Here is a 57,671-nt window from a genome sequence, read left to right on the forward strand (position 1 = left end):
CGCCCTGTATCTAGCTCCCACTATTTGGCTCCCTGTATTTGGCGCCCTGTATTTGGCTTCCTGCATCGGGCTCCCTGCATCGGGCGCCCGGTCGGGGTGGCTGCCCGCCCTGCGCATGATGATGAGCGAATGGGCCATATGGCTGACTTCCCGGCCCGATGACGCTATGCTGGGCAGCCCAGCCATCCGCCGCCATCGCCATGCCTATTGCCACGACGCTCGTTCCCAGGATCCTTCACGCCGCAGCGCACCGGCTTCCGGCCGCCGTCACGCTGCTCGCCATGGCCGGTGCCGTGCTTGCCGTCCCCGTCACCGAGCAGCGCTACCTGTCAGGCACCGGGCCGGCCACCGCGGTGCCGTGGGAATTCAAGGTGTCCGACGGGCGGCGCGCCGGTGCCTGGGGCACCATCCCGGTGCCGTCGAACTGGGAACTGCAGGGTTTCGGCGGTTACGATTACGGCGAGGGCGACAAGCGATTCACGGAAGTGGGGCACTACCGGCTGAAGTTCGCCGTGCCGCCGGCATGGAAAGGGCGCGCCATCCGGCTGGTGTTCGAGGGGGCGATGACGGAAACCACCGTGCGCGTGAATGGCGTGCAGGCAGGCGAGCCGCATGTGGGCGGCTTTTATCGCTTCGGCTACGACATCACGGAGCTGGTCCGGCATGCGGGCGACAACGTGCTCGAAGTGGATGTGAGCAAGAAGGCTACCGACCCGCTGACCGACAAGGCCGAACGGCGTGGCGATTACTGGGTATTTGGCGGCATCTTCCGCCCTGTGTGGCTGGAGGCGGCGCCTGCCCGGTCGATTGCGCATGCCGCCATCGATGCGCGCGCCGACGGCAGCCTGGCGGCGACGGTGACGGTGGCGGGCGCAGTGCCCGGTGCCACCGTGGAAGCGCAGGTGCTCGATGCGGCGGGCAAGCCGGTGGGCCAGCCGTTCCGCGCCGCGGTGGACGGGGCGGGTACGCCGGTGAAACTGGGTGCGGCCTTCGCAAAGCCGCGCCTGTGGTCGGCCGAGACGCCGAACCTGTACTCGCTGCGCCTGACACTGCGCCAGGGCGACAAGGCGCTGCACGCCACCACCGAGCGTTTCGGCTTCCGGACCTTCGAGGTGCGCAAGGGCGACGGGCTGTACCTGAACGGGCGCAAGATCGTCATCAAGGGCGTCAATCGGCACAGCTTCCGGCCGGGGACGGGCCGCGCGCTCGACCCGGAGGATAACTATGCCGATGCGCGCCTGATCAAGTCGATGAACATGAACACGGCGCGCATGTCCCACTATCCACCCGACCCGGCGTTCCTGCGCGCGGCCGACGAAGTGGGGCTGTACGTGATCGACGAGCTGTCCGGCTGGCAGGCCGCGCACGGCACGCCCATCGGCCGCAAGCTGGTGTCCGAGATGGTGCCGCGCGACGTCAACCACCCCAGCATCCTGTTCTGGGCCAACGGCAACGAGGGCGGCTTCAATCTCGAGCTGGACGGCGAATACCACAAATACGATCCGCAGAAGCGCCCGGTGATCCACCCGTGGGCGATCTTCGGCGACATCGACACCAAGCACTATCCGAACTGGAAGCTGCTCAACGAGCGGCTGGCGGGACCGAACCTGTTCATGCCGACGGAGTTCCTGCACGCGCTGTACGACGGCGGCGGCGCGGCCAGCCTGGACGATTACTGGAACGCGATGATGGCCTCGCCGGTCGGCGTGGGTGGCGTGATCTGGGCACTGAACGACGAAGGCGTGGTGCGCACCGACCAGGGCAACCGCGTCGACCCCTACGGTACCTATGGGCCGGACGGCATCGTCGGCCCCGCGCACGAGAAGGAAGGCAGCTATCACGCGGTGCGGCACATCTGGTCGCCCGTGCAATTGGCCGATGCGGTGCTCGACGAGCGCTTCGACGGCCGGCTCAAAGTCGACAACCGGTATGACTTCCATGGACTGGACAAGGTGCGCTTCGGCTGGCGGCTGGTGCGCCATCCTGGCCCGTCGGCGGCATCGACCGCATCGATTGCTGCAAGCGTGCTGGCGAAGGGCGAGGTTGCCGGGCCGCGCGTCGCGGCACGCGCCAGCGGCACGCTCGACCTGCGGCTGCCGGCCAACTGGCGCAGCCACGGGGCCGATGCGCTGGAGGTTTCCGCCACCGGGCCGGACGGCAGCCATCTGTGGACGTGGACGTATCCGGCGGCGGACCTGGCGCTTCGTTCGGTGCCTGCCGGGGGCAAGGTGGTCGCGGCATCGGCCGCTCCGTCAGCCGGGTCATTGTCCAGTTCTCCACGCGTCGAACAGGCGGGCGAGGGCACGCGGCTGGTGGCGGGCGCCATCACGGCCAGCTTCGATGCGGCGGGCCGGTTGCTGGCGCTGAAGAACGGCGACCGTGTGTCGGCGCTGGCCAATGGCCCGCGCCTGGTCTATGCCCGTCCGGCAAGCGCTGCGGCTGTATCGTGGCTGCCGTTCGAGCGCGAGGATGCCGCGAGCGGGGTGCGCCGGCTGGCCAGTGCGCAGGTGGCCAGCGTAATCGACATCGCGCCGGACCCTGCCAGGAAGAGCGCGTATGCCCGCTTCAGGCTGGACATCAGCGCCGACGGCCATACCTGGAAGACCCTGTTCGACGCTTCACGGCGCCGCTCCGACGGCACCGAGTACCGCTTCCCGCCGCAGCCCGTGCTGGCGGTGCGGCTGTCGCCACCGGTCGACGAACATGGCCAGCCGCTGGCTTTCGGTACGGTGCGGCTGGGCCACGCGGCGCAGCGGTTCCCCGCGGTTGATGGCGCGATGGGCACGGTCACCAGCGGCACCGGCGCCGGGGCCGACGGCAAGCCCGCGGCATGGCTGGAAGCGGCCAGCGGTGCCGGCATGGACCGCGTACGCTGGACGCTGCACGCCGACGGCGCGCTGCGGCTCGACTATGCATACCGGCTCGACGGCACGGTGCAGTACCACGGCGTGACGTTCGACCATGCCGAAACGGCGCTGCGCTCGACGCGCTGGCTGGGGCAGGGGCCGTATCGTGTCTGGAAGAACCGCCTGCACGGGACATGGCTCGGCGTGCACGAAGTGGCGCGCTTCGACCAGCAGCCGGGGGAGACCTTCCGCTATCCCGAATCGCAGGGCTTTTATGCCGGCGTGCGCTGGGCGCGGCTGGATACGGCGGCCGGTGCGCTGCTGGTCAGTGCGGCTCAGCCGGACGGCTACCTGCGCGTGGGCACGCCGCGTATCTCACATGCGAACACAACGGTGGAATTCCCGGCCGGGGACCTGTCGTGGCTGCATGCGATTCCCGCCATCGGCGAGAAATTCAGCGGCACGGAGGTGCTGGGGCCGGCGGCGGCGTGGCCGGTGGCGAACGGGGAGTATCGGGGAACGATGACCTTCAGGTTCGAGTGATCGGCTCGAGTGATCGGCTCGAGTGATGGACCAGCGAATCAGGCCGCGCGGTAGCTACCGCGCGGCACGTGGTGCGCAAGGCGGCGTGCTTACTCGTCGAACTCTTCGGCCAGGTTCTTCCAGCCGCGGCTCTTGGCGAACGCAGCGAACTCTTCCGGTGCCTCCAGCACGATCAGCTTGCTTTCCTGCAGGCCGGCGTCGCTGAGGCCGAAGTCGGGCCCCTTGTAGCCCAGCGCGCGCAGGCGCTCGACGATCTGCTTGAGCAGCACGCTGTCCTTGTGGCCGCCATCGAGCGGTTTGGCAAAGTCGACGTAGACGTCGATGATGCCGTAGCCCTCGTCGAAAATACGGATGGCCTTCACGTCGAGCGCGCGGCCGCTGCTGTCGGTGGCCTTGAACGGGCCGGACAGTTCAATATCGGAATCGGTAGTCATGGGCGAAGCATAGCAGGTGGCGCGGGCGGATGGCGCATGTTCCAGGCGCGCGGCCGGTACCGGCGGCATGTTCGCCGCTGAGTTGCTTTTTGGTTATCTTATTGACATTCCGTCCTAATCCGATAGGCTGCATGGATCGACACCCGCAGGGAGCGCGCCATGCACTACCGGACGATAGGGTTTCACCTGCTGCGCATGCTGCTGTGCGTGCTGCTGTTCGGAGGCACCGCCGCGCAGGCGCGTGACGGTTCCTTCCCGATCGCCAACTACCCGGTGCACGGGACCGAGCTCAGCCCGGTCCAGCTCGATGCGCTGCGCTGGTACGCGGGCAAGCTGGCCGACGAGATCGCCGCCGAGCGGCGTGTCGAAGTGCTGGTGATCGGCCATGCCGACCTCGACCAGCGCGGGCGCGACTTTGAAACGGATATCAGCCGGCAGCGCGCCGACAATGGCGTGGCAAAGCTGCGCGAATTCGTCGACGAAGAGGCGCGGCGGCGGCAGCTGCCGCCAGCACGCCTGGGCCTGATCGCTTACCGTACCGAGGCACTCGGCACGCGCGAACTGATCTACGAGAAGCCGGCCAGCGAGCTGCAGCGCCGGGCCAACCGGCGCATCGAGATCGCATGGATGTCGACCACCCCGCCGCCGAAACCGCCCGGCCCTGCCCAGTCGACCGAATTCGAGATACGGGTCGTCGGCGGCTTCTCCGCGTCGCTGCTGCTGCAGGCCGATAACTACATCTTCCAGATCGTCGACCTGAAGGCCAAAAAGACGGCCTTCTTCTTCTACACGGCCGGCGGCCTGGGCATTTCGCTGCCAAAGATTCCCGGCCCCGGTTCGATGACGTACGCCGGCCCGCCCACCCGCTTCACGACCACGCGGTCGGTCGAGCTGCACCAGTTCAACTCGAAAGCGTCGCTGTTCCAGGACCCGGGGGCCACGGCGGGGCCGCTCAGTGCCGCGGGCACGTTCCGGCTGTCGATCGAGGAGATCATCGATGCCCAGGGGCTGCTGGCGTCGACCCGGCCGGGCATCATCCCGGTCGAGGGCGGCACCGGCTTGCAGATGCCCGGGCTCGGCTCGGTGACCACCGGGGTGCTGGCGCTGCACAGCGCCATATTCCCCTTCAACGGTTACTGAGCCGTGCACGCGCCCGTCGAGCCAGCGCCTGGCGCCGGGGCCGGTCCGGACCTGCCCGCCCTGGTCGCCCAGCTCCATGCCATCGATGCGCAAATTGCCCGGCTCGAAGCGGGCGCGCAGGACGAGGCGGCCGCGCAGCTGGCCAGTGTGCTCGACAGCATCGACGAGATCGAGCAGATGCTCGACGATCTGCAGCAGGCGCGCACGCAGTGGCAGGAAGCGCTGGCCGAAACCGCCGGGCAGATCGAAACGCTGGTCGAGGAGTTGCAGCAGGAATTCGCGGCGGCGCAGGACAGCGCCGCCGCGCAGGCCGACAACGCGGAGGCCGCCTCGCAGGCACTGGAAGACGCGGTGCAGGAACGGCTTGCACAGCTGGTGGACGATGCCGCCGGCCTGTCGAAGGCGGCCGAGCAGTCGTTCGGCGAGGCCATGCGTGGCGTGTCCGCCGGGACGGAAGAGCTGGGCGACGCTGCCGCTGCGCAGCGGCTGGAGCAGGTGCGCGCCGCCGGCAGCGAAGTGTTCGAGAAACTGAACGGGACCCTGGACGGGATCGAATCGGCCGGCGTCGGCGCGGCCGCCGACGTCATCGACGTGCTGGACGACATCACGCGGCAGATCGACGACATCGTCCAGGTCATCACCGGCATCCGGCCGGCGCTCGACGCGGTCGCCGCGATCGCCTGAGCTGCCATGAGCACACCGGCCGCCATCGCCCTGGCCGGCATCGCCGACGAGCTGCGGCAACTGGCGCAGCACGTGGCCGGGCTGATGCAGGCGCAGCAGACGGCATTGCAGGAGCTGAGCGGGGCGGCGGAACTGATGCGCAGCGAGCTGGACGAAGCGCGGCAGGCGCTGCAGGAGCGCGCCGGCGACCTGGACGACCGTGCCGAGGCCCTGGCCGAAGCGGACATTGCCGAGGAGCTCGAAGCGGCGGAGACGGCGCTCGGCGGCCTTGACGGTGCGCTGGACAGGGAAATGGGGAGCGCCTTCCCTGCCACGCTGTCCAGGTTTTCCGACACCTTCGGCGACGCGCACGATGCCTTGCAGGCCGGTGTGCTGCGCAGCGCGGCGGAGTTGAACCTGGCCGTGGCCGAACGCTTCGAGCGCCTGGCGGAAACCGCCGCGGCACGCTTCTCGCAGGGCGTGGAACAGGAGGCGCGGGCGCTCTTCACGCAAGTCGAACAGGACATGCGCCGGGAAATCGCCGACAACGTCGTGATGACCCAGGCCAGCGTCGCGATCATGGGCGCGGTCGGGCCGCTGGTGCCGCAACTGGTCGCGCTGCGGGCAGCCGTCAGCGTCATCAAGGCTGCGCTGCAGCTGGCGCGCGGCGGATTCTGAAGCGGGGGAAGCGATGGCGGACGATCTTGCGGTGTTGCAGGAAACGGTGGCTGCGCTGGACGAGCGCCTGCGGCCGTTGCTGGGGGCGCCGGACGACGGCGACGATGGACCGGACGGCCTGCTCGACGCGCTGGCCGCCGCGCTGGCGGACCTGAACCAGCAGGTGCAGGAGGGCGCCGACGCCGCACTCGAATGCAGCGAACGGACACTGGACCAGCTGGCGGCGTGGCAGACCGCGGCCGCGGCGGAGGTGGCCGGCACGGTCGAGGCGCTGGACGGGCTGATCGAGCGGATCGACGAATTCGCCGATGGCCTGCGCGACGGGACCGGTCAATTCTCCGACGCCTGCGGCGATGCGGCCGGGGAGGTGGCCGATGCGTCGGGGGAGTTTGCCGATGGGCTGGACCAGGCGGCCCAGGGCGTGCTGCTGGCGCCGCTGACGGAGTCGTTCGCGGGCCGCATCGCCGAGATGGACGCGCTGCAGCGCCAGGCGGTCGACGCCTGCGCCGACCGCCTCGAAGAGGCCGCGGGGGAGCTGCAGGCCCTGCTGTCAGCCGCGCTGGCCGATGCCCGCGAAACGCTGTCGGCGGCGATCCGGCAGTCGGAAGGGGAGCGGGCGGCCACCCAGCCGTTGCTCGACGCCGTGCAGGTCGTCCTCGATCCGCTGCTGGAGCAGGTCGGGCGCGTGACCGGCCTCGCCGAGGCGGTCGGCATATCCGTGTAACGGGGGAACTCATGGCGGAAGCGGCAGGCATCGACGAAGCGCTGGCACTGGCCCGGGCACTGGCCGATCGCATGGATACGCTGGAGCAGGCCGGCGGCGACCCCGGCCGGCCGGGTGTCACGGCGGACCAGCTTGCCGCATTAGCCGGGCGCATCGAGATGCTGCGCGAACGGCTGCAAGGCGAATGCGCCGCCGTCGCCGACGAAACGGCGGCGGCAGCCGAGGCGCTGGCAGCGGCGGCCGTAGGCGCCGAAGCGGCCATCGGGGACGCCGCCGGCGAGGCCCGGCAGGCGGCCGCGGCGTTCTCGGAGCGGCTGGTGGAACTGGACGAATCCGCTGCGGCGGTGCTGGCTGCCGGCCGGGAAGACGTGGCCGGCGTGGCCGGGCGCGCCGCCGCGCAGCTGGCCGACGCTTTGGAGCAGGCCGGTTCGGCATGGCAGGAAACCGCGGGCAAGGCGCAAAGACATGTCGATGGCTTGCTCGACAGCAGCATGAGCCACCTGCGCGGCGACGCCGACGAGGCGGCGCAGGCCATGCGCGAGCGCCTGCAGCGCTACGCGGCGCTGCAGGCGTCGATGGCGGACGTGGTGCGCCGCGTGGACGACACCATCGGGCTGTTCGCGGACTCGATGCAGGCAACCCAGACCGGCCTGAACCTGACCGCCGGCACGCTGAACGATATCGTCGGCATCCTTTCCGATGTGGCATGAGACTGCGATGGATACGCTGGACAACCGGGAAGACGCTGGCGCACTGCAGGAAGACATGGCCCGTCTGCGCCGCGACGCCGCCGCCGAGCGTGCCAGGCTGGCGCGGCGCAGGAGCGACCGCGCCAAGCTGGCCGAGATGGAGCGCCGTGCGCAGGAAGTCGACCCTGCCGCCCGGCCGGCGGCCGAGCGTCTGGCCGCCTCGCTGCGGCGCCGGCTGGACGACGCCGTCCTGCTCGACGGCGCCGACGATGCGCTGGCCGGCCGCCTGAAGGAGATCGAGCAGGCGCTGCAGCAGCGCAGCGACGCCCTGGCAGGCCAGCGCAAGCGTAGTGCCGCACCTCCGGCCGGGGCGGACGCGCCGCGGGACCGTGCACCGCCGCCGGACCGGGCGCACCAGCGCCGTGTGGAACGGCTGGACGCGGAGCTCGATGCGACGGAGGACGAACTGCGCACCCACCGCAACGACTTGCGCACGGACGGCGGCCAGCCCGATGCCGCGCTGGCACCGGCAAGCAACATGGCGCTGCAGCGCATCGACGCACTGGAACTGGACGCGCGGCGGCTGCTGCAGGCCGCGGCACGCCGGGCGCGGCAACTGCACCTGCAGCGCATCGCCGGCGAGCAACTGCTGCGCCGGCTCGACGAGGGGCTGCCGGCGAGTGCTGCCGAGCGGATCGAAGCGCTGGGGCGGCACCTGCGCGAGGAGTACGGGCGGACGCTCGCGGAACTGGAGCGGCACTGGACGACCCAGTGGGCCGAGATCGTGCGGCGCGCGGACGTACTGGTCATCCAGCGGCTGGCATCTACACACGCGATTCCCGATATCGACCCGGATTTCGAGATAGTGTCGTTGCGCGATGCGGACCTGGCGGTGCTGGCCAGCTACCTGCGCTTCGAGACATGGCAGCTGATGCAGGCCGCAGCGGTCCGGTTGCCGCGCCGTAGCCGGCAGGCCTTCCTCTGCGCGCGCGGCGACGCGGCGTCGGGACGTGCGGCGCCCGACGACCTGTTGGTGCCGCCACTGCCGGCCGCCGCGACCCTGGCGCTGGCGCGCAAGGCGGGCGCGCTCGACGACCTGCAGCCCCTTGGCCGCATCGATGTGTCGCCAGGGGCGCGCTGGCGCCGCGGCGACTATCTTGCCGCCATCGGTCGCTTCGCCAAGGAAGTCACGCGCGCGCCAATGGCAATACTGGGGCCGCTGGGCTTCCTCACCATGTTCGGCATCTCGATGAATACCGAGCTGAAAGGGTTGGCGAACGAATACTGGGGCGTAGGCGCGCTGGTGCTCGTGCTTGCCATCCTGGTCTCGGTGTACACGTTCTGGCGAAAATCGATGCTGGCCGAGAAAACCGTGCTGGAGCGGGGCAAGACGCAGTTGCGCGATCTGCTGCGCAAGCGCGGCGAACTTGCGTGGCAGGAGTGGCGCCAGCAGCTTGCCGACCATGGCGAACGGTCGATCCGGCGCGCGCTGGCGCTGTTGGCCGAGGCAGCGGCGCCGGCAGGCAACCCGGGCAGCGGTGCCCGGGAACGCCAGCTCGCCGAATCCCAGGTGCGCGATGCGGGCTCGCTCCTGAAGCGCCTGGAGGCCGGCGCCGCGGCCCTTCGCCGCCTGCGGGAGCGGCGCGTGCCGGAACTGCGTGCGGCATTGCGGGCGCTGGAGGAGGGCGGGCCATGAACGCGCACATCGAAATTGGTGCCACCGCGCTGGCGCTCGAAGCGGCCGGCACGCGCCATGCCGTCCAGGCCAGCGCGTGGCTGACCCGCGGCGGGATGGTGCTCTGCCGCGCGGACGACGAAGGACTCGACGACTTTCCTGCCGCCGAACTGAAGGGCAGCCTCAGCCTGCATTCCGGCGGCCCCTGGGCGCCGGCGGACCCGGCGGAGGCCGCAGTGGAGCCAGGCATGCTGCCACGCGCCGCGCGCTGGGCGGTGGCCCTGCGTACGCTGGCGTTCGCCGCACAGGCCGACATACACGACGCGACGCTGCGGCTGTCCGGGCTGGACGGCGCGGAATATATGCTGGACGCGTGCCGGGCGTTCGCCCTGCTGGGCTGGGGGCTCGAAGGCAACGCCCCGGCCGCGGCGGAATTCGTCTCGCAATGGCGCGAGTGCCGGGCGTGGGCCGAGCTGGCATGGGAGCACGGCAAGGGCCATCAGCCGCTTGTTGCCGCGCAGGGCCGGCTGCCGGCAAGGAAGCGCTTCGGCCGCCAGGCCGGCGAGCGGCTCGTCATGCCGCGCCTGCTGCTGGACGGCGAATCGCTCGATTTTGGCCAGCACCGGCTCGACGAATTGGGACAGGCCCATGAATTCGAGCTGCTCTGGGATCGCGACGGCACGATCCGGCTGGACCTGCTGATCGACGAGACGTGGCGGCCCTTGCCGCTGCTGCGTGCGGCGCCGTGCCGCCAGGTGCGCAACCGTTTCGCCGCCGAGACCTATGCGGCACTGGCCTACTGGGCAGCCGTGGTCGGGTTTGTCCAGGCCGACATCATCGCGCCGCTCGCGGCCATCTCGGGAGAGGCGCCATGACGTTGGAAACGCCACGCGACGCGTTCAATCCCTGGCCGCGCCTGCCGGAACAGGACGACGACCCCGCGCACAGCGCGGGCGGCCTGGCCCAGTTGCGGCGTGCAAAGGCGATGGCAGGCCCGAATGCGGCGCGGGCCCTGGATGCCAGCGGCGTCGACGGGTTTTCGGCGCTGTGGGTGGTCGACCTCGACGATCCCGCGCTGGCGGGCGGTACGACGGCGGACAGCCTGTGCGCAACGCTGTCGGCTTGCCGCGGACGGTTGCCGCTCAATGTTCTGGACAATGTGCCGGGAACACCGGCCGCGGTGGACCAGCCGCGGACGCAGCTGAAGGTCCGGCTGGTGGTCGATGGCAAGCCGTGCGCCCCGTTCGACATTGCCAATGGCGCGATGATCGTCGGCACACCCGGTTCGGAAGCTGTCGTCGAGGGCCGCAAGCGGGTCCGGTTCCCGGACAGCGCAAGCTGGCGCGCCATGGCCGCCAGGGTATCGCCCGAGGTGATCTGCCTGCTCGACAGCGGCACCGTGCGCGATTCGCACGGCGCATTCTCCCGCGCCGTGCTGGGCGCCTGGCTGTTGTCGGCGCTGGCCGTGTTCGGCGTTGGTGTATGGGTCGATGTCAACATGTACAACCAGGTGCAATGGGCGGTGGTGGTCTGCGCGCTGCTGACCGGAGCCGCCAGCACGCTTATCTACCGTGTGCTGAAGCAGTGGAGCGCGAGCCGCCAGATGTGGGCGCTGGCGCTGGCGCAGGTCGTCGCCGCGGCGTATGGCCTGATGCTCGTGCTGCTGGCGATCGTCCCGGAAGGAATGCTCGGACACGGATATGTATGGCTGATGACGCTGGCCCTGCACGGCACGCTGCTGTGGCTGTGCCGGAAGGGGCCGCGCGCACTGATTGGCGATTGGTGGGTCACCACCCTGGCATGTGCCGCCCTCGTCAACGGGACCTATGCGGCAGCGAGCCTGCATCAGCGCTCCATGCTGATTTCGTTGCTGCTGGCCTGGGGCGGCCTGCTCCTGTGGCGGCACCGGCCAGGTCGCGTGATCGGCCCGCGCACGCCGCGAGGGCCGCGGCCGCCGCCGCAGGCACCGCCATCCGGGCCGCAGCCGCGCCAGCCCCAGCCAGCGCAGCCACCACAGCAGCCCCAGCCAGCGCAGCCCCGTCCGTCGCCCGCCGACCCCGGCATCATGCCCCGCTCCCGGCGATGGATGAAGCGGGCCGGCACGGCGATGATCGTGATCTATGTGCTGCTGCTCCCGGTGGCGGCCGTCAATGCTTCGGTGCCGGCGGCGGGCATTCTGTTCGCTGTCACGACGATTGGCACCTTCCTGTGGCTGCTCGCCTTCCTGCTGCTGCGGTGGAAGGACCTGCGTCGCACCGCCATGCTGCTGCTCGGCATGATGGTACTGGCCTGGCTGCTTGCACTGACGGCCTGATCGGATCGGTCAAGCAGGGAGGGTGCGGTAATGCGTCGGCAGCACGGCAGCACTGGAAGTTGGCGTGAAGACATGTCATAATGGCGGGCTGTGCCCCGGTGGTGAAACTGGTAGACACACCGGACTTAAAATCCGTTGCTTGCAAGGGCGTGCCGGTTCGATTCCGGCCCGGGGCACCAGTCTATAAGCGGCTTTCAGGCGGAGTGCTCACTACCGTCGTACCTACTTCCGCAATTCTCCCGCTCGCCTTCATCATTCCAGGCGCATGTGCAAAAAATTGCGATGCTGCCCGTCCTGTACCCCCGCGGGCGATTGGTGTAGCATGCTGGCCGGCACGCCTTGCGCGTGCCGCTTGCTTTCTCAAGGAACACCAATCATGCAAATCCAGATCAATGACATGCTGCGCGCCTATATCGAGCCGCTGACCGAGGCGGAGCACGAGGCGCTCGAACGCAGCCTGCTGGCCGAAGGGTGCCGCGATGCGCTCGTGCTGTGGGGCGACGTGCTCGTCGACGGCCATAACCGCTATGCCATCTGCCAGCAGCACGGCATCCCGTTCCGGGTCGTGCAGAACGAACGCTTCCAGAGCATGGAAGACGTGATGCTGTGGATGATCGACAATCACCTGGGCCGCCGCAGCGTGTCCGATTTCCAGCGCGGCGTGCTGGCGCTGCGCAAGAAGGACATCCTCGCCAAGCGCCTGGAAGAGGATGCCGCGCGCATCAAGGCCGAGGATGCGGCCATCGCACCGCCCGATTCCGATGCCGAGCCGGTGGCGCCGAAGGTGCGCACGTCGCGCGAGGACATCGCCCGCGCGGCGCGCCTGTCCAGCAATACCATTTCGCAGATCGAGAAGATCCAGAAGACCGCCACGCCGGAGCTGGTGGAAGCCGTCCGCACCGGCACCATTTCGATCAACGCGGCCGCCACGGTGGCCACGCTGCCGGCCGAAGAGCAGGTGAACGCCGTCGCCGGCGGCAAGAAGTCGCTGCAGCAGGCCGCCAAGGAAGTGCGCGAGCAGCGCGCCGCGTCGCGTCCCGTCAAGCCGGCCAAGCCGGCGCCGTGGGAAGACGGCGGCGAGACACCGTCGCAGCCGGACCAGCCGCTGACCGAAGTGGAGCACCTGCGCGCCGAAGTGGCCGAACTGAAGGCGAAGATTTCGGCGCTGCGCGCCGAGAATGCCGAACTGCGCGAGCGCATCGACCAGCTCGTCGACGCCTCGTAACCAACCATCGAAAGGCCCGAAATGCCGAGAACCGCCGCCGTACCGACCTGCCTGGCGCTTGCCTGCCTGATTCCTGTCGCTGCGGTCGCGGCGCCCGCCACGCCGCAGGCAACCAGGCTCGATGCCGCCGAAGTGCTGCGCCTGCAGGCGCAGGCAAAGCGGGTGACCATCCTGCGCGACAAGTGGGGCATCCCGCACGTGTACGGCAAGACGGATGCGGACGCGGTGTTCGGCATGCTGTATGCGCAGGCGGAAGACGATTTCCGGCGCGTCGAGCGCAATTTCATCACGGCGCTGGGCCGCATGGCCGAGGTGGAAGGCGAGAAGGCGCTGTACGACGACCTGCGGATGAAGCTCTTCATCCGGCCCGACGACTTGAAGGTGCAATACAAGGCCAGTCCGGCATGGCTGAAGAAGCTGATGAACGCGTGGGCCGATGGCCTGAACTGGTACCTGCACACGCACCCGCAGGTCAAGCCGCAATTGCTGACGCGCTTCGAGCCGTGGATGGCGCTCAGCTTTTCCGAGGGCAGTATCGGCGGCGACATCGAGGAGGTGGACGTGCCGGCCTTGCAGCGCTTTTATGCGGATATCCCGATACTGGCCACCGCGCCGGCAGTTGGTGAGCGCAGCGCAGAAGAGCGGGAACCGGGCGGCTCGAACGGTTTCGCCATCGCGCCGGGGCTCAGCAGGAGCGGCAACGCGCTGCTGATGATCAATCCGCATACATCGTTCTATTTCCGTCCCGAGATCCACGTGGTCAGCGAAACGGGGCTGAATGCCTATGGCGCGGTGACGTGGGGGCAGTTCTTCGTATACCAGGGGTTCAACGACCGGCTGGGGTGGATGCACACCTCCGGCGGCGGCGACGTCATCGACGAGTTCCTTGAAACCGTCACGAAGAAGGACGGCAAGTACTGGTACCAGTACGGCAAGGAGCTGCGGCCGGTGCGCGAAATCGAGATCGCGCTGCCGTTCAGGGTGCCGGGCGGGATGGCCGAAAAGAAGGTCACCGCGTACTTCACGCACCACGGTCCGGTGGTGCGGCGCGAGGGCGACAAGTGGGTGTCGGTGGCGCTGATGAACCAGCCGCTGAAGGCGCTGCAGCAGTCGTACCTGCGCACCAAGGCGCGCGATTACAAGGCGTTCTGGAAAGCGATGGAGCTGCGCACCAATTCGTCGAACAATACCGTGTATGCGGATGGGGACGGCAACATCGCCTATTTCCACGGTAATTTCATCCCGAAACGCGATCCGCGCTTCGACTACACCAGGCCGGTCGACGGCAGCGATCCCGCCACCGACTGGCAGGGCCTGCACGGCGTGGACGAAACGATCCGGCTGTTCAATCCGAAGAACGGCTGGATCCAGAACACCAACAACTGGCCCTATTCGGCGGCCGGGCCGTACAGCCCGCGCCGGCAGGATTATCCGGCCTACATGTCGATGAACCCCGAGAACCCGCGCGGCATCCACGCCGTGCGCGTGCTGCAGGACAGGAAGGACTTCACGCTGGAGTCGCTGATCGCCGCCGCCTACGACAGCCAGCTGACGGCGTTCGAGCCGCTGCTGCCGCTGCTGCTGCGCGCGTACGACGAACTGCCGGCCGGTTCGCCGCAGAAGGCCGGGCTGGCAGGGCAGATCGCCGAGCTGCGCGGCTGGGACATGCGCTATGCGCTGGCGTCGGTGCCGACCTCGCTCGGCATCTACTGGCTGCAGGATCTCGTCAAGACCCACGGTCCGGCGGCGAAAGAAGCCGGCATCCCGGTGCTGGAATACGCCGAGACGCGCATCACGCCTGCGCAGCGGCTGGAGGCATTGACCCGCGCATCGGCCACGCTGGAGAGCGCGTTCGGCAAGTGGCAAACGCCCTGGGGCGAAATCAACCGCTTCCAGCGCCTGACCGGCGACATCGTGCAGCCGTTCGACGACAGCAAGCCGAGCATCCCCGTGCCGTACGCCTCGGGCAACTGGGGCGCTCTGGCGGCCTACGGCATGACGTCGCCGCAAACCACGAAGCGCATCTACGGCGAGCGTGGCAACAGCTTCGTGGCGGCCGTCGAGTTCGGGCCGAAGATCCGCGCGAAGAGCATCCTGGCCGGCGGGCAAAGCGGCGATCCGGCGTCGCCGCACTTCAGCGACCAGGCGGAAATGTACGCGCGGGGCGAGTTCAAGGACGTGCTGTTCTACAAGGACGACGTGCGGAAGAACCTGGAACGCGAGTACCACCCCGGGCTGTAGAAAACCGGCGACAAAAACCGGTGACAGGCTCCGGTTATTTTGAAATGTTTCAGGAAAACCGGTGCCTGTCACCGGTTTTGTAGTAGCGGCGGGCGTAGAATCGGTCCACCAGCACGGTGGAGCATGCGATGGCTGCAACCGATGACGAGCCTGTACCCGACAACGCCCCGATACCCGGCAACGCCCCCGAACCCGGCGCGGTGCCGGGCGGCGAGACGCTCCGGCTCGAGGAATTCATCTTCGTGCGCGAGCTGTACGATGTCTTCCTGCTGCTCGACCATATCTCAGGCCGCTGGGACAAGGACCTGCGCGCCGCGGCGGGCGCCGACCCGGCCCAGATCATCCGTACCATCTGCGAGATCGGCCTGACGCCGGCCACCGATCCGAAGCTGCGCCTGGAGCAGGCCGTGGCGCTGATGCGCGCGAAGGATATGCTGAACGCCGTGGCGCGGCCGGCCACCGGGCTCTCGGTGGCGTTCACGATCCTCGTCGTCGGCGAGGAAGACCGGCGCAAGAAGATGAACGCGGTGCGCCGGCTGTTTTGTGAGGTATTCCGGCGGCCCGTCAAGCCGCCGTCCGAGTCGCCGCCGCGGGGCCATGGCGGTCCGATGTGGGACAAGCCCACGCGCGTGACGCTGGCCCGCTACGCCTACCCGGGCCTGATCGGCGTGGCGATCAATTTCAACCGCCGCGTGCTGTGGCTGGTGCTGTTCCTGCTGCTGTCGCTGGCGCTGACGTGCGCGCTGTCGTGGCACGTGACCGCGGGGAACGTGATCCTGGAACACCTCGATGCCGTGCGCACCCGCACCAGCGCACTGCGCGCGGAGATTTCCACCGCCGAGCTGAAATACACGGCCGACGAGCGGGCCCGCCTGATGGCGGCCGATGCGACGGGCCGGCTGGCGCGCGATCCGGAGCCGGTGCGCTTTTGCGCGCTCCTGGGACCGGACGGCAAGCCGCGCTACCGCACCACCGAGGAATACCAGTACTGCGACCGCGCCGAGGCGCTGCGCGAGGAACGCCGGGCGGTGCGGCAGAACCTGCGCGAATGGCTGGCGCCGTGGCGCGCGTTCTACAGCGTCTTCTACACTCCCGAGCCGGCGAGCACGCGCGATGCGGAAGAGGCCAGCGTGCGGCGGCGCGGCACCGAGGAAATGGCGCGCATCGTCACGCTGGTGGTCGGCACGTCGTTCCTGCCGCTGGCCTACGGCATGCTGGGTGCCGGTGCGGCGGTGGTCAGGCGGCTGTGGGAACGCATGCGCGAAAGCCTGCTGTCGCCGCGCGACTCCACGCTGGCGCTATTGCAACTGGCGCTGGGCGGCACGATCGGCGCCTGCATCGGCCTGTTCATCAATCCTTCCGGCGCGGCCTCCGGCGAATCGCAGGGTTTGCTGGATGCGTGGGCGCTGTCGGGTTCCGCGCTGTCGTTCATCGCCGGCTTCGGCGTCGAAGGGGTGTTCCAGGCACTGGAGAACTTCGTGCGACGGGTGTTCCATACCGACGAGCGGAAGCGGGGCGACGCCGGCCAGTAGCCGGGCGCACGGCTACCTGCGGGAGCGCCGGCGTCAGATCGCGGCCAGCGCGGCGGCCAGGTCGCGCCGCAGGTCGCCCACGTCCTCGATGCCCACCGACAGCCTGACCAGGCCATCGCCGATGCCCAGCTGCGCGCGCTGCGCGGCGGGGATGGTCGCATGCGTCATCAGCGCCGGGTGCTCGATCAGGCTTTCCACGCCGCCCAGGCTCTCGGCCAGCGCGAACACTTCGCAGCGCTCCAGGAAGCGGCGTGCGCCGGCGAGGTCCGTGTCCAGGTCGACCGAGATGATGCCGCCGAAGCCGTTCATCTGGCGGCGCGCCAGCGCGTGCTGCGGGTGCGATGCAAGGCCCGGATAAAACACCTTGCGCACGCGCGGCTGCCGTTCCAGCCATTGGGCCAGCTCCAGCGCGCTGGCGCAATGGCGCTCCAGGCGGATCGCCAGCGTCTTCACGCCGCGCAGGGCGAGGAAGCTGTCGAACGGGCCCAGGATCGCGCCGACCGAATTCTGCAGGAAGCCCAGTCCCTCGCGCCATGCGGCCTGGCGCTCGCCGCCGGCGACGACGGCGATGCCGCCGATGATGTCCGAGTGCCCGTTCAGGTACTTGGTGGCCGAATGCACGACGATGTCGAAGCCGTGTTCCAGCGGGCGCTGCACGATCGGGCTGGCGAAGGTGTTGTCGGCCACCGCGATGATGCTGCGCTCGCGGCAGATGCGGGCGATGGCCTCCAGGTCGGCCAGTTTCAGCATCGGGTTGGTCGGCGTTTCGACCCACACCATTCTTGTTTCGGGCCGCAGCGCGGCCAGCAGGTTTTCCGGGTTGGTGAGATCGGCATACGTGAATGCGTGGCCGGCGCTGCGGCGGCGCACCCGTTCGAACAGGCGGTAGCTGCCGCCGTACATGTCGTCGCCGGCCACGATGTGGGAGCCGGCGTCCAGCAGTTCGAGCACGGTGGAGATCGCGGCCAGGCCCGAGGCGAACGCGTAGCCCTGCGCGCCGCCTTCCAGGTCCGCCACGCAGCGCTCGAAGGCCCAGCGCGTGGGGTTGTGCGAGCGGCCGTAATCGAGGCCCTTGTGCACGCCGGGGCTTTGCTGCACGAACGTGGACGTGGCATAGATCGGCGGCATGATCGCGCCCGTCGATGGATCGGGCGCCTGCCCGGCGTGGATCACGCGGGTGGCGAGTTGTTGCTGCTCCTGCTGCTGCGTGGGTTGCTCGTCGTCGGCTGGGCTCATAGTGTCCTGCGCAGGTGGTTGAGGAGGTCGTAGCGGGTGATCAGGCCGTAGAAGCGGTCGCCATCGGCCACCACGGCCGTCAGGCCACGGTCGATCGTGCTGCGCAGCGCCTGCATGCTGTCGCCGGGGCGCAGCGTTTCCAGGCGCGCCGTCATCGTGTCGCCGACGCGGCCGGAAAACCTCCCGGCCTCATTCCCCACCTTCAGCAGCAGGTCAGATTCATCGATGATGCCGGCCAGCTTGCCGTTCTCAAGCACGGGAAGCTGCGCCAGGTCGGCGGCGCGCATCCGGTTGAACGCGACCAGCAGCGTGTCCGACGGCGCCACGCTGACGACTTCGCCGGCATCGTAGCGGCGGCCGATCAGGTCGCGCAGGTCGCCGGTGGGCGGCCGGGCGATCAGGCCCTGGTCGAACATCCAGCCGTCGTTGTACATCTTCGACAGGTAGCGCGTGCCGGTATCGCAGACGAAGGTGGCCACGCGCTTCGGTTCGGTCTGCTCGCGGCAGTATTTCAGCGCCGCGGCGAGCAGCGTGCCGGTCGACGAGCCGCCGATGATGCCTTCGGCGCGCACCAGGGCGCGGGCGCTGTCGAAGCTTTCCTGGTCGGTGATCGTGTAGGCCTGTTTCACCCGGGAAAAATCGGCGATCGACGGCACGAAATCCTCGCCGATGCCTTCCACCGCCCACGAACCGCTGGTTTCCGGCACGCGGGCGGTGCGCAGGAATTCCGTGAGGATGGACCCTTTCGGATCGGCCAGCACGAATGCCAGGTCGGGATTGGCCCTGGCGAAATAGCGCGACAGGCCGGTCAGCGTGCCGGAAGAGCCGACGCCGACGACGATCGCGTCGAGCTGCCGGCCGCTTTGCTGCCACAGTTCCGGGCCGGTGGTGGTTTCGTGCGCCAGCGGATTGGCCGGGTTGTTGAACTGGTCGGCATAGAAGGCGCCGGGGATGTCCGCCGCCAGCCGCGCGGCCTGGTCCTGGTAGTACTCGGGGTGGCCCTTGCCGACGTCCGAGCGGGTGATGTGGATCTCGGCGCCCAGCGCCTTCAGGTGCAGCACTTTTTCGGTGGCCATCTTGTCCGGCACGACGAGCACCACGCGGTAGCCCTTGATGCGGCCGACCAGTGCGAGGCCCAGGCCGGTGTTGCCGGCCGTGGCCTCGACGATCGTGCCGCCCGGCCGCAGCCGGCCGTCGCGCTCGGCCGCCTCGATCATCGCCAGCGCGATGCGGTCCTTGATGGAGCCGCCGGGGTTCTGCGATTCGAGTTTCAGGAACAGCTGGCAGGGACCGGTATCCAGCCGGGTCACTTCGACCAGCGGGGTATTGCCGATCAGGCCGTACAGCGCGGGAATGGGATCCGGTCCGGACGTGGGGCCGGGTACGGCGGCCAGGGTGTGTGCAGTTGCAGTTGCAGGGGTGTTCGCCATGGTCTCTCCTCGTGGGATCGAAAGATCGCGAATGAAAAAAATGGTCCGCGGGCCGTGATGCGGCCGTGGACGGTGTTCGCGCAGTATGCGCCGATTCACGGGCAGGTGCCAGCGGCGGCGGGCGGGCCGGGGGCTGTCCTAGCCGGGTGCTGTCTTATAATCCGGGATTACATTTTTTTACAGCAGGCTGGCAGTGGCAAAACTCTATTTCCGTTACTCTGCAATGAATGCAGGCAAATCCACCGCGATGCTGCAGGTCGCCCATAATTACGAAGAGCAGGGCCAGTCGGTGCGGTTGTTTACCGCCGCGATCGACGACCGCTTCGGCGTGGGCAAGATCACTTCGCGGCTGGGTTTGCAGCGCGACGTGGAAACCTTCGATGCCGCCACCGATTTCCTTGCCATCGACAAGGTGGCCTGCGTGCTCGTCGACGAGGCGCAATTCCTTTCCGTGCCGCAGGTGCAGCAATTGCACCAGCTGGCGCAGGTGAAAGGCGTGCCGGTGATCTGTTATGGCTTGCGCACCGATTTCCGCGGCGAACCGTTCCCCGGCTCGATATATCTGCTGGCGCTGGCCGATACGATCGAGGAGCTGAAGAATATCTGCACGTGCGGCAAGAAGGCCACGATGAACATTCGCGTGGATGAGCACGGCAAGCGCCTGCGCGAGGGTGCGCAGATCGCCATCGGCGGCAACGAGCGCTATCTGCAGGCATGCGGGCGCTGTTTTTATAGCGGCGGCCACTAAGCCTCCGGCAAGCCTTCTGTAAGCCTTCGTCAGCCTTCAGTGCGTTTCCAGTGAGCGTATTGCAAGCCGGATTAACATTTGTTTATATCCGGCTGTAACGGATTTACAAGTTTTTGCATTCCGGTCATTCAATTGGCGGCCGCTGCGCGATCTTTAATACGACCTTAAGCGTGAGTGGCGAATCATGCCCGTGTCTCCTGTAGAATAAGCCGCAAGCAGGCTTGAAATGATTGGGCCTGTCCGCAAATCGTTATTTTAGAATTCGGAGCATGCCGATGAAGAAGCAAACGCTGCTGGTCGCGATGTCGCTGGCTTTCCTGTCCGCTTATGGTCACGCCGCCCCCGCGGCCGACAAAGCCGCCGACAAGGCCGCCGTCGAGCAACTCAAACCCGCTGCCCAGCAGACGCAGGCCGCGCTGTGGGCCTCGCGCGTGCTGTCCCGCTATCACTACAAGGCAACGCCGCTCGACGATGCGATGTCGGAAAAGATCTACGACCGCTATTTCAAGTCGCTGGATGCCGAAAAGCTGTTCTTCGTGCAGGCCGACCTGGATAAATATGCGGGCGCCAAGGCAAAGCTCGACGATGCGATCGTCGGCGAAAACCTGCAGATGCCGTTCGACATCTACAATCTTTATCAGCAGCGCTTCAACGAGCGCATCGCCTATGCACGCGAACTGCTGAAGACCAAGCCCGATTTCACGCTGGACGAAAGCTACCAGTACGACCGCGAAAAGGCCGAGTGGGTCAAGAGCGAGGCGGACATCAAGGACCTGTGGCGCAAGCGCGTCAAGAACGACTGGCTGCGCCTGAAACTGGCCGGCAAGGACGACAAGGCGATCCGCGACACGCTCGACAAGCGTTATGAGAACTACCTGTCCCGCTCGCGCAAGCTGAACGGCGAAGACGTGTTCCAGATCTTCATGAATGCGTATGCGATGTCGATCGAGCCGCATACCAATTACCTGGGCCCGCGCGCTTCCGACAACTTCGATATCCAGATGCGCCTCTCGCTGGAAGGTATCGGCGCCGTGCTGCAGACGCGTGACGAATACACGGTCATCCGCGAGATCGTCACCGGCAGCCCGGCCGGCATGTCCGGCAAGCTGAAGGTGGGCGACAGGATCGTCGGCGTGGCGCAGGGCGATGCCGGCGCGGTGACCGACGTGCTGGGCTGGCGCATCGACGACGTTGTGCAGCAGATCCGCGGTCCGAAGGATTCCAAGGTGCGCCTGCAGGTGCTGCCCGGGGATGCCGGCCCGGATGCCAAGCCGGTGATGATCTCGCTGGTGCGCAAGAAAATCAGCATGGAAGAGCAGTCCGCCAAGAAAACCATCATGGAAGTCAAGGATGGCGCCGTGAAACGCCGCATCGGCGTGATCTCGCTGCCGACCTTCTACCAGGACTTCGAAGCGCGGCGCCGCGGCGACAAGGATTACAAGAGCGCCACGCGCGACGTGGCACGCCTGCTGGGCGAGCTGAAGAAGGACAAGGTCGACAATGTGCTGATCGACCTGCGCAACAACGGCGGCGGCTCGCTGACCGAGGCGGTGGAACTGACGGGCCTGTTCATCGACAAGGGCCCGGTGGTGCAGCAGCGCAGCGCCGAAGGCCGCGTGGAGGTGGAAAACGACACGCTGCCCGGCCTGGCATGGGATGGCCCGATCGGCGTGCTGATCAACCGCGGTTCGGCGTCGGCATCCGAGATTTTCGCTGCCGCCGTGCAGGATTATGGCCGCGGCGTCGTCATCGGCGAACCGAGCTTCGGCAAGGGTACCGTGCAGACGCTGATCAGCCTGGACCGCTTCGCACAGGACAAGCAGCGCCTGGGCGAACTGAAGATGACGGTGGCGCAGTTCTTCCGCATCAACGGCGGCACCACGCAGTTGCGTGGCGTCACGCCGGACATCAAGCTGCCGCAGCTGTCCGATGCCGAGAACTTCGGCGAGTCGAGCTACGACAACGCGCTGCCGTACACGGTCATCAAGCCGGCCGTCTACATTCCGGCCGGCGAAGTGAAGGACATCATCCCGCTGCTGACGAAGAAGCACGAGGCGCGGGTGGCGAAGGACAAGGACTTCCAGTTCCTCGTCGACGACGTCAACTATATTAAGAAGCAGCGCAAGGACAACCTGATCTCGCTGAACGAGAAGGAACGTCGCAAGGAACGCGACGAGCAGGAAGCGCGCGCCAAGCAGCGCGATGCCCGCCTGGCCGCCGCGCCGTCCGCGGACGATCCGATCCTCGTGCCCGATCCGAAGGAAGCGGCGAAGAACGCCGTCTCGCCCAAGCCGGCAGGGGCCAAGCAGACCAAGCAGGCCGCCGCCGCCGTCAAGGGCGTCAGCCGTACCGACGACGGCCTGCAGGGCGACGAACGTTCGCTGGCCGCCGAACTGGAAGCGGAAAAAGCCGCCAAGAACGCCAAGGACGTGCTGCTGCTCGAAGCGGTGCACATCATGGCCGACGAAGTGAGCCTGCTGAAAACCGATACCCGTCTTGCCTCGCGCGTGCTGCCGTACGCGCCGGACCGCTGATCATTCCCGGCAGGGATGACTCCTGGGGAGCCTTCGGGCTCCCCTTTTTTATGGGCGCAATTTCCATCCCGCGGCATTCGATCAGAATCCTGACTATTTGCAGTTATAGAGCTCAGCAATATCTAGTATCACTACAATTCAGTTGCACGATATGGCGCGGCGCAGCATAATTGACCTGTCTCCTCTATTCTCCTCCAAGGAAATAGACTTCAGCCCGCCAGCTTGGCGGGCTTTTTTTTTGCTTGAAGCGCGTGTGCAGCATGAGTCGCCGATGGCGGACACCCATGGGTGTCGGACACCGGTTTTGCGTGCGGTCCGCGTCATTACGCCCCGGAAAACCGGTGTCCGACACAAAAAGCCGTGTCCGACACCAGGCTCCGGCATGCCTCTCAGGAACGCAACTGGCCTGGATAATAGGGACGGACCGGAACGCCGGACCGCCTGTTTTTCAGGAAACATTGCTCGGAAAATGGGGTACGTCCCATTTTTCGGGAAACATTGCCGGGACTGCAATCGTGCGCCGTGCGTCGGCGTTTTTGCGTGTAGTCGAGTTTCAGCAGCCTGGTGTAACGGGCGGAAAGGACTCACTCATGCAAGCAGTCAAACCGGCGGCGCCGACGGGGCCGGCCATCGTCGTCAATGGCGTCGAGCACCACATGAATGTCGACGTGCGCACCACGCTGCTCGATTACCTGCGCGATCACCTGCACCTGACCGGCACCAAGAAGGGCTGCGACCATGGCCAGTGCGGCGCCTGCACCGTGCACCTGAACGGGCGGCGCATCAACGCCTGCCTGGCGCTCGCACGTGCCCACGAAGGCGACGAAGTGACCACGATCGAAGGGCTCGGTTCGCCCGAGCGCCTGCATCCGATGCAGGCTGCCTTTGTCCAGCACGACGGCTACCAGTGCGGCTACTGCACGGCGGGCCAGATCATGTCCGCCGTGGCGCTGCTGGACGAGCCCTGCGGCAGCGACGACGCGGCGATCCGCGAATGCATGAGCGGGAACCTGTGCCGCTGCGGCGCCTACGCGAACATCGTTGCCGCGATCCGGCAGGTACGCGGGGAGGCCGGGAAATGAGACCGTTCGAACTGCGCCGCGCCGCCAGCGTGGAAGATGCGGTGCTGCTGGGTGCCTCGTCGCCGACCGCGCAGCATGGCGCCTCCGTGCGCTACCTGGCCGGCGGCACGACGCTGCTGGACCTGATGAAGCTGGACGTCGAGCATCCCGCCCACGTGGTGCAGATCGCGCACCTGGGGCTGGACCGCATCGAGGTGTCGCCGGACGGCGGCCTGTCGATCGGCGCCACGGTGCGCAACAGCGATCTCGCGCACGACGAGCGCGTGCGCCTCGGCTACCCGGTGCTGTCCGAGGGGCTGCTGTCCGGCGCTTCCGGCCAGCTGCGCAACATGGCGACGACGGCCGGCAATTTGCTGCAGCGCACGCGCTGCGTCTACTTCCGCGATCCGGACAGGGCCTGCAACAAGCGCGCGCCGGGCAGCGGCTGCGACGCGATGGAGGGCTACCATCGCAACCTGGCGCTGCTCGGCACCAGCGACCATTGCATCGCCACCAACCCGTCCGACATGAACGTGGCGCTGGTGGTGCTCGAAGCGCGCATCCACATCGCCGGCCTGCATGGCAGGCGCGAGATCCCGATCGCCAACTTCCACCTGCTGCCCCGTGAAACGCCGCACATCGAAACGCCGCTGGCACCCGGCGACCTGGTCACGCACGTGACGTTGCCGCCGCTGCCGCCAGGCACCCGCTCGGGCTACCTGAAGCTGCGCGACCGCGCATCGTACGAATTTGCGCTGGCATCGTGCGCCGTTGTACTGCGCACCGAAGGCGGCATCGTCGAGCAGATCCGCATCGGGCTGGGCGGCGTCGCCACGCGGCCGTGGCGCGCCGTGCGGGCCGAGCACATGCTGGCGGGCCGGCCGCTGACGGTGGCCGGTGTCGAGGCTGCCGCGGCCGCCGCGCTGGAAGGTGCCCAGCCGCGCCCCGGCAATGCCTTCAAGGTCGAGCTGGCGCGGCGCTGCATCGTCCAGGCTATCCGCAACGTGGCCGGGGAGGCGCTGCAATGACGGACGATATCATCGGCGCGGGGCTTCCGCAGGAAATCATCGGTGCGGCGTTGCCGCAGGAGATCATCGGCGCGGCGTTGCCGCGCGTGGAGGGGCCGCTGAAGGTCACCGGCCACGCGCGCTACACGGCCGACCATCATTATCCGGACATGCTGGTGGCGGTACCGGTCTGCGCGACGGTTGCCGTGGGCAGCGTGCGCCACGTCGACTGCAACGCGGCGCGCGGCATGCCCGGCGTGCACGCGATCCTGACCCGCGAGAGCATCGGCAACATTGCGCGGCTGCCGGAAAAGAGCCGGCTGAAGATCGACGAGAAGGTACCGCCGCTGCAGGACGACGAGGTGCGCTACTACGGGCAGTTCGTGGCCCTGGTGCTGGCCGATACATTCGAGCAGGCACGCGACGGCGCGCGGGCGGTCCGTGTCGACTATGCGGCCGCCGCGCCGGACGTGCGCATGGCGATGACGCCGGACGGCGAACCGGAAGTGGCCACCGAACGGGGCGACCCCGAAGCGGCATATGACGGGGCCGCCGTGCAGGTCGACGAGACCTGGTGCACGCCGATCGAGACGCATAATCCGATGGAGCTGCACGCCACCGTGGCCCGCTGGGAAGGCGACCGGCTGACCGTGCACGAGACCACGCAGGCCGTCGTCAATCATCGCGGCGTGCTGGCTGCGATGCTGCAGGTGCCGGAAGAGCGCGTGCGCGTCGTCACCACGCACCTGGGCGGCGGCTTTGGCGGCAAGCTGTGGCCGTGGACCCATTCGCTGCTGGCGGCGCAGGCGGCCCGGGTGGCCGGGCGGCCCGTGAAGCTGGTCGTCACGCGGCAGATGATGTTCCGTAACGTCGGCCACCGCACCAATACGCAGCAGCGCATCCGGCTGGCGGCCGGCGCGGACGGGCGGCTGGTCTCGCTGCGGCACGATTTCATCCACCACGATTCGCGCGCCGGTGTTTCCGAAGAGTCGTGCGGCGAAGCCACCGGCTACCTCTACGCCACGCCGAACCTGCGCGTGACGGCGGCGACGTGCCGGCGCGACCTGGGCGTCAACACGGCGATGCGCGGGCCCGGCGTGGTGCCGGGAATGTTCGCGCTGGAATCGGCGATGAATGAACTGGCCGACCGCCTGGCCATGGACCCGCTGGCGCTGCGGCTGGTGAACGACACGGCGCGCGACGAATCGAAGGATGTGCCGTTCTCGTCGCGCCACTTGCGCGAATGCCTGGAACTGGGCGCAGAGAGGTTCGGCTGGGCGCGCCGCGATCCGGCCATCGGCGCCATGCGCGACGGCGACACCATCCTCGGCTGGGGCATGGCCAGCGCCACCTGGCCCGGCACGCGCACGAAGGCGCAGGTGTCGCTCAGCCTGCACGACGACGGCACCGTGCGCGTGCGCTCGGCCACGCAGGATATCGGCACCGGCACCTATACGGTGCTGGCGCAGATGGCGGCCCATGAAACGGGTGTCGACATCGCGCGGGTCAGCGTGGAAATCGGCGACACCGACCTGCCGCCCGGGCCGACGTCCGGCGGTTCGATGGCGACCGCGTCGCTGGTGCCGGCGGTGGCGATGGCGGCGCGGCACGCGATCCGGCAACTGCTCGACGTGGCGGGCCGGCTGGAGGAAGGTGGCGAACCGCGATTTGCCGGCGGCCGCGTGACGCCGGGCGGGCTGGCGTTCGGGGAAGTGCTGCGGCGCGCCGGTGTCGAACGGGTCGAAGGGCAGGGCATCTCGAAGGGCAGTGCGGCCGACCCGCGCGCAAAGGAAGTGTCGATACGCTCGTTCGGCGCCCATTTCGTCGAGGTGGCCTGGCAGCCGGCGATGGCCCGCCTGGCCGTGCGGCGCGTCGTATCCGTGATCGACGGCGGCAAAATCGTCAACGCGCGCACCGCACGCAACCAGATCGAAGGCGCCGTGCAGATGGGCGTCGGCATGGCGCTGTTCGAGGAAACCCATTACGACGCACGCTACGGCTCGCCGGTCAACGGCAACCTGGCCGACTACCTGGTGGTCACGCACGCGGACGCGCCGGCCGTCGACGTCACGTTCCTCGACTACCCGGACCAGGCGTTGAACGAATATGGCGCGCGGGGCGTGGGCGAGATCGGACTGGTGGGCGTGGCGCCGGCGATCACCGCCGCCGTGTACCACGCCACCGGCAAGCGCATCCGCTCGCTGCCGGTGAAGATCGAGGATTTGCTGGGCTGAGCATCACAAACCGGGACCGCCGAAAACCGGTGACAGACACCAGTTTTATTGCAACGGATGTTCCAGAAAAACCGGTGACAGACACCGGTTTTTTTGCAACGGGTGTTCCAGAAAAACCGGTGACAGACACCGGTTTTTTTGCAACGGATGTTCCAGAAAAACCGGTGACAGACACCAGTTTTTTTGCAACGGGTGTTCCAGAAAAACCGGTGACAGACACCGGTTTTCTTGCAACGGATATTCCAGAAAAACTGGTGTCTGTCACCGGTTTTGGGACGATCACTTCGCGGGTGCGGCCTCGCGCGTGCCTTCTTCCGCCGCGCCATCCGTATAGGTCGGCACCGGCCGGTGCTGGTTGGGCGCCGGCTTGCCGGGCAGCGGCGCGAGGGCGCGGGCTTGCGCCAGGTCGATGCCGGCCGCTTCGGCCACGCGGCGGCCGTAGTCCTCGTCGCAGTGCCAGAAGTGCCATACCATGCGCAGCGCGATCTGTTCCGGGCACTGGCGCAGGTCGTCGCCCAGGTTCTTCACGAGTTCGTCGCGTTCCCAGTCCTCGAAGGTGCGCCAGCGGTCGCCCGCCTGGCGATAGTCGTCCAGCGTGCGGCTGGTCTGGTAGCGGCCCAGGTGACCTTCGACCCACTGGCGATATTCCTTCGCGGGCTTGGGCGCTTCCTGCAGGCCGCCCAGGCTGCTCGGCTCATAGTTGATGTGCTTGTTGGCGCCGCCGTCGTCGACGAAGTACGCCATCTGGCCGTCGCGCTGGTTGGTCCGCGCACGGGCGCCTTCCTGCGGCGCATTGATGGGCAACTGCAGGTAGTTCGGGCCGACCCGGTAGCGCTGCGTATCCGAATAGGACAGGGTGCGGCCCTGCAGCATCTTGTCGTCGGAAAAATCGATGCCGTCCACCAGCACGCCGGTGCCGAAGGCCGACTGCTCGGTTTCGGCGAAGAAGTTGTCGGGGTTCCGGTCCAGTACCATACGGCCCACCGGCAGCAGCGGGAACTGGTCTTCCGGCCAGCGCTTGGTGTCGTCCAGCGGGTCGAAGTCGAGTTCAGGGTGATCGTCGTCGCTCATGACCTGCACGCAGAATTCCCACTCGGGGAAATCGCCGCGTTCGATCGCCTCGTACAGGTCCTTCGTGGCATGGCCCACCTCGTGCGCCTGGATCTCGGCTGCCTGCGCGGCGGTGAGGTTGCGTACGCCCTGCTTCGGCTGCCAGTGGAATTTCACGAGGTGCGCCACGCCCTGGTCGTTCACCAGTTTATAGGTGTTGACGCCCGAGCCTTCCATCTCGCGGTAGTTGGCGGGGATGCCCCACGGGCTCTTCACCCACGTCACCATGTGCAGCGCTTCCGGCGAGTTCGACACGAAATCGTAGAAGCGCCACGGCTCCTGGCGGTTGGTGACGGGGTCCGGCTTGAACGCGTGGATCATGTCCGGGAACTTGATGGCGTCGCGGATGAAGAAGATCTTCAGGTTGTTGCCGACCAGGTCCCAGTTGCCGTCGACGGTTTTCAGCTTGACGGCAAAGCCGCGCGGGTCGCGCGCCGTTTCCGGCGAATCCTTGCTGCCGATGACGGTCGAGAAGCGGACGAAGACGGGGGTGCGCACGCCGGTCTCGTTCAGCACGCGGGCGCGGGTGTACTTGCTGGCCGGGTCGGTGCCGATCTTGCCGTAGGCTTCGAAGTAGCCGTGGGCACCGGTGCCGCGCGCATGCACGACCCGTTCGGGGATCCGCTCGCGGTCGAAGTGGGTGATCTTTTCGATGAACTGGTAATTTTCCAGCGTTGCCGGCCCGCGTTCGCCGACCGAACGCAGCGCCTGGTTGTCGCGCACGGGATGGCCCTGGCGGGTGGTGAGCACGGGACGCTCGCCGCCGGTTTCCTCTGAAGCTGGCTTGTTGCTCATGGCGTTCCTTTCAGTATGAATGATTCCTTTGGGGCGGACACATTCTAGTCGGCGTCCCCGCGCCCCGGCGCGCGGCATGGCCCGACGTTCTCGCCACATCGGCGAGTTCACCCCTGGTCCGGGGCGATTGACCCCACCGCTGTGGTGCGCCGGCTGGCGTTCCTGCTAAGCTTGGGTTTCCCGCAATGAAGAACCGCATCGTGAATCGAAAACTCATCGTTGGCGCGCTGTCCGGCGCCATCCTGCTGGCCGGTGCCGGCGCCCTGTATCAAACCCTCGGTCAAGCATCGGGCCCCGATGCAAAGCCGGCCGCGGCAGTGGCGGTGCTGACACCGGCCCAGGCCCGCACCGAACGTTTCTGGACCGCGCGCGTGACGACGCTGGGCGGTACCGGCGCGGCCGGCTTCACCGACGGGCCCGCGGCGCGCAGCGCGTTCGGCGACCCGTTCGGCGTGGCGATCGGTTCGCGCGGCACGGTCTATGTGGCCGACGGCGGCGACAACAACCGCATCCGCACGATCGCGCCGGACGGCACGGTGGCCACGCTGGCCGGCGGCCGCGAAGGTTATGCGGACGGCAAGGGCGCGGCGGCGATGTTCCACACGCCTTCCGCGCTGGCGCTCGATCACCAGGGCAACCTGTACGTGGCCGACACGGGCAACCATGCGATCCGCCGGGTGGCCCCGGACGGTAGCGTGACGACGCTGGCCGGCAATGGCCAGCCGGGCTTCGCCGATGGCAGTGGCAAGGACGCGCGCTTCAACGGCCCGGTGGGCATCGCCGTGGACGATGCGGGCGTGGTCTACGTCGCCGACACGTACAACGACCGCATCCGCCGGATCGCGCCGGACGGCACGGTAACGACGGTGGCCGGCGCCGGCCGCCCCGGTGTACAGGATGGCCCGGCGGCATCGGCGCTGTTCGACACCCCGAGCGGTATCGCCGTGGCCGGCGACGGCGCGCTGTACGTGGCCGATACGGGCAGCCATGCGGTGCGGCGCATCGATGCGGCCGGTACCGTGTCAACCGTGGCGGCGCCGGCGGAAGGCGAGCGGCGCTCGCCGCTGCGGCGGCCCGCGGGCATCGCCGTCACGCGCGACGGCTACTTGTACGTCACCACAGGTTCCGGCCGTGTGCTGCAGGTCGCGCCGGAAGGCGCCTTCCAGCCGCTGGCCGACTTCGACCGGCCGGCCGAACCGGGTTACGGCAGCGACGGTACCGTGCAGCTGTCCAGCCCGCGCGGCGTGGCCGTGGCGCGCGATGGCACCGTGGTCGTGGCGGAGGGCCTCGGCTACACGGTGGTGCGCCTGGCGCCGCCGGTGGACGGCGAAACCGCGCCGCGTCGCGTGCGCGCGCAGGCGCCCCGGCGCGAACAGCCGATGCCGTGGCCGGTGCTGCCGCAGGATGCGCCGCACGAGGTGGTCGGCGTGATGGGCGAGGTGCGCGGCAATTACGAAGGCGACAGCCGCGACCACTTCCATATGGGGCTCGACGTGCGGGCCGACGTGGGCGCGCAGGTGGTGGCCGTGGCCGCCGCCAAGGTGACGGACCCGTACCCGAACTGGGGCTACGCCACACTCAGCGAAGGCATGAGCGTTGGCTCCCTGTCGTACATCCATATGAAGGTCGGGCGCGACCGGCGCGACAAGGCGCTCGACGAACGCTTCATGGTGGTGGCCGGCGGGCGCGGCAATCCGGAACGGATGCGCGTACGGCGCGGCATGCGCTTCGCGGTGGGCGACACGCTGGGCACCATCAACAGCATGGCGCACGTGCACCTCGATTACTTTCCGACCGGCGGCGTGGAAAATCCGCTGACGCTGCCGTTCGTCGGCCTGCGCGACACCGTGGCGCCGCGCATCCAGGGCATCGTGCTGCTGGCCGACGGCGGCAAGCGGCTCGGCGCGCCGCGCATCAGGCGGGACCGGAAATCGAAGGCGCCGCCGCCGGCGCGGCGCGTGACGGTGCCGCGCGCGGTGGGCGAGGTGGACATCGTCGTCGACGCCTGGGACCAGATGGACGGCAACCTGGCGCGGCGCCGCCTCGGGCTCTACAAACTGGGTTACCAGCTGCTGATGGAAGACGGCACGCCCGCGCCGGGCTACGGGCAGCCGCGGATCACGCAGGTCTACGACCGGCTGCCGCGCAACCAGGACGCCGTCAAGGTGGTGTATGCCGCCAGCAGCGGGATTACGGTCCACGGCAGCAAATCGACCCAGTTCGCCTATGCGCTGAACAACACGCTGGCGGACGGGCAGGTGAACCCGGGCACGTGGGACGTGTCCGGCATCGCACCGGGCAACTACACGCTGCGCATCTTCGCCGCGGATTTCGCCGGCAACGTGGCAACCGAGGGGCGGGACTTGCCTATCACCGTCGAATAGTGGTGTCTGACACTATTTCCGGATGCTTTACCGGAAATGGTGTCAGACACCGGTCTTGTCCGGTGACACCGCAGGAGCGCTACCGAGAACCGGTGTCCGACACCCACGGGTGTCCGACACCAGGGGCTGCAAACATTGCTCGAAAACTGGGCGGCCCGCCGAAGCGGTAGGTCCCCATTTTCAGGGCGAGGCTTCCGGGCGCGATGCCGGCGGCACCAGCAGCCGCAGCCTGCCGTCCAGCGCCTCGAAGTGCAGCGGCGTGGACAGCGTCAGCACTTCGCCGTCGACGGCCGCCTTGATGCGCCGGCGGCCATAGAACGGCGTGCGCACGGTCATGCGGCGGAAGCCGAACGTGACGACGTCGCCCGTATCGCCCAGCCGGCCCAGCACGCCGTTCAGCACGATGCCCAGCATGCCGAGCTTGCCAGCCGGTTTCGGCGCCACGGCGGCCAGTTCGCCGTCCGCGACCTCCGGCGCCTGCTCGGTCAGTCCGACCTGTTTCATCTGCAGGCGGTTGTTTCCCACGAACAGGGTGTGGGTGCGCAGGTGCAGCGTGCGGTCTTCCGCCTCCAGCGTCAGGCGCAGGCGGCGGTGAGGCTGGAACAGCGTTTTCAGCGCGGAGAGGAAGGCCACGACGCGGCTGCGGCCGTACTGCTTCTTGTCGTGCTCGCGCTCTTCGAGCAGCTTCGGATACAGCCCGATGCTGGCGTTGACGAGGAAGATGCGGCCGTTCACGGAACCGATCTGCACCGGCCGGATCCTGGCCGCCAGCAGCCCGTGCACGGCTTCGGACAGGTCTTCGGAAATGCCGTGGGTGCGGCCGAAATAATTGAAGGTGCCCTGCGGCAGCGCCCCGAACGGGCAGCCATGCTTGACGGCCTGGCGCGCCACGGCATTGATCGTGCCGTCGCCGCCCGCCGCCACCAGGATGCCGCCGTTGGCGCAGGCCTGGCCGGCGTGGGCGATGGCCGCTTCATCGAGCTTGTCGCTGTCTTCGACCAGGTGCAGGAAGAAACGCCTGCCCGCCGCCGTCAGCACTTCTTCGATGGCGGCGCGGCGCTCTTCCTTTTCGGATGCGCCTGAACCGGCGTTGAGGACGATGTACAGCGGGGCATCGGGAGGGAGCGTGGTGTCGGTCATGGTGACCAACTGTAACACCGGGCGGGCCGCCATGCGCGCACGAACGGCTGAGCGTGGCAGCCGCGCACCGGGCCGGGCGGGCACCCCGGCCCGGGTTGCCGTTACTCGGCTACCTGCACCGTGCCCGGCACCGGCGGGGTCGCGCCTTCGCCCAGGTAGAAGCTGGTGTGCGGCGGCTGGTTGTAGCCGGCGTTCTGGCCTGCCACCTGCACCCGGTACTGCGCGTCGTGCATCAGCGTGGGGATGCGGTGGGCGGTTGGAATCGTCGTGGAAAACACCAGCAGTTCGCTGTTGTCGGCGGTGCGCCACACCACTTCCTCGCGCCAGTCGCCCAGGATGTCGGCCGACAGCACCGGCGTGGCCTTGGTGCCGTTGTTCGACGCCGCGTTGTAGGCAGCGCCGGCGAGCAGGTTTTCAAAGGCGAACGTGGCCGGATTCCATTTCGAGATGGTGGTGCCGTCCAGCGATTCGCGCAGCAGGTCGCCGTCCCACCAGCTGGCGAAGTTCATGCTGCCCGGCCGGTTGGTCGAGATCTGCTGGCCGCTCACGTTGAACAGGCCGCCGCGCGATGCCCAGCACTCGGCGCCCGGATAGGCCGGATCGATGTCGTAGCACACGCCGCGGCCGACGTCGACCGTGGCCGGCGCGCCCCACAGCAGGGCACCGGTGGCGGCGTCATGGAAGCTGGCGCCATTGCCCTTGTAGCACGACGGGCTCTCGTGGACCATGTAGATCTGCTGGCCCGGGCGGGCCGGGTCGAACTTGCCGACGTGCAGCGCGTCGCCGTGGCACAGGCCGGTGCTGTACATCAGGTGGCCGTCGCTGCCGATCGTGGCCGCGCCATAGATGATGTCGTCCCTGCCGTCCTCGTTCACGTCGGCCACCGAGAACCAGTGCGCGCCCTGGCCGCGCGCTTCGGCGCCTTCGTTGTTGGTATCGAATACCCAGCGGCTGGTCAGCTGGCCGTCGCGATAGTCCCAGGCGGCGATCACGGCGCGCGTGTAGTAGCCGCGCGAGAAGATCGCGCTGGGGCGCGTGCCGTCGAGGTAGGCGACGCCGCCCAGGAAGCGGTCGACACGGTTGCCGTAGTTGTCGCCCCACGAGCTGACGGTGCCGCGTGCCGGCAGGTAGTCGGTGGTGGCCAGCGCCTTGCCGCTGCGCCCGTCGAACACGGTGAGGAATTCCGGGCCGGTGAGTACATAGCCGGCGCTGTTGCGGTAGTCCGCGGCAGGGTCGCCGATCACGGTGCCCCGGCCGTCGACGGTGCCGTCGGCCGTCTTCACCATCACCTCGGCCTTGCCGTTGCCGTCCAGGTCATACACGACCATCGTCGTGTAGTGGGCGCCGGCGCGGATGTTGCGGCCCAGGTCGATGCGCCACAGGCGCGTGCCGTCCAGCCGGTAGGCGTCGATGTACGTGTTGCCCGTGTGGCCGCTCTGCGAATTGTCCTTGGCGTTGGTGGGCTGCCACTTGACGACCAGTTCGTACTTGCCGTCGCCGTCCAGGTCGGCCGTGGTGCCGTCGTTCATCTCGTAGGTGTAGGCGCCGGCGGGCGTCACGCCACCTTCGGGCTGCTGCAATGGAATGCGCAGGACCGGTTCGCTCCACGTGGCCAGCGCGTACTCTTCCTGGCCCTTCTTTTCCTTGCCCTTGACGACCGGCCGGATCAGGTAGCGCGCGCCGCTGCTGCCCGCCGTGTCGGTGAAATTGCTCACCTCCAGCGGTTCGGCATTGAGCTTCACGTCGTCGCGGTAGAGGTTGAAGCGGGTCTCCGGGTCGTCGGTGCCGAGCACGCGCCAGCTGACGAACACATTGCTGCCGGTGCCGGTGCCGATGGCGACGGCGCCGCGATCGAGCTTTTCAAGCTTCCTGCCCTGGTCGGCAAAGGCCGGCTGCAGCAGGGCAAGCGACAGCAGGGCGATCGGTGCGATCGGCCTGATCAGCGTGGGTCTGGCGATCGGTGCGAAGGGTCGGTTCATTGGTTCCCCATTGTTATGGTTGGCGAAAGAGCGGTGGTGGAACGCGCCGTGCGGATCGTCTCGTATCCGTGGCGGGGTGCTGTGCATCGCCGGCGCGTCTCCTTGCGCCGAGGCCGTGGGTGCTGCCGTGGCCGGCCGTCACGCCCCGTGCGCCGGGTAGGCGCAGGGTTTGCCCATGGCATGCCGGCGGCGCGCGGCGCGGTGCGCCGTGCGGCCGCCATGCAGCCTCGAGTGGGAATCGAGTATCGGGACAGCCGGATAGCGTGTCAATCGAGCCAGGCCAAGCAGTCATCAAGATGAGCGGGTGGACCGCCGGCCGGTTTGCTGGCAATCGCCGGAAATGCTGCTATCGTGAAAGGGCGCATTCGTGCAGCAGTCCGCGTCACCCAACGCAACGGCGGCCAGTCAATGCTTCAGCATTTTTCCTCGATGATGCTCGAGATGTATGAACTGGCCGAGCACTCGGCCTGCGCCGACTACCCGGACGCCTGCCTCGGCGTGATCGGAAAAACGGTCCGTTTCGATATCGCGGCATTTGGCTGCGGGGCCGCGCAGGACCGCCGGACAGCGTGCCGCGGCGGGCCCGTTGCCGATTGCGGCGCGCTGTCCAGCAGTTTCCACCTGAATCTGCCGGCGCCCGTCATCTGCAGCCCAGCGCGGCTGCAACTGTTCTTCGATCCCGGCCGGCTGCTCGGCTATGCGCTGCGCCATCGCGTGCGCCATCTGCTGCTGATCGGTTCAGCGGAGCCCGTGCAGTGCCCCGTGCACTGGCTGCTGGTCGCACGGCGCGGCCGCCGGGCGTTTTCGGCGGCGGCGGCCGATTACCTGGCGGCTGCCTGGCCCCATGTGCTGCGCTGCCAGCGCATCCACCAGCAGCGCTACCTGGCCGCGCAGGCGGCCGGGTGCGCCAGGGCAGCCTTCGCGCTGGTCAGTCCGGAAGGTATCGTCGAGGCCGCCGATGGCGCATTCGAGCGCATGGCGGGGCGCGAATGGCCCGGCTGGCAGGCCGGCAGGCTGCCGCCGGCGGCACTGGACAGCCTGCGCCGCCTTGGGCGCCACGACGGGAGGATTGCCCACTGGTCGCTCGCCAATGGCCCCGCGGAGGCCTTCCTGTGCCGTGGCGTCGAGCGCACGCCGGTCGACCTGCTGACGCCGGCGGAGTGCGTGGCGGCACGCTACTACGCGCAGGGCCGCACGCACGGCGAAATCGCCGCCCTGCTGGGTGTCACCAGCAATACCGTGCGAACCCATCTTGCCCATGTGTACTCCAAGCTCGACATTCATCGAAAATCGGAATTGCCGGCACAGCTGCGCTAGGGTTCCCCGGGGCGCGCTTGCCGCGCCGGCAGCCGTCTACCCCAGCGGCAGCGGGGTAACGCTGACGGCGATGGTTTCGACCGGCCCGAAATCCTGGTCGTAGTCGGTGACCTGGATCGGCAGCGCGAATGCAAACGCGGTGCCGGCGATCGCCTGGTCCACGCCGGCCGGCGCCAGGTCGAATCCGTTACCGCCCAGAAGTACTCCATCGACCGTCTGGCCGGCGAAGTTGGACACTTCCACGCGGTTGAAACCGGTCGCCGTGCTGACCTTGATGAGCGGATCGTCGCCGCCGGTGCCGTCGCCGGTCGCGCCTTCGCTCAGGCCCGTCAGCACGATGCCGCCGTTGTACAGCATGCCCGAGACCAGGCTGCCGTTGATGGTCGCGCTATGGAACGTGCCGTCATAGATCGTCACGCCGTCCACGCTCACCCGGGTGATCGTGTCGGGCACGTCGCCGGCATCGTTGACCAGCACCTTGTCGTCGTCGGCGTCGAACACCTGCAGGTAGGTGGTGGCGGTGGTCCCGCTCGGCGTGTTTTGCGTCAGCAGGAAGGAATAGCCATTGACGGTCTGGTGCGTGCCCTGGTTGAAATCGCTGCCTTCGGGCGAGCCGGACAGCGCCGCCCCGGTCGCGAAGTCGATGCGCAGCGTTTCGCCCAGCGTGCCCGAGGCATTCATGCTCTGGTTGTCGACCCCGGCGCCATTGGTGCTGACATTGACGCTGTGCGCGGTCGGCACGCCGTGTGCCGTGTCGCCGCCCGAGAACAGCAGGTCGAGCGTGCTGCTGCCGACGTCGTCGATCAGGTTGTAGGTCGGGTTGCCGGATTTGACCGGCGCCGCGCCAAGGAAACTGACGCCGCTGCCGTCGTCGATGGCCCGCGCGAAGCGGATCGTGTACTGGTCGGTGACGTTATCGAGCGAGGCGGTAAATACCGTGCCGCCCGATGCCGTGCTGGCCGTCAGCAGCGTGGTGCCGTAGCCGGACAGGACGATGTTCTCGCCGCCGGACGTCAGCGGGGAGGTGCCGCCGACGGCATACAGGTAGTCGTCCGCCGCGACGATGTCGATGAACCGGGCGATGCCAAGGACATCGGCGCCGGTACTGGCGGCGGCATTCATCGCCGCCGAGGCTTCCGCGCTGCCGGAATTGACCAGCGCTATCGGCGCCGGAACGAACGCATGCGGGCCATCGTCGTCGAAGCGCACATTGCCACCCAGGTCGAGGCTGGCAATGGACGTGGCGACATCGCCGTCGCGGTCGGTGATCTGCGCGGTGGCCTCCAGGCTGACCAGGCCATTGGCGAGGATCGCTTCCTGCGCGGCGAAGTCGCTGCCGACGCCCGGCAGCGCGTGGTCGATGCGGCTGTACTGCTGCAGGGTCACGGCGGCGCCCGCAGTCGTGGCCAGGTCGAATACCGTGTTGGACGGCAGGACCGCGGCGGCCACTGCCGAGGTCGAGCCGACCACCTTGCCGCCGATCGCATGCAGGTAGATGTCGGCGCCGCCACTCTTCAGGCCGGAGTTCACGCCGGCGGCGCTCACGGCCAGCGCGTAAGTCAATGTGGTCGTGCCCGCCCCATCGCTGTCATAGCCGCCGGCAAACTGGAATGCCGACGCGAAGGCCTGGGTGTCGCTGTCGGTAGCAGCGCCGATGGTTTGCGCGTCCTGGGTGTTCAGGATGGTGGCGTCGAGCGCCACCGTGGCGCCGATGCGGGGGCCGGCGTCCTCGAAGCGCATGCGTGAGCCGACCTCGGCGGTATCGCTGGCTACCTGCAGCAGCGTGAAGCCGCCGATGTCGAAGCTGGCGCCGGTGGCGCCCGTGCCGACATTGTTTGCCTGCACGCGGTTGTGTTCGCCCATCGTGTGGTAATCGATCGTGTAGCCGGCGCGCACGCCGGTCACCGTGGCCACGCCACCGCTGAAGGTGATGGCCAGCCCGGCCGTGTTGACGCTGCCGTCCGAATTTTCGATGATCGTGCCGGCCTTGTTGCGTACCACCACATTGTCGATCGGCACCGCCACGTTGCTGGTCAGGTGGTCGATGTAGTCGTTGCCGCTATGGACCCCGGTACTGTAGGCGATCAGCTGGATTGTTCCGACCTTCCCCTGTTGCATCTGTACGATTTCGAGCGACGCCGCCTGTGCGTCGAGCATGCCGGTAAACTGGATATTACTTTCCAGCACGGCTTCGCCGTGACTCAGGTTGGGAATCGTCAGCCCTGGATTGGCGCCGGTCACGAACGTGAAGATCATGCCTTCGCCGGGGTCCACCATCTGGTTCTTGTTGCCGATCGTGGTCGATCCGCCACCCTGGCTGGTGTTGACGGTGTCGCCGGTGGTGATGCTGGCGCCGGTCGACTGGTTGGCCGGCCTGGCGCCGGTCACTACGATCGCGGCGGTGGCGTCGCCCAGCGTCAGAAACAGGTTCTGGCCCGAAGGAGCATTGGCCAGCGAGAATTCGACCTGCTTGTCGACGGTCACGAACACGTTGCCGAGCAGGTTCACCGACTCGTCCGGGTCGGTGGTGGGATGCCGGATCGCCTCATATTGCACCATCCAGATCTTCGCGCCGGAGACGGGTATGCCGGTCTCTTCCAGGTATGCCGCGAACACGATGACGCCGTTTGCCTTGCCGTACACGATGTTGTTGTCGACCTCGTCGGTCCACAGCGTGATGGCGGCATTGTCGGCGGTCCTGAACAGGCCGCTGGCATCGCCGTCCAGCGCATTGCCCAGGCTGTCGGTGAAGCCCATGCCGGTGGCGTTCGGCACGGCAAAGGTGAACGCATTGCTGCCGCTGTTGGTGCCGTTGTAACCACTGAGGGCGGCATTGATCGGCGTGACCGGCGCGCTCTCGGCAGTCAGCCGGTTCCTGAACGCCAGCGGCAGGGCGCCAGCGAGGATGTCGTTATCGTCGGCATCGCCGGCGGGTGCGGGCGTGGCGAACAGGTTTTGCAGGCCGATCGTCTCGTCGAGCGTGACGCCGCTGCCGTAAGTGACATTGAGGGTACCCATGATGGACTCCTTTGCCTATTGGTCTCATGTACTGGCGCACGCGGGGCGCGGCGCCAAAAACACGATAGGCGGATGGCGTGCGTTGCGAATCACGCATTTGCGTGAGCCGGGCCGGCTGGCGGCGCGGCGCGGCCGGCCCGGGTCGCGCTGCGGTACCATGCAAAGGCCGGGCGATCACGCCACGCTGCCACATCGAGAGGAGACAGCATGAACCTGGGCGGGGCGGCCAGGCGGCGCGCTTCATCGGCCAGTAAGCCGGGCAGTAAGTCGGGCAGTAAGCCGGGCAGTAAGCCGGGCAGCCGCGCGGCGGCATGGGCGTCGCCGACGCGCTGCCGGCCGCGCACTGGTGCAAGCGGCTGGCGGCCATCGGGCTGACGCTGGGGGACGCGGCGCACCACGTGCGCCGCCTTATCGAACAGCCGGCCTTACGCGCGGCCTAGCCCCGATCGCTCAGAAGAACACGGCGGTCCGCGTCACGATCGAACCGTTGTTCGTGTAGGGGCCGGTCGCCCGTACGGCACCGGTATCGGGCTTGCCGTCGTCGAGCTTGGCATCGATCTGTTCGGCGAAGCTGTCGGGCAGGTTGTCGAAGCGGATGCCGTTGCCGCCGCGGCCGGCCACCACGTCGTTGAAGACGTACACGGCGCCGCCGTGCGCGCTCGTCATGAAGTCGGTGCTGCCGTTGAACGAACCGGTAATGAAGCCGCCCAGCGCGAGGTGCTGCGGCGCCAGCTGGTATTCGGCGATCTGGCCGTCGCCGTTGCCGTTGCCGCTGGTGCCCGGCACGTGCGCGGTGGCCTGCGCATCGTCGCCCGGCAGGGCGCGGAACTTGTCCTGGTAGGCGTTGACGGCCGCCTGCAGCGATGTCGACTGCTGGATCACGTTCTTCACCTTGGCGTTGTCGATCAGGCTCTGGCCCTTCAGCACGCCGCCCAGCAGCAGGCCGATGATGACGAGCACGATCGCGATTTCCACCAGCGTGAAGCCTTGGGCACGGATACGGAAGCTGGAGGGGCGGCGGGAGGAGGAGGGGGAGGAGACGCGGGCGTCGGCGCCCAATGTAGTGAAGGGTTGCAAGATTGTTACTCCTTGATGCTTTGCGTGGTTCACATCTTACAGCCCCGGCGGGATTAACGCACCTGGTCGGTTCTGCCGTGCGATGCGGCGCGCTCCAGTTCGCGCAGGCGGCGTTCCAGGAAAGCGATTTCATTCGGATCGGTGATCGTGCCGCCGGCCAGCAGCGCGCCGGCGACGGCGCGCGCACTGTCGAGCTCAGCCATGTCGTCCAGGATGAACAGTTCGAGCTGCCGGGCCCACGGCGGCGCCATCGGTGCGCGCAGCCTGAGCGCCTGCGCATAGCGCCGCGCCAGCGCCATGTCGTGCAGCCGGTGGCGTGCCACCAGCACCGCCTGCGCCATGTCCGGCCAGCGCCGCGCCGGATCGGCGGCGAAGCCCCGCTCGACGACATCGAGCATGATGCGCACCCGCGCCGGGTCGGCCACCGCGCCATAGACCCCGGTGGCGGCCACCAGCGGCTGCCGGCTGCGCGGATCGAGCGCCAGCGCCGCCTCGAGCCAGCCGGCCACGTGGCCGTAGTCGAGTTCGCGCAGCGGCACGCCGGCGTCCAGCGCGTGGAGATACAGCATGACGAGGCGTGCCGCCGCCGGCCCGTCGCCCAGGCTGGCCAGCCGCAGCACTGGCGTGGGCGGCGGCGCGGGCGGCGTGGACACGAGCGGTGCGGACGCGCGCGGCGCCGGTGCCATGGCGTGCAGTGCGCACTGCGCGGCCAGCGCGGCCAGCAGCAGCGCGACGATGCCGGCGGGTGCGCGGCGCGGCATCAGAATTCCTTGCGGTACAGGTCGAACAGCGCGGCGCCGGCCAGCAGCGTCACGTAGATGGCGCTCTGGCCGGCCACGAAGCCCAGGTCGGCCGCGGTGCCGGTGCCGTACAGCAGCCACTCGCTGCGGGCGAACGCGTCGAGCCGGGGCAGCACGAACGCGATCGCGTCGGTGCCCGCGCCGATCACGCGCTGGCCGGCATCGGGCGTGGCGCCGTGGCCGGCCAGCTGCAGCGCGGTGACGCTGCGCGCTAGCACGTAGAAGCCGGCCGTGGCGCACAGCGACGGCAGCGCGTGCTGCAGCGTGAGCGTGCAGAACACGGCAAAGGCGGCCACGATCCACAGCTCGCCCAGCAGCGAGACGGTCCACAGTGCCGCCTGCGCGGGCGGGGCCGTGCCGGCGACCAGGACGCCGGCCACGCCGGCCGGCAGCAGCGCCAGCAGGGCACAGCCGGCCAGCCGGCCGAGCAGCCATGCCGCGCGCGGATACGGCAGCGCGAGCAGCATCTCGACCTGCTTGTCGGCATACTCGCGCACGATGGCCGTGACCGCGAAGATGGCGACGATGCCCGCGGCGGCCAGGCGCAGCAGCGCGGCCAGCAGCGCGGTGTTGGTGGCGTGCCCCTCCGCCGGCACCACGGCCTGCAGGAAGCCGGCCACGCCGACGGCGCCCAGCGCCACCGCGGCCAGCAGCCACAGCAGGCGGCTGCGCAGCGCTTCCTGCAGCGTGGCGGCCGCGATCGTCCGGACGGCGCTCTTCATCGGCTGGCGGTGATCATGGGATGGCGGTGATCGCGGGATGGAGCTCAGGGCAGCCGGCCGGCGGCGATCAGGCGGTTGAACAGGATGTTCGGGGACACCCATACGACCAGGTCGTCATAGGTGCCGCCCGGCAGGGCCGGATTGTCGCTGGCGCCGCGCGCAATGAAGGCGGTACCGGCCAGCGCCATGTTGGCCTTCTCGTCGACATTGCCGGCGCCGGCGTCGGCCGCGCGCACGCCCAGGTCGGAAAAGCCGCCGTAGCCGTTCCTGCCGACGGACAGGATCACGGCCGGGATGTCGTTCGGCGCGGTGGCCGCGACCAGGTTGCCCGCCGCATCGCGGGTGGCCACCGTGATGTCGCGCGGGGTCGCCAGGCGGAAGCGGTTCGTGCTGTCGGCGAAGTCGGGCGTCACGCTGTACAGGAAGATGTGGCCCCAGCTGTCGAGCTTCGGCATGCCCAGCGTGGCCCACGGCAGGAAGCCGGCGCGGCGCTCGCCGAGACAACGGTCGCCGTCGCGGGCCTCCAGTCCGTTCGCGGCCGAGACGGCCGGGCAGGGCAGGTAGCCGTTCAGCGCCGCGAAACCGATCAGGGCCTCGCGCGCTTCCTCCATCGCGCGCTGGGTATCGGCCACGCGGCGCTGTTCCAGCTGGGTCGACAGCGGGGTGAGCAGCCCGCCGATCAGCAGGCCGACGACGACCAGCACGATGGCGATCTCGACCAGGGTAAAGCCGCGTTGCAGGGGTACGGGATGTCTCATGGCGGGTAAGTGTGGATGTCGCGGATGGCCGTCAGGGTCGGGCTGTGAAACCAGGCTTTCAGATTGCGTGTCACGGTAGTGTACGCGCTGCCGCCATCCGCTCGTACAGCGTATACAGCGGCACCGCGACCAGCAGGTCGTCGAACGGACCGCCGGGGAAAGCCCGGTCGGTCGTCGCGGCACGCCGGATGAATGCCGTGCTGGCAACGTCGTTGGCGATTTCATCGGCGTTGGCCCGGCCGGCATTGGCCTGCGGCAGGCCGGCAATGCTGGTGCCGAGATTGTTGCGGCCTTGCGAAAATACCACCGCAGGCACGCATTGCGCATAGATCAGGCAGTCGTCCTGTCCGCCTTCGTAGCGCAGGTTGCCGGCGCCGTCGCGGGTCAGCACGCGCTTGGTGGCGATGGCGGACAGCCGCCGTACCGGTGTCGCCGTGAATTCCGGCGTGACGCTGTAGCGCAGCCGCTTGCCCCAGCTGTCGGCGCCGTCGACACCCAGCGTCACCCACGGCAGGAAACCGCTGCAGTCGGCGTCGTCGGCGCAGGGTTCGTCGCGCTCGCGGCCGTCGATGGCGGAAGCGGCCGGCCGCGGCAGGCGTCCGTGCGTGCTGGCGAAGCCCACCAGCGCATCGGCCGCCCGGGCCAGCACGGCCTGCGTGCGGCGTTCCCGCACGCGTTCCACGTCGCTGCGGCCGAAGGCGGAAATCAGCAGCGCGGCGAAGCTCACGCTGGCGACGGCGAGCAGCATCAGCAGGGCCGCGCCGCGCTGGCGCCGGCGCGGATCAGCGCGCATCCCGTGCCGCACCATCGTTCGGATCGATGCTCTGGCCGGGCTTGGCCAGTACGGGGCCGCCCGGCGTGTCGACGGGGATCGCGCCGCCGGGCCGGTAGTTCTCCAGCCTGGTTTCGCGCGGTTCATCGTTGACCCAGACGGTGGCGCGGCCGTCGCTGCGGCGCACCACGCCGGTAAACCGTACCGGCGCGGGGGGCGGCGGCGGCGCTTCGACCACCGGCGGCGGCGCCGGCGGGGCCATTTCAGCGGCCGCGACGGGGTTCATGGGCGCGCTGGCACGGTCGCGGTCGATGCGGGTGCGCTCTTCCGGCGCCGTGAACAGCCGGCCCAGCACGGGTTCGGCGTACTGTGCCGCGGCCGGCGCCGCCACCGCGCCAGCCAGTGCGACGGCCAGCAGCCGGGGCAGCACGGCAGATGACACAGCGCGCAGCGACGCGGCGAGGAGGGCAGGCAGGCGCAACGTCATCGCGCGCTCCCCGTGTTCCCGGTACCGCGCGCACCGGGCATCAGCGTCAGCCAGTTCAGCGTGCAGTCCGACGTCAGCGCCGCCGCGGGGGCGGCCGCGGCCCCGGGCGTGACGGCGGTGGCCGTGGTGCCGGCGCTGCGCCGGATCGCGCAGTGCTGCACCGTGAAGACGCCGTGCTGGCGCAGGTCGCCAAGGAAGCCGAACAGGTCCATTTCGTGCAGCAGGTCCATGTGCACGGTCATCCGGCTGCCGCGCAACTGGTAGTCGCCGGTGGCGAGCCGGCCCTCGAGCTTGTAGGGCTGCTGTACCTCGATCTCGTAGGTCAGCGGCAGCAGCCGGCGGCGCTCCTGGATCTGCCGGATCGCGTCCACCCAGTCGAGGCGGCTTTCGGCGCCGACGAAGTGCCGGCGCTGCAATTCGACGAACAGCGGCTGGTAGGCGCGGATCTCCTGCTTTTCCGATTCCGCGTACAGGAAGCGCTTGCGCGCGGCATCGCGCATCGCGTGGGCCTGCTGCTCGTCCTCGCGCGCCTGCTTGAGCTGGAGGTAGCTGGCCAGCACGCAGGTGGCGCTGATGCCCGCGGTAATGACGAAGGTCAGCACGGCGGGACGCACCAGGGCAAAATCGCGCACCCAGTAGGGCAGCGGCAGGCGCAGGACGCCGGGGCGGCCGGCGGCGCGGGGAGTCATGGCGTCCATGTCATGTCCAGGGTGAATTTGTTCTGTTCCTGGCCGGCGGCGGGCGCGCCGACGGTGCCGGACAGCTTCTGGGTCGGCCGGATGTCGAACGGCAGCTGCACGATCTCGACCGTCATGTTCGGCATGCCCGCCAGCCGCTGCGCGAACACGTTCATTTCGCCGAGCACCCTGCGGTAGTCGTTACGCGCCGACAGCACCTCCGCTTCCAGGCGCAGCGTCTGCGGCGGCGACTTCGGAATTCCCAGCGCCAGCGACGACGTGGGCGCCGCCAGCGCCGGCGTGGCGGCCGTGCCGCCCGGCGCCGGGCCGCTGGCGGCGCCGGGCACGTTGGCGCGCCAGTCGAGCTGCACGACGCGGATCTGCGGCGACTGCTCGAGCGCGCCGCTGACCATGCGCATCATCGCCACCGGCCACGGTCCCTGTTTCGCCACCATGCGGTCGATCGAGACCGCGGCGCGCATGTTGGCCGTCTTGTCCGCCGCCGGCGGCATGCTGGACATGCTGCGGTCGTAATTGGCGCGGTAGTGCGCGATCTCGGAACGGTAAGCCTCGGCAGTGCCGTGCGCCAGCGTGTAGCTGGCCAGGTTCAGCACCGACCAGACCACGCCGGCGGTGGCCAGCACGGCGCTCGATGCGTACAGCGACAGGCGGGCCTGCAGCAGCCGGTAGTAATTGCCGGCGGCGCCGGTCGGGTAGTGGCTGGCCGGCGGATTGCGGGCCACCATCGCCAGCAGCGTGGGTTCCGCCACATGTGCGGCCACCGGCGCATTCTCCCGCGTTGCGCCCGGTGCGGCGGTGCCCGCATGGAGCGCCGCGGCGGCGGTGTCGAGCGGCACGATGTGGTAGATCGTCTCGGCCGTGCTGGTGCATTCCGCCGCCAGGCGTTCCACCTGGTCGGCCGCGGCCAGCACCAGCACGTGCAGCACGTCGCCCCGCGCCAGCAGGCGCACGCTGCCGAGGAACTGCTGGGTGCGGGCGGTCTGCAGGGCCACGGCGTGGATCGGCGCCTCTTCCGGCGTGGCCTGCACGAGGCGCGAGAACTTCACGTTGCCGCGCAGGAAATACGTCTGGCGCAGGCCGGCCGTATGCCAGCTCACCAGCAGCACGTGGCGGTGGCGCAGCGCCAGCCGCTGCAGCACATCGCGGCCCAGCATCGCGCACGAGTAGATGCCCGCCAGCGGCGTCTGCATCAGCTCCATCGCATCCACCCACGGCGTCAGCAGCAGGGGATTGGTCAGTGCCGTGAACAGCACTTCGTCGTCGCGCCGGCCCTCTTCGCTGCGCCCCTGCACGAGGGTGGCGCGGTACGGCGTGTCGCGGTAATGCTGGACCAGGCGGCGCTCGCGCAGCTTGCGTCCGCCGCGGCCGCGCACGTGCGGCAGCAGCAGCCGCGTGTAGTCTTCCTCGATCAGGTCGGTCAGCAGGTAGCCGGGCCGGTTGCCGTGCCGGTCCAGGTAGGCCAGGAAATCGTTCAGGCCGGCCCGGGTGGCGGGAAAGATGTGCGGCCCGAACAGCGTGTTGCGCTGCCACTGCCACGCGTGCAGCTGGTCGCTGGTGAGATAGAAGAGCTGTTTCGCCAACATGTCAGATCCTGATCGCGCTGATCGTGTCGTAGATCGGGCCGAGCACCGACAGCATGATCCAGCCCAGCAGCAGCCCCAGTACCACCGTCATCGTCGGTTCGATCATCGCCTGCACCCGTTCGATCTGCTCGCGCACCTCGCGATTGTAGAAATATGCGACGTTGCGCAGCGCACCGTCCAGCGCGCCGGTGGCTTCGCCGACCTTCAGCATGCGCACCACCAGCGGCGGAAAGATGCCGGTATGGCCGAACGCGCCGCTGACGCTGTGGCCCTCCGAGATCAGCTGGGCCACGCGGCGCAGCGCCGCCGCGACGGCGCGGTTGCCGGCGATGCCTTCGGACAGGCGGATGCATTCGAGGATCGTGATGCCCGAGCCGTACATCATCGCGAAGAACGTGGCGAAGCGCGCCAGGATGATCTTGTGCAGCACCGGCCCGACCGGCCAGGCACGCAGCTTGGCGCGGTCGAACGCGAATGCCGCGCGCTCGCTGCGGCGCAGCCACCAGCGCGCGCCGAACCACGCCGCGACGGGCGCGGCCAGCAGTACGAACCAGTAATCGATGAACACGTTCGACACGGCGATCAGCACACGCGTGTGCAGCGGCAGTTCCTGGCCCATGTTGCGGATGAAGCTGGTCAGCTGCGGCACCAGGTAGATCATCAGGAAGAAGGTAACGGCGGTCACCACCACGAACACGATGGCCGGGTAGGTGACGATCTTCTTGGTCTGCGCGGCCAGTTCGTCCTGCCATTTCAGGCTGTCGGCCAGGTTGCGGAACACTTCGTTGACCTTGCCGCTTTCCTCGCCGGCGCGCACCAGGCTGGTAAACGTCTGGTCGAAGGCTTCCGGATAGTTGCCCAGCGCACTAGACAGCGGCACGCCACCCTCGATGTTCTCGATCAGGTCGGTGATGATCTCGCGGAAGCGTGGGTGGTCCATCGATTCGCGCAGGTCGTTCAGCGCATCGAGGATCGGCACGCCGGCACTGGCCATCTGCTCCATGTGGAAGCAGAAGTTGATCAGGTCGCGCCGGTCGATGCGGCGGCGGCCCAGCGCGATCACCTTCTGGCGCGACTGCCGGTAGTCGATCAGGTCCAGTTCCATCCTGGACAGGCGCAGCTCCAGGTCCGGCACGTTCAGTGCATCCATATTGCCCGGCACGATCTGGCCGGCGGCATCCATGGCACGGTAGATGTACTGCGGCATGTCAGCCCAGCCTGTCGGTCAGGTCGACCACGCGCGAGATCTCGTCGATCGTCGTGGCGCCTTGCAGCACGCGGCGCATGCCGTCGTCGACCAGCGAACGGAAGCCGGCGGCGCGCGCGGCGGCGCGCAGTTCGCGCACCGCGGCGCGGCGCGCCACCATCTCGTCGAGTTCGGCGTTCATCTTCAGCAGTTCCATGATCGCCACGCGGCCCTTGTAGCCCTGGTGGGCGCAGCGCTCGCAGCCGACGGCGCGGTAGATGGTTGCCGGCGGCGCTTCCTCGGCAAGGCCCAGCAGGCGGCGTTCCAGGGCGTCGGCCTCGAAGCCTTCGCGGCAGTGCATGCACAGCCGCCGCACCAGCCGCTGGGCGATGATGCCGATGATGTTTCCGGCCAGCACGTCGGCGATGACGCCGATGTCCAGCAGCCGGGGAATCGCGCCCACCGCCGAGTTGGTGTGCAGCGTCGAGTACACCTGGTGGCCCGTCATCGCGGCGGCCAGCGCCATGTCGGCGGTTTCCTTGTCGCGGATTTCGCCGACCAGGATCACGTCCGGGTCCTGGCGCAGGATCGAGCGGATGCCGTCGGCGAAGCCCAGCTTGGCCGACTCGTTGACCGAGGTCTGGCGGATCATGTTCATCGGGTACTCGACCGGGTCTTCCAGCGTCATGATGTTGACGGCCTCGGTATTGATGTGGTTCAGGATCGAGTACAGGGTCGTCGTCTTGCCGCTGCCAGTGGGACCGGTGACGAGGATCAGGCCGTCGGGCCGGGCGATCATCAGTTTCAGCAGGTCCAGCTCGTGTTCGGCCAGGCCCAGGCCGTCGAGCGGCACGATGCCTTTCTGGCGATCCAGCACGCGCAGCACGAAGTTCTCGCCGTGCGTGGTCGGTTGCGCGCTGGCGCGGAAATCGATCTGGCGGCCGGAAAACTTGATGGAAATGCGGCCATCCTGCGGTGCCCGGGTCTCGGCGATGTTCATGTTGCTGATGACCTTCAGCCGCACGGCCATCGCCGGCCAGTACGATTTGTGCAGGCTGCGGATCTGGCGCAGGATGCCGTCGATCCGGTAGCGGATGCGCAGGAAGCTCTGTTCCGGCTCGAAGTGCACGTCCGACGCGCCGTTCTGCACGGCATCGGCCAGCAGCGCGTCGATCAGCCGCACCATCGGGTGGCTGTATTCGTCAGACGTGCCCAGGTAGCTCGAGTCGCCCGTCTCGATCTCGTGCAGGATGCCGTCGATCGACAGTTCGAAGCCGTAGTACTGGTCGATCGCGCGGGCGATGTCGGAATCGTTGACCAGCAGCGGCGTGATCGTGATGCCCTTGACCAGCATCGCGTGGATCTGGTCCAGCGCGACGATGTTGCTGGTGTTGGACATCGCCAGCACCAGGTTGTCGCGGTCGCGCTCGTAGACGATGGGGAACACGCTGTAGCGCTTCGCCACATCCTTCGGGATCAGTTTCAGCGCGATCGCGTCGACGACCAGGCTGTTCAGGTCGGCGGACTGCGTGTTGAGGTTTTCCGACAGCGCCTCGCGGATCGTTGCTTCGGTCACGAAGCCCATGCCGACCAGCAGCTTGCCGAGCGGCTCGCGTTCGCGCTTCTGTTCGATCAGCGCGATGCGCAGCTGGTCTTCGCTGATGACGCCCTTGTCGATCAGCAGCTTGCCGATCGGCTGTTTGACCCGTTCCCCCATCGCGCTCAATTCCCCGCGGTGGCCGGTGCCGGCGCGGGTGCCTGGAGCGTGGCCGGGGCGGGTGCCTGGAACGTGGCCGGGGCGGGTGCATCCACGGGAACGCGCGTGGGCGCTGGCGCGCCGGCAGCCGGCGCCAGCTCGAGCAGCCGGCGCTGTACCGCCGCGCGGTCGAACGCGGCGGCGCCGTCGGCAGCCAGCGCCAGCGCGCGCTGGTAGTACTCGCGGGCCAGCCGGCCCTGGTTCAGGCGGTCCAGGCCCACGGCCAGGTTGAAGGCGTAGTCGGCATTGCCGGGCGCCGCGGACCAGGCATGGAAATATGCCTGCTGCGCTTCCTGCCAGCGGCGCTGGCGCGCATACAGGTTACCGAGCGCGAAGTGCACGGGCGCCGCATTCGGATTATCGCGCAGCACGCCTTTCAGCCGCACTTCGGCGCGATCGCCGTCGCCAGGGCGCAGCGCGGTCAGGCCGGCAATGGCGTCGGCGTCGCGCGGGTCGATCGCCAGCAGGCGCAGGTACAGCCTGGCGGCCTCGTCGTCGCGGCGCTCGCGCGCGGCGATGGCTGCGCTGCCGAGCAGTGCGTCGCGGTTGTTCGGATCGTTGCGCAGCGCGGTGCCGTACTGCCGGCTGGCGGCGGCCAGGTCGCCGGCGGCAAACGCGGCGTAGCCGGCCTGCACGGCGGGGCTGATCGCGGGTGTGGACGAGCCGCGCGCCACATGCACGTCGGCACGGCCGCCATCGGGCGCCGCGGACGGCGTGGCGGCGGCGGCGGGCGCTGCCGGCGGGCCGGTATCGATCGCGAACGGCACGGCCGGTGCTTCGGCGGCCGCCGCGGTGCGTTCCATCTGCCTGCTGCGGTCGGCCCGTTCCATCGCGTCGCGCAGCGCTTCACGGCGGATATCCGGGTCTTCGATCGCCACCAGCTGGGCGGCACTGGGGCCGGCCGGCGCGCGGGCGGCGCGCGGCGCCGGGCGCGCAAGCGGTGCCGGTTCGGCAACCGGCATTGCCGGGTCAGGCGACGGCGCGACGTCGTCCAGCGGCGGCGCCATGGCGGTAACGGGAGCCGGTGCGGACTGGCCCGGTGCGCCGGTGTCGGCGCCCTGGCCGGAAGGGCCGAGCGGGCCGAACGGCGGACCCGACGGCGCACCGGGCGGCGCGACGACGATGCCGCCATCGGTACCGGTGCCGGCTGCACCCGTGGCCCCGGTGGCGCTGGGCGGCGGCATCGGCACCATCGGCAGGCTGGCGCCCGGGCCCGGCCCGCTGACGGCCTGCCAGTACAGGTAGCCGAACGTGCCGGCCACGATCATCAGCACGCCGGCCAGCCCGGCGACACGGAGCCGGGGCAGGTCGATGCCCGACGCGGCGTCCGCCTGCGCCGGTGTGGTGCGCGGCACGGCGCGCCGCTCGGGCGCCCCGGGGCCGCGGCGCGTATCGGCCGCCGCGGCGGCCGGACGCGCCGCAGCGCGGGCATCGGCGACCGGGATCTCGCCGGCATCGGCGCGCGCCCGGCTGCCTTCATGGCGGGCCTGCGGCGGCACCGGGTTGTGCGTCGCTTCGAGGGCCGGTTCGATGGCCGGCGGCGGTGGTGGCCGGGGGCGATCGGCGGCGCGTGCCGGTTCAGCGGGGGATGGTTCGGCAAGCAATGGTTCGGCAAGCAACGGTTCGGCAAATGACGGTTCAGTGCGCGGCGGCGCGGCATCGAGCGGTTCCAGGCTCAACTCCAGCCCGCCACCGGAAGATGCCGGCGTGCGCCCGGCCGGCGTGGCAGAGGCATCGGCCGGGCGCGTGTCGCGCGGCAGGTGGCCATGCGCTGCTTCGGCGCCGGGCTGCGCGTCGCCGTCACGGCTGGCGAGCCCGTAGTCGATCCCGTTGTCGGTCCCATGGTCGGTCCTATCGTCGACGCCGTCGTCGAGCCCGTTATTGGACCCGCTATTGAGTCCGTTGCCCGGCAGGTCCTCTTCCTGCAGGCCGCTCTGGCGCGCCCGCTCGGCCTTTTTTAAGGCTTGCATCAGCAGGCTCATGGCGACCCCGCCGGCGCGGTCTGGCCCGCGGTAGGGCCATACGGATTCTTGTTCAGCGGCTCGCTGCCGGGCAGCAGATAGCGCAGGTCGCGGTAGTCGCCGTCCATGCTGGCGTCGTGCACCACCACGGCGCGCAGGAAGATCACCAGTTCGGTCTTCGAGACGTTGTCGTCGCGATAGGACAGCAGGTTGCCCAGCAGGGGCACGCGCGACAGCAGCGGCAGGCCGTTGCGCGAATTGTCCACCGAGTCCTGCATCAGGCCGCCCATCACGGCAGTCTGGCCGCTGTGCAGCCTCATCACCGATTCCAGCTCGCGGGCCTGGATCACCGGCACCGTGCTTTGCACGGCCAGGCGCTTCAGTTCAGGATTCGGGTCGAGCACCTCGCCAACCACGCGCGTGATGGTCGGGCGCACGTTCAGCGTCACCTCGCCGTCGGCGGAAATCTGCGGCGTCACGCTCATCACGAAGCCGACCGGCACGGTTTCCACGCGCGATTCATAGGTAGCCGGCGCCGACACGCCGCCCGAGGAGTTGGTGACGGCCGGCGTGACCTTCAGCGTGAAGAAGATGCTGTTGTCGACCACCTTCAGCAGCGCCGTCTGGTTGTTCAGCACGGAGAGCTTGGGGCTCGAGAGCACGTGCACCTTGCCATACGACTCCAGCAACTGGATCGCGGTCTTGATATTGCCGATTGCACTCATCGGGTTGAAATAGGTCAGGCTGAACATGCCGCCCTGGTTGACCTGCGCCCCGGTCAGCGGCCCGACCTCGAGGCTGGGGTTGCCCTGGCCGAAGACGGCGCCGCCGCTGGCGATGCGCTGCCAGTTGATGCCCTGCTGGTACTGGTCGGACAGGCGCACCTCGAGGATCGTGGCCTCGATCATCACCTGCCGCTTGGCGGCGGACTGCAGCGTATCGATGAACTCGCGCACCTTGTCGTGCTGGCGGCTGCTGGCGCGCACGGTGACGATGCCGCCTTCCGGATTGACGATGACGGAAGGGGCATTGCGCTGCGCGGCGCGGCCCTGCGCGGTGGCGGCCTGCACGCCGGGGTAGCTGGCGTCGGCCGGCTGGGTGGCGCCGCCGGCCGGCGAAAACGCCGGCTGGTAGGTGCCGGGTTGCCCGGTGCCGAACTGACCGCCCTGTGGCTGGCCGGGCTGGCCGGGCTGGCCCGGTTGCTGGCCCTGGGCGCCTGGCTGCCCGGTACCCTGGGTGGCCTGCTGGGCCTGCATGCCGGTCTGCTCGCGCAACTGCGCCAGCGGGTCCGTCAGCGGATCGTTCAGGTTGGTGGGCCGCAGCATGTCGCGGATATTCTTCTCCAGGTTGTACCAGAAATTGTTGTCGGCCCGGTTCGACACGGTGGTTGTCGAGTTGTTATTGCTCGGCGAAAGCGAGGTGCCGGCATTGGGGACCGTGCCGCCGCCGGTATTCGAACCCGTGTAGCTGGTGCCGGCGCCGCCGCCCCCGGTGGTGGAAATCTGCGTGGCGATGCTGACGCTGCTGTTGGTGGTGCGGGCGATATTGACGTAATCGATCCGGTAGTTGCGCCAGTGCGGTTCGTCGGGCAGGACCAGCAGCGTGCCGCCGTCGATCTCGTAGCGCATGTCCACCTGCCGGGAAATCCGGTCCAGCAATTGCTGCAGGGTCTGGTCGAGCGCGTTCAGCGTGACCACGCCGGTGATCGCCGGATGCACGTCCACGTTCATGCCGGCATCGCGCGCCAGCGCGAACAGCACCGATTCCACCGGTGCCCGGTGCACGGTGACGCTGAAGGTTTCCGCCCTGGCCGCGGCCTGCGGCGGCGGCAGCACGGCACTTTGCTGCACCGGGTCGGGAATTGCGCCGGCAGGGCGCGGCGCTTCGGTGACATGGGCCGGCGAGACGGGCAGCCTTGGCGCGGCGCAAGCGCCGAGCAGCGAACATAGCAGGGTGGCCGCGACTTTTTTCATTGTTATGTTTGCCGGTTAAAGTTTTCAGGGCCGATAATAATCTTATAAATCGAACGGATGTGCAAATGCAAGCACATCGCGCCGCATTCCACCGCATTACTTCCCATCGCATTACTTCCCATCGCATTACTTCCCATCACATTACTTCCCATCGCATTACATCCCATCGCATCCCATTGCGTCGCACCACATCGCATCGCATCGCGTGGCATTCGATTGCTTCATTACTGTCATGTCAGGGCGGCCATCGCCGCGACCACGGTCGCCACGGCCGCGATGACGGCCAGCGCCAGCACGGCGGCGCGGCGCCTGGGATGCAATAACGCGACCAATGACGCGACCACTGCCGCGACCACCGCCGGCACGGCCGTGCTTGCCCGTACGAAGCCGCATTCGCGTTCGGCCAGGCGCACGTGGCGGACCTGCACGGTGCTGGCGTCGTCCGCATAGGCGGCCAGCAGGGCCTTGTCCGCGAGGATGTTGATACGGCGGATGATACCGCGTGATGCGCGTGCGATGCGCCGTGTTGACGCGGCCGTAAACAGCGCACCGCCCGGGTGGCCGGCGGCGCGCAGTCTGAACGCGAGGAAAGTGCCGACCTGGTCCGGGGGCAGGGCGGGCACGAAGAAGCTGTGCGTGATGCGCTCGGCCAGCTGGCGCATGCGCGGCAGGGCCAGGTGCGCGTCCAGCTCCGGCTGGCCGAACAGCACGATCTGCAGCAGCTTGTGGCGCGACGTTTCCAGGTTCGTCAGCAGCCGCACCGCTTCCAGCGAGTCGAGCGGCATGGCCTGCGCTTCCTCGACCAGCAGCACCACCTGCCGGCCCGCCGCGTGCCGCGCGATCAGTTCGTCGTTCAGCTGGCGCAGCACCTGGTCGCCGCGCCGGCCGGACGCATCGAGCCCCAGTTCGGCGGCGATCGCGTACGGCACTTCGCCCGGGGCCAGCGTCGGGTTGACCAGCCACAGCACATCGACATGGGGCGGCAGGCGCCGCTCCAGCATCCGGCACAGCATCGTCTTGCCGCTGCCCACCTCGCCGGTGACCTTGACGATGCCTTCGCCCTGCGCCACCGCGTACAGCAGCGCCGCCAGCATGTCGCCGCGCGCATTGCCGCCGTAGAAAAAGGCCGGGTCGGGCGTGATCGAGAACGGCGCCTGCCGCAGGCCGAAATGGGTAAAGTACATCATGCAACCGCGTCCAGGAAGGCCGCTTCCAGGTCGGCGGCGCCGAAGTGGCCGATGCACGCGGCCGGCGTGCCGGCAAAGCGGATCCGGCCGCCATGCAGGATGGCGATGCGGTCGCACAGTTCGGCGATGTCGGCCAGCGCATGCGAGGTGAGCAGCACGGCGGCGCCGGCCGCGCGCCTGGCCTGCACGGCACGCTTGAACAGGGCGCGCGCCTGCGGGTCGAGCCCGCTGGCCGGTTCGTCCAGCACGTACAGGCGCTTGTCGAGCAGCAGCGTGGCGGCCAGGCCCAGTTTCTGGGTCATGCCTTTCGAGTAATGGCGCGCGGTGCGGTGCAGCGCGGCGGCATCGAGTTCCAGCGCGTCGAGCATCGCCGCGGTGGCCGCGGGGTCGGCACGCTGGCCATGCAGCGCCTGCACTTGCGCCAGGAACTCGCCGCCCGTCAGCCAGGCGGGCGGATTGAAGCGCTCGGGCAGATAGGCCAGCGGCTGCCGCGCGGCCGGCCGCGCGTGCGGCATGCCGAAAATCGCGATGGTGCCGCTGTCGAGCGCGCAAAAGTCCAGCAGGCAGCGCAGCAGCGTGGTCTTGCCGGCGCCGTTGATGCCTGCCAGGCCGAGGATTTCGCCCGGTGCCAGCGCCAGGTCGACGCCGGCCAGCACGGGCCGGCCGCCTTGCTGTCTGGCGACGTGTCGAAAGCACAAGGCGGGTTCGGGCATTCGATGGAATTGTGACATAGACGATTCGCCACTGTAGCAAAGAACCGACGCCATCCGCCAGTGGCACGGCAGGCTTTTCTAGCTTGCGGGCAATTTTTCGATCTACAATGCACCCTTAAGCTGATTAATCTCAATATGAGGGATGCGCGGACATGGCAAGGCCGGAAAAAGTAAGGCTCGGGGAAATTCTGGTGCAGCAAAAACTGCTGTCCGAGGAGCAGCTGGGCCTGGCGCTGGCCGAACAGAAGCGCAGCGGCCGCAAGCTGGGCCGCGTGTTCATCGACAGCGGCTATGTCACGGAAGAGCAGATCGCCGGCGCGCTGGCGCGCCAGCTGAACATCCCGTACATCAACCTCAAGTTCTACAACATCAACCCCGAGCTGGTGCGCCTGCTGCCGGAAACGCAGGCGCGGCGCTTCCGCGCGCTGGTGCTGGAGCAGCGCGATGCGGGCATGCTGGTGGGGATCTCGGACCCGACCGACCTGTTCGCCTACGACGAGATCGCCCGCATCGTCCGGCAGAACATCGAGCTGGCCGTCGTCAACGAAACCGAGGTGCTGGCCGCCATCGACCGCATCTACCGGCGCACCGAGGACATCACCGACCTGGCGCGCGAGCTGGAAGAGGAGATGGGCGACGTCTCGGTCGACTTCGGCGCGCTGGCTGCCAATCCGGGCCTGGAAGAAGCGCCGGTGGTGAAACTGCTGCAGTCGGTGTTCGACGATGCCGCCCAGGTGCGCGCCTCGGACATCCACATCGAGCCGCAGGAAGCCCGGCTGCACATCCGTTTCCGCATCGACGGCGTGCTGCACCTGCAGACCCAGGCCGACATCAAGATCGCGCCGGCGCTGGCGCTGCGCCTGAAGCTGATGTCGGAGCTCGACATCTCGGAAAAGCGCCTGCCGCAGGACGGCCGCTTCGCCGTGCGCGTAAAGAATACCCGCATCGACGTGCGTATCTCGACGATGCCGACCCAGTACGGCGAATCGATCGTGATGCGTCTGCTATCGCAGGGCAGCACGAACCTGCGGCTCGACGCGATCGGCATGCCGCGCCCGCTGATGGAAAAATTCCGCGCCATCGTGCAGCGGCCGAACGGCCTTGTGCTCGTGACGGGACCGACCGGTTCCGGCAAGACCACCACGCTGTACAGCGCGCTGGCCGAGCTGAACTCGGTGGAAAAAAAGCTGATCACCGTGGAAGACCCGGTCGAATACCGGCTGCCCGGCATCAACCAGGTGCAGGTCAACGAGAAGATCGAGCTGGACTTCGCCCGCGTGCTGCGCTCGGCGCTGCGGCAGGACCCGGACGTGGTGCTGGTGGGCGAGATGCGTGACCAGGAAACGGCGCAGATCGGCCTGCGCGCCGCCATGACGGGCCACCTTGTGCTGTCCACGCTGCACACCAACGATGCCGCCAGCACGCCGCTGCGCCTGATGGACATGGGCGTGCCGCGCTACATGGTGGCCAGTTCGCTGCAGGCGGTGCTGGCGCAGCGGCTGGTGCGCGTGATCTGCGAAAGCTGCACGGAACGGTACACGCCGACGCCGTCCGAGCGCGAGTGGCTGAGCCTGGAACTGAACGACAAGGTCGACATGGCCCGCTATTTCCACGGCAAGGGTTGCTCGCATTGCAACGGCATGGGCTACCGCGGCCGGACCGGCGTGTATGAACTGCTGGAAATGACGAATGCCGTCGTCGATGCCGCCAACGATCCGGATCCGGGGCATTTCCTGAAGGTGGCGGCGAAGGAGATGGCCGGGCAGACCTTGCGCCGCCATGGCGTGCAGCTGGTCGTGCAGGGCCGCACCACGATCGCCGAGGCGATGCGGATCAGTAACCAGCAAGAGGATTGATGCCTTATTTCGCGTACAAGGCGCGCGACACGCGCGGCGAGCTGATGCAGGGTGTGCTGGAGGCCGTCGATTCGGCGGCCGTAGCCGACCAGCTGATGGGCTCGGGCGCCACGCCGGTCGAGATCGCGCCCACGCGCGCCCCGGCCAAGGGCGGCGGACAGTCGGCGTGGGCACGGCTGACGGAAAAAAAGGTCACGCCGCTCGACGTGCAGCTGTTCTCGCGCCAGATGTACACGCTGCTGAAATCGGGCGTGCCGATCATGCGCGGCCTGGCCGGCCTGCAGGAATCGGCCACGTCGCCATCCTTCGCCAAGGTGATCCGGGACCTGCGCGAATCGCTCGACGCGGGCCGCGAACTGTCGGTGGCGATGCACCGCCATCCCGCGGTCTTCAACAATTTCTATTTGTCCATGGTCCGGGTCGGCGAAATGACCGGCAGGCTCGACGAGGTGATGCTGCGGCTGTTCGATCACCTGGAATTCGACCGCGACATGCGCGGGCGCGTGAAAAGCGCGCTGCGCTACCCGATGTTCGTCGTGATCGCGATGGTGATCGCCATGTTCATCGTCAACATGTTCGTGATTCCCCAGTTCGTGCAGGTGTTCCAGAGTTTCAAGGCCGAGCTGCCGCTGATGACGCGGATCCTGATCGGCACGTCGAACTTCACCAAGCAGTACTGGTACCTGATGTTCGGCGGCGCCGCGGTGGCGGCGCTGGTGTTGCGCGGCTGGGTGCGTACGCCGTCCGGCCTGTTGCGCTGGGACCGCTGGAAACTGAAGCTGCCGATCGCCGGCAAGATTGTCAACAAGGCCACGATGGCCCGCTTCGCACGCAGTTTTGCGCTGTCGTCGAAGAGCGGCGTGCCGATTGTGCAGGCGCTGACGGTGGTGTCGCAGACCGTCGACAACGCCTACCTGAGCCAGCGGGTCGAGCAGATGCGCGACAGTGTCGAGCGCGGCGAAAGCATCCTCCGTACCTCGGTCACGGCCGGCATTTTCACGCCGATCGTGCTGCAGATGATCGCGGTGGGCGAGGAATCCGGCTCGCTGGACGACCTGATGGACGAGATCGCCCTGATGTACGAGCGCGAGGTCGATTACGAACTGAAGACGCTGGCCGCGCAGATCGAGCCGATCCTGATCACCTTCCTCGGCGCGATGGTACTGGTCCTGGCGCTGGGCATCTTCCTGCCGATCTGGAACCTGGGCCAGGCAGCCCTGCACTGATGGGGGCCGTGCCACGCCGGGCGCGCGGGGCGACCCGTTTCGAGTTCGCCCTCTGCGCCATCCTGTTCAGCGTGCTGGCCGGCGTGCTGCTGTACTACGTGCTGCGCTACCGGGCCGAAGCCGAGCTGGCGGGCGTGCGCTACCAGGTAGCCAGCATCCGTACCACGCTGGCCGGCAAGATCATGGAAGCGGTGGTAGCCGGCGATATAGGCAGGCTGC

At 68.3% G+C, this 57,671-nt stretch carries 45 protein-coding genes and 1 tRNA gene (1 of these 46 only partly in view); 24 read left to right on the top strand and 22 right to left on the bottom strand.

What is annotated here, in order from left to right; genetic code table 11:
* Window positions 1-200: 200 nt before the first annotated feature.
* On the top strand, window positions 201-3,389 hold the full coding sequence (locus tag FHS02_RS02010; protein ID WP_229422512.1) for a glycoside hydrolase family 2 TIM barrel-domain containing protein: 3,189 nt from the start codon (window positions 201-203) through the stop codon (window positions 3,387-3,389).
* Between the two features lie 89 nt (window positions 3,390-3,478).
* Here the strand turns inward: FHS02_RS02010 and FHS02_RS02015 are convergent, their stop codons facing one another.
* On the bottom strand, window positions 3,479-3,823 hold the full coding sequence (locus FHS02_RS02015; RefSeq protein WP_137312566.1) for a hypothetical protein: 345 nt from the start codon (window positions 3,821-3,823) through the stop codon (window positions 3,479-3,481).
* A 159-nt stretch (window positions 3,824-3,982) separates the two neighbouring features.
* Here FHS02_RS02015 and FHS02_RS02020 point away from each other — a divergent pair, with 159 nt between their 5' ends.
* The 12 genes from FHS02_RS02020 (at window position 3,983) to FHS02_RS02075 (ending at window position 16,704) form a co-directional block, all read left to right on the top strand.
* The gene (locus FHS02_RS02020) at window positions 3,983-4,963 is read left to right on the top strand and encodes an OmpA family protein (protein ID WP_137312567.1); all 981 of its coding nucleotides are present in this window, start codon (window positions 3,983-3,985) and stop codon (window positions 4,961-4,963) included.
* A gap of 3 nt (window positions 4,964-4,966) precedes the next feature.
* Window positions 4,967-5,647 carry a hypothetical protein gene (locus FHS02_RS02025; protein WP_137312568.1) on the top strand — a complete coding sequence of 227 codons (681 nt, stop codon included), beginning with the start codon at window positions 4,967-4,969 and terminating at the stop codon, window positions 5,645-5,647.
* A 6-nt stretch (window positions 5,648-5,653) separates the two neighbouring features.
* Complete coding sequence (locus FHS02_RS02030; RefSeq protein WP_137312569.1) at window positions 5,654-6,304, top strand: hypothetical protein; 651 nt, start codon at window positions 5,654-5,656, stop codon at window positions 6,302-6,304.
* Window positions 6,305-6,317: 13 nt separating this feature from the next.
* On the top strand, window positions 6,318-7,028 hold the full coding sequence (locus tag FHS02_RS02035; protein WP_137312570.1) for a hypothetical protein: 711 nt from the start codon (window positions 6,318-6,320) through the stop codon (window positions 7,026-7,028).
* 11 nt (window positions 7,029-7,039) lie between these two features.
* Window positions 7,040-7,738, top strand: coding sequence for a hypothetical protein (locus FHS02_RS02040; protein WP_137312571.1), 699 nt, complete (start codon window positions 7,040-7,042; stop codon window positions 7,736-7,738).
* Window positions 7,739-7,745: 7 nt separating this feature from the next.
* Window positions 7,746-9,413 (top strand): hypothetical protein, encoded by a 1,668-nt coding sequence (locus FHS02_RS02045; RefSeq protein ID WP_137312572.1) that lies wholly within the window; start codon window positions 7,746-7,748, stop codon window positions 9,411-9,413.
* Window positions 9,410-10,267, top strand: coding sequence for a hypothetical protein (locus tag FHS02_RS02050; protein WP_137312573.1), 858 nt, complete (start codon window positions 9,410-9,412; stop codon window positions 10,265-10,267). Before FHS02_RS02045 ends, FHS02_RS02050 begins: the two co-directional genes overlap by 4 nt.
* The gene (locus tag FHS02_RS02055; RefSeq protein WP_137312574.1) at window positions 10,264-11,706 is read left to right on the top strand and encodes a hypothetical protein; all 1,443 of its coding nucleotides are present in this window, start codon (window positions 10,264-10,266) and stop codon (window positions 11,704-11,706) included. The genes FHS02_RS02050 and FHS02_RS02055 overlap by 4 nt, the downstream gene beginning before the upstream one ends.
* A gap of 92 nt (window positions 11,707-11,798) precedes the next feature.
* Window positions 11,799-11,885: transfer RNA gene (locus FHS02_RS02060), tRNA-Leu, on the top strand.
* Window positions 11,886-12,082: 197 nt separating this feature from the next.
* Complete coding sequence (locus tag FHS02_RS02065) at window positions 12,083-12,931, top strand: hypothetical protein (protein ID WP_137312575.1); 849 nt, start codon at window positions 12,083-12,085, stop codon at window positions 12,929-12,931.
* Window positions 12,932-12,952: 21 nt separating this feature from the next.
* A complete protein-coding gene (locus tag FHS02_RS02070; RefSeq protein WP_137312576.1) occupies window positions 12,953-15,172 on the top strand; it encodes a penicillin acylase family protein in 2,220 nt (739 codons plus the stop codon).
* 128 nt (window positions 15,173-15,300) lie between these two features.
* Window positions 15,301-16,704, top strand: a complete 1,404-nt coding sequence (locus tag FHS02_RS02075) for a hypothetical protein (protein WP_137312577.1) — start codon at window positions 15,301-15,303, stop codon at window positions 16,702-16,704.
* Between the two features lie 33 nt (window positions 16,705-16,737).
* On the opposite strand, the gene FHS02_RS02080 is transcribed toward FHS02_RS02075, so the two are convergent.
* On the bottom strand, window positions 16,738-17,940 hold the full coding sequence (locus FHS02_RS02080) for a trans-sulfuration enzyme family protein (RefSeq protein ID WP_137312578.1): 1,203 nt from the start codon (window positions 17,938-17,940) through the stop codon (window positions 16,738-16,740).
* Window positions 17,937-19,370 (bottom strand): pyridoxal-phosphate dependent enzyme, encoded by a 1,434-nt coding sequence (locus FHS02_RS02085; RefSeq protein WP_137312579.1) that lies wholly within the window; start codon window positions 19,368-19,370, stop codon window positions 17,937-17,939. The genes FHS02_RS02080 and FHS02_RS02085 overlap by 4 nt, the downstream gene beginning before the upstream one ends.
* 193 nt (window positions 19,371-19,563) lie before the next feature.
* On the opposite strand from FHS02_RS02085, the gene FHS02_RS02090 reads away from it, so the two are divergent.
* The 5 genes from FHS02_RS02090 (at window position 19,564) to FHS02_RS02110 (ending at window position 26,954) form a co-directional block, all read left to right on the top strand.
* Window positions 19,564-20,118 carry a thymidine kinase gene (locus tag FHS02_RS02090; protein WP_137312580.1) on the top strand — a complete coding sequence of 185 codons (555 nt, stop codon included), beginning with the start codon at window positions 19,564-19,566 and terminating at the stop codon, window positions 20,116-20,118.
* Window positions 20,119-20,393: 275 nt separating this feature from the next.
* Window positions 20,394-22,652, top strand: a complete 2,259-nt coding sequence (locus FHS02_RS02095; RefSeq protein WP_137312581.1) for a carboxy terminal-processing peptidase — start codon at window positions 20,394-20,396, stop codon at window positions 22,650-22,652.
* A 590-nt stretch (window positions 22,653-23,242) separates the two neighbouring features.
* Complete coding sequence (locus FHS02_RS02100) at window positions 23,243-23,734, top strand: (2Fe-2S)-binding protein (protein ID WP_137312582.1); 492 nt, start codon at window positions 23,243-23,245, stop codon at window positions 23,732-23,734.
* Window positions 23,731-24,741: an FAD binding domain-containing protein gene (locus tag FHS02_RS02105; protein ID WP_137312583.1), complete on the top strand. Its 1,011-nt coding sequence runs from the start codon at window positions 23,731-23,733 to the stop codon at window positions 24,739-24,741. The genes FHS02_RS02100 and FHS02_RS02105 overlap by 4 nt, the downstream gene beginning before the upstream one ends.
* A complete protein-coding gene (locus FHS02_RS02110; protein ID WP_137312584.1) occupies window positions 24,738-26,954 on the top strand; it encodes a xanthine dehydrogenase family protein molybdopterin-binding subunit in 2,217 nt (738 codons plus the stop codon). Before FHS02_RS02105 ends, FHS02_RS02110 begins: the two co-directional genes overlap by 4 nt.
* Window positions 26,955-27,233: 279 nt before the next feature.
* On the opposite strand, the gene FHS02_RS02115 is transcribed toward FHS02_RS02110, so the two are convergent.
* The gene (locus tag FHS02_RS02115) at window positions 27,234-28,859 is read right to left on the bottom strand and encodes a catalase (RefSeq protein WP_137312585.1); all 1,626 of its coding nucleotides are present in this window, start codon (window positions 28,857-28,859) and stop codon (window positions 27,234-27,236) included.
* A gap of 200 nt (window positions 28,860-29,059) precedes the next feature.
* Between FHS02_RS02115 and FHS02_RS02120 the strand changes: the two genes are divergently transcribed.
* On the top strand, window positions 29,060-31,243 hold the full coding sequence (locus FHS02_RS02120) for an NHL repeat-containing protein (protein ID WP_137312586.1): 2,184 nt from the start codon (window positions 29,060-29,062) through the stop codon (window positions 31,241-31,243).
* 180 nt (window positions 31,244-31,423) lie between these two features.
* Here the strand turns inward: FHS02_RS02120 and FHS02_RS02125 are convergent, their stop codons facing one another.
* Both FHS02_RS02125 and FHS02_RS02130 read right to left on the bottom strand, forming a co-directional pair.
* The gene (locus FHS02_RS02125; protein WP_137312587.1) at window positions 31,424-32,383 is read right to left on the bottom strand and encodes a diacylglycerol/lipid kinase family protein; all 960 of its coding nucleotides are present in this window, start codon (window positions 32,381-32,383) and stop codon (window positions 31,424-31,426) included.
* Between the two features lie 101 nt (window positions 32,384-32,484).
* The gene (locus tag FHS02_RS02130) at window positions 32,485-34,362 is read right to left on the bottom strand and encodes a rhamnogalacturonan lyase (protein ID WP_137312588.1); all 1,878 of its coding nucleotides are present in this window, start codon (window positions 34,360-34,362) and stop codon (window positions 32,485-32,487) included.
* A gap of 408 nt (window positions 34,363-34,770) precedes the next feature.
* Between FHS02_RS02130 and FHS02_RS02135 the strand changes: the two genes are divergently transcribed.
* Complete coding sequence (locus tag FHS02_RS02135; RefSeq protein WP_137312589.1) at window positions 34,771-35,679, top strand: helix-turn-helix transcriptional regulator; 909 nt, start codon at window positions 34,771-34,773, stop codon at window positions 35,677-35,679.
* Between the two features lie 36 nt (window positions 35,680-35,715).
* Here FHS02_RS02135 and FHS02_RS02140 read toward each other — a convergent pair whose 3' ends face one another.
* Window positions 35,716-38,697, bottom strand: coding sequence for a DUF5801 repeats-in-toxin domain-containing protein (locus FHS02_RS02140; protein ID WP_137312590.1), 2,982 nt, complete (start codon window positions 38,695-38,697; stop codon window positions 35,716-35,718).
* A gap of 311 nt (window positions 38,698-39,008) precedes the next feature.
* On the opposite strand from FHS02_RS02140, the gene FHS02_RS31790 reads away from it, so the two are divergent.
* The gene (locus FHS02_RS31790) at window positions 39,009-39,137 is read left to right on the top strand and encodes a hypothetical protein (RefSeq protein WP_259772478.1); all 129 of its coding nucleotides are present in this window, start codon (window positions 39,009-39,011) and stop codon (window positions 39,135-39,137) included.
* 10 nt (window positions 39,138-39,147) lie between these two features.
* On the opposite strand, the gene FHS02_RS02145 is transcribed toward FHS02_RS31790, so the two are convergent.
* The 15 genes from FHS02_RS02145 to FHS02_RS02215 form a co-directional block, all read right to left on the bottom strand.
* A complete protein-coding gene (locus FHS02_RS02145; protein ID WP_229422513.1) occupies window positions 39,148-39,774 on the bottom strand; it encodes a prepilin-type N-terminal cleavage/methylation domain-containing protein in 627 nt (208 codons plus the stop codon).
* Window positions 39,775-39,827: 53 nt separating this feature from the next.
* Window positions 39,828-40,535: a hypothetical protein gene (locus FHS02_RS02150; RefSeq protein ID WP_175424702.1), complete on the bottom strand. Its 708-nt coding sequence runs from the start codon at window positions 40,533-40,535 to the stop codon at window positions 39,828-39,830.
* Window positions 40,535-41,296 (bottom strand): ABC transporter permease subunit, encoded by a 762-nt coding sequence (locus FHS02_RS02155; RefSeq protein WP_137312591.1) that lies wholly within the window; start codon window positions 41,294-41,296, stop codon window positions 40,535-40,537. Before FHS02_RS02155 ends, FHS02_RS02150 begins: the two co-directional genes overlap by 1 nt.
* Before the next feature lie 44 nt (window positions 41,297-41,340).
* On the bottom strand, window positions 41,341-42,054 hold the full coding sequence (locus tag FHS02_RS02160; RefSeq protein WP_137312592.1) for a type II secretion system protein: 714 nt from the start codon (window positions 42,052-42,054) through the stop codon (window positions 41,341-41,343).
* Between the two features lie 70 nt (window positions 42,055-42,124).
* The gene (locus FHS02_RS02165) at window positions 42,125-42,847 is read right to left on the bottom strand and encodes a hypothetical protein (protein ID WP_229422514.1); all 723 of its coding nucleotides are present in this window, start codon (window positions 42,845-42,847) and stop codon (window positions 42,125-42,127) included.
* On the bottom strand, window positions 42,837-43,313 hold the full coding sequence (locus FHS02_RS02170) for a hypothetical protein (RefSeq protein ID WP_137312594.1): 477 nt from the start codon (window positions 43,311-43,313) through the stop codon (window positions 42,837-42,839). The genes FHS02_RS02165 and FHS02_RS02170 overlap by 11 nt, the downstream gene beginning before the upstream one ends.
* Window positions 43,310-44,011 carry a hypothetical protein gene (locus FHS02_RS02175; RefSeq protein ID WP_229422515.1) on the bottom strand — a complete coding sequence of 234 codons (702 nt, stop codon included), beginning with the start codon at window positions 44,009-44,011 and terminating at the stop codon, window positions 43,310-43,312. Before FHS02_RS02175 ends, FHS02_RS02170 begins: the two co-directional genes overlap by 4 nt.
* Window positions 43,999-45,594 carry a hypothetical protein gene (locus FHS02_RS02180; RefSeq protein WP_137312595.1) on the bottom strand — a complete coding sequence of 532 codons (1,596 nt, stop codon included), beginning with the start codon at window positions 45,592-45,594 and terminating at the stop codon, window positions 43,999-44,001. The genes FHS02_RS02175 and FHS02_RS02180 overlap by 13 nt, the downstream gene beginning before the upstream one ends.
* 1 nt (window position 45,595) lies before the next feature.
* Window positions 45,596-46,801 carry a type II secretion system F family protein gene (locus FHS02_RS02185; protein WP_137312596.1) on the bottom strand — a complete coding sequence of 402 codons (1,206 nt, stop codon included), beginning with the start codon at window positions 46,799-46,801 and terminating at the stop codon, window positions 45,596-45,598.
* A gap of 1 nt (window position 46,802) precedes the next feature.
* Window positions 46,803-48,497, bottom strand: a complete 1,695-nt coding sequence (locus FHS02_RS02190; protein ID WP_137312597.1) for a GspE/PulE family protein — start codon at window positions 48,495-48,497, stop codon at window positions 46,803-46,805.
* A 5-nt stretch (window positions 48,498-48,502) separates the two neighbouring features.
* Window positions 48,503-50,506 carry a tetratricopeptide repeat protein gene (locus FHS02_RS02195; RefSeq protein ID WP_137312598.1) on the bottom strand — a complete coding sequence of 668 codons (2,004 nt, stop codon included), beginning with the start codon at window positions 50,504-50,506 and terminating at the stop codon, window positions 48,503-48,505.
* An 8-nt stretch (window positions 50,507-50,514) separates the two neighbouring features.
* A complete protein-coding gene (gene mshL, locus FHS02_RS02200; protein WP_137312599.1) occupies window positions 50,515-52,470 on the bottom strand; it encodes a pilus (MSHA type) biogenesis protein MshL in 1,956 nt (651 codons plus the stop codon).
* Between the two features lie 2 nt (window positions 52,471-52,472).
* Window positions 52,473-52,682, bottom strand: coding sequence for a hypothetical protein (locus FHS02_RS02205; protein WP_137312600.1), 210 nt, complete (start codon window positions 52,680-52,682; stop codon window positions 52,473-52,475).
* A gap of 18 nt (window positions 52,683-52,700) precedes the next feature.
* Complete coding sequence (locus FHS02_RS02210; protein ID WP_229422516.1) at window positions 52,701-53,657, bottom strand: ExeA family protein; 957 nt, start codon at window positions 53,655-53,657, stop codon at window positions 52,701-52,703.
* Entirely contained in the window at window positions 53,654-54,313 is a 660-nt protein-coding gene (locus tag FHS02_RS02215; protein ID WP_229422517.1) for an ABC transporter ATP-binding protein, read from the bottom strand. The genes FHS02_RS02210 and FHS02_RS02215 overlap by 4 nt, the downstream gene beginning before the upstream one ends.
* Window positions 54,314-54,522: 209 nt before the next feature.
* Between FHS02_RS02215 and FHS02_RS02220 the strand changes: the two genes are divergently transcribed.
* The 3 genes in view from FHS02_RS02220 to FHS02_RS02230 are tightly spaced (each overlapping or abutting the next) and all read left to right on the top strand, a layout consistent with a single transcriptional unit that may run on beyond the window.
* The gene (locus FHS02_RS02220) at window positions 54,523-56,226 is read left to right on the top strand and encodes a GspE/PulE family protein (protein WP_137312602.1); all 1,704 of its coding nucleotides are present in this window, start codon (window positions 54,523-54,525) and stop codon (window positions 56,224-56,226) included.
* A complete protein-coding gene (locus FHS02_RS02225) occupies window positions 56,226-57,452 on the top strand; it encodes a type II secretion system F family protein (RefSeq protein ID WP_137312603.1) in 1,227 nt (408 codons plus the stop codon). The genes FHS02_RS02220 and FHS02_RS02225 overlap by 1 nt, the downstream gene beginning before the upstream one ends.
* On the top strand, window positions 57,452-57,671 hold the beginning of the coding sequence (locus FHS02_RS02230) for a hypothetical protein (RefSeq protein WP_137312604.1). 296 nt of this gene lie beyond the right edge of the window; 220 of the gene's 516 nt are visible here — the first part of the coding sequence; the start codon lies at window positions 57,452-57,454; the stop codon falls past the right edge of the window. Before FHS02_RS02225 ends, FHS02_RS02230 begins: the two co-directional genes overlap by 1 nt.

This window comes from Pseudoduganella umbonata (assembly GCF_014192225.1).
GTDB lineage: Bacteria > Pseudomonadota > Gammaproteobacteria > Burkholderiales > Burkholderiaceae_D > Rugamonas > Rugamonas umbonata.

Bases quoted from the DNA above. Each gene is read 5' to 3' on its own strand.
- FHS02_RS02185 (WP_137312596.1), bottom strand. From the start codon at position 46,801: ATGCCGCAGTACATCTACCGTGCCATGGATGCCGCCGGCCAGATCGTG.
- FHS02_RS02030 (WP_137312569.1), top strand. From the start codon at position 5,654: ATGAGCACACCGGCCGCCATCGCCCTGGCCGGCATCGCCGACGAGCTG.
- FHS02_RS02195 (WP_137312598.1), bottom strand. From the start codon at position 50,506: ATGCAAGCCTTAAAAAAGGCCGAGCGGGCGCGCCAGAGCGGCCTGCAG.
- FHS02_RS02220 (WP_137312602.1), top strand. From the start codon at position 54,523: ATGGCAAGGCCGGAAAAAGTAAGGCTCGGGGAAATTCTGGTGCAGCAA.
- FHS02_RS02015 (WP_137312566.1), bottom strand. From the start codon at position 3,823: ATGACTACCGATTCCGATATTGAACTGTCCGGCCCGTTCAAGGCCACC.
- FHS02_RS02020 (WP_137312567.1), top strand. From the start codon at position 3,983: ATGCACTACCGGACGATAGGGTTTCACCTGCTGCGCATGCTGCTGTGC.
- FHS02_RS02065 (WP_137312575.1), top strand. From the start codon at position 12,083: ATGCAAATCCAGATCAATGACATGCTGCGCGCCTATATCGAGCCGCTG.
- FHS02_RS02180 (WP_137312595.1), bottom strand. From the start codon at position 45,594: ATGTTGGCGAAACAGCTCTTCTATCTCACCAGCGACCAGCTGCACGCG.
- FHS02_RS02140 (WP_137312590.1), bottom strand. From the start codon at position 38,697: ATGGGTACCCTCAATGTCACTTACGGCAGCGGCGTCACGCTCGACGAG.
- FHS02_RS02125 (WP_137312587.1), bottom strand. From the start codon at position 32,383: ATGACCGACACCACGCTCCCTCCCGATGCCCCGCTGTACATCGTCCTC.
- FHS02_RS02055 (WP_137312574.1), top strand. From the start codon at position 10,264: ATGACGTTGGAAACGCCACGCGACGCGTTCAATCCCTGGCCGCGCCTG.
- FHS02_RS02110 (WP_137312584.1), top strand. From the start codon at position 24,738: ATGACGGACGATATCATCGGCGCGGGGCTTCCGCAGGAAATCATCGGT.
- FHS02_RS02105 (WP_137312583.1), top strand. From the start codon at position 23,731: ATGAGACCGTTCGAACTGCGCCGCGCCGCCAGCGTGGAAGATGCGGTG.
- FHS02_RS02040 (WP_137312571.1), top strand. From the start codon at position 7,040: ATGGCGGAAGCGGCAGGCATCGACGAAGCGCTGGCACTGGCCCGGGCA.
- FHS02_RS02010 (WP_229422512.1), top strand. From the start codon at position 201: ATGCCTATTGCCACGACGCTCGTTCCCAGGATCCTTCACGCCGCAGCG.
- FHS02_RS02070 (WP_137312576.1), top strand. From the start codon at position 12,953: ATGCCGAGAACCGCCGCCGTACCGACCTGCCTGGCGCTTGCCTGCCTG.
- FHS02_RS02080 (WP_137312578.1), bottom strand. From the start codon at position 17,940: ATGAGCCCAGCCGACGACGAGCAACCCACGCAGCAGCAGGAGCAGCAA.
- FHS02_RS02085 (WP_137312579.1), bottom strand. From the start codon at position 19,370: ATGGCGAACACCCCTGCAACTGCAACTGCACACACCCTGGCCGCCGTA.
- FHS02_RS02170 (WP_137312594.1), bottom strand. From the start codon at position 43,313: ATGACGTTGCGCCTGCCTGCCCTCCTCGCCGCGTCGCTGCGCGCTGTG.
- FHS02_RS02130 (WP_137312588.1), bottom strand. From the start codon at position 34,362: ATGAACCGACCCTTCGCACCGATCGCCAGACCCACGCTGATCAGGCCG.
- mshL (WP_137312599.1), bottom strand. From the start codon at position 52,470: ATGAAAAAAGTCGCGGCCACCCTGCTATGTTCGCTGCTCGGCGCTTGC.
- FHS02_RS02045 (WP_137312572.1), top strand. From the start codon at position 7,746: ATGGATACGCTGGACAACCGGGAAGACGCTGGCGCACTGCAGGAAGAC.
- FHS02_RS02035 (WP_137312570.1), top strand. From the start codon at position 6,318: ATGGCGGACGATCTTGCGGTGTTGCAGGAAACGGTGGCTGCGCTGGAC.
- FHS02_RS02190 (WP_137312597.1), bottom strand. From the start codon at position 48,497: ATGGGGGAACGGGTCAAACAGCCGATCGGCAAGCTGCTGATCGACAAG.
- FHS02_RS31790 (WP_259772478.1), top strand. From the start codon at position 39,009: ATGGGCGTCGCCGACGCGCTGCCGGCCGCGCACTGGTGCAAGCGGCTG.
- FHS02_RS02050 (WP_137312573.1), top strand. From the start codon at position 9,410: ATGAACGCGCACATCGAAATTGGTGCCACCGCGCTGGCGCTCGAAGCG.
- FHS02_RS02150 (WP_175424702.1), bottom strand. From the start codon at position 40,535: ATGCCGCGCCGCGCACCCGCCGGCATCGTCGCGCTGCTGCTGGCCGCG.
- FHS02_RS02175 (WP_229422515.1), bottom strand. From the start codon at position 44,011: ATGGACGCCATGACTCCCCGCGCCGCCGGCCGCCCCGGCGTCCTGCGC.
- FHS02_RS02205 (WP_137312600.1), bottom strand. From the start codon at position 52,682: ATGCCACGCGATGCGATGCGATGTGGTGCGACGCAATGGGATGCGATG.
- FHS02_RS02155 (WP_137312591.1), bottom strand. From the start codon at position 41,296: ATGAAGAGCGCCGTCCGGACGATCGCGGCCGCCACGCTGCAGGAAGCG.
- FHS02_RS02115 (WP_137312585.1), bottom strand. From the start codon at position 28,859: ATGAGCAACAAGCCAGCTTCAGAGGAAACCGGCGGCGAGCGTCCCGTG.
- FHS02_RS02225 (WP_137312603.1), top strand. From the start codon at position 56,226: ATGCCTTATTTCGCGTACAAGGCGCGCGACACGCGCGGCGAGCTGATG.
- FHS02_RS02095 (WP_137312581.1), top strand. From the start codon at position 20,394: ATGAAGAAGCAAACGCTGCTGGTCGCGATGTCGCTGGCTTTCCTGTCC.
- FHS02_RS02075 (WP_137312577.1), top strand. From the start codon at position 15,301: ATGGCTGCAACCGATGACGAGCCTGTACCCGACAACGCCCCGATACCC.
- FHS02_RS02160 (WP_137312592.1), bottom strand. From the start codon at position 42,054: ATGAGACATCCCGTACCCCTGCAACGCGGCTTTACCCTGGTCGAGATC.
- FHS02_RS02165 (WP_229422514.1), bottom strand. From the start codon at position 42,847: ATGCGCGCTGATCCGCGCCGGCGCCAGCGCGGCGCGGCCCTGCTGATG.
- FHS02_RS02210 (WP_229422516.1), bottom strand. From the start codon at position 53,657: ATGATGTACTTTACCCATTTCGGCCTGCGGCAGGCGCCGTTCTCGATC.
- FHS02_RS02135 (WP_137312589.1), top strand. From the start codon at position 34,771: ATGCTTCAGCATTTTTCCTCGATGATGCTCGAGATGTATGAACTGGCC.
- FHS02_RS02100 (WP_137312582.1), top strand. From the start codon at position 23,243: ATGCAAGCAGTCAAACCGGCGGCGCCGACGGGGCCGGCCATCGTCGTC.